The sequence below is a fragment of the Streptomyces sp. NPDC001108 genome, from assembly GCF_053598535.1.
Window position 1 is genome coordinate 626,550 of sequence record NZ_JBSFKL010000003.1, and the last position, 51,469, is coordinate 678,018.

Consider the following 51,469-nt stretch of genomic DNA (forward strand, 5'->3'; position numbering starts at 1 on the left):
CCGATGTAGGTGGCCGGGTCGGGCTTGTCGCGGCGCTGGAAGACGGCGTCGAGCACCTGGGCGCCCGCCGTCTCCGCCAGTGCGGCCAGCTCGGCGAGGGAGTTCTCCGCGTCACGCACCGTCCCCGAGGTCCAGACGCCGACCAGCACCACGCGCTCCAGGCGCAGCTGCCGGTACTCGACTTCGGTGACGTCGTCGAGTTCGGTGGAGAGTCCGGCAACACGCCGCAGCGCGGCGCGCTCGGAGCGGTCGAACTGCTCGCCGTCCCGCTCTCCGTCGATCTCCTGGCTCCAGGCGACGTCCTCTTCCATCAGGGCGTCGGCCCGAAGGCCCTCGGTGAGGCTCTCGGTCATGTTCTCCGTGGCGCTCTGCGCGTGCTGCGCGTCCTGGGGAAGGGAAGAAGAGGAGGTCATTGGATCCTTACGTCGTTGGAAACCCGTTGCATCAGTCACAACGCGTGACCTCTTCCGAAGATTCCCGAGGGGGATTCTCCGGTCCGGCCGCCGCGGCGACCCGTCGATAGTGGCACGCGCCGCTCCCGCCGGTCACCCCGTTTACGGCTTCCCGGCCGGGGCGTCGCTGTGCCAGTCCGGGTGGCCGGGCATCGGCGGGGTCTTCGTCCCGTACAGCCAGGCGTCGAGGAACGCGGTCAGGTCGCGGCCCGCGGCGCGCGACGCCAGCCGGACGAAGTCCGCGGTGGCGGCGTCGCCGTCCCGGTGCTCACGCACCCATTCCCGTTCCAGCAGGTCGAAGGCGCGCTCGCCGATTTCCTGGCGCAGCGCGTACAGGACCAGTGCGCTGCCGTCGTACACCACCGGCCGGAAGAGGCTGATCTTCTCTCCGGGGACCGGGGCGTCGGGGCGGGCCGGGGGGCCGCCCGCGGCGCGCCAGCCGTCGGACCGGGTGTAGGCCGCGCGCATCCGGCTCTCCAGGGACGGGCCGCCGTGCTCCTCGGCGTAGCGGGCCTCGTACCAGGTGGCGTGCCCCTCGTTCTGCCACAGGTCGGACCAGCGGCGGGGGGCGACGCTGTCACCGAACCACTGGTGGGCCAGCTCGTGCACCATGATCGAGTCGAGGTACCAGTCGGGGTAGCCGCTGTCGAGGAAGAGGGCCCGCTCGAAGAGCGAGAGCGTCTGGGTCTCCAGCTCGAAGCCGGTACGGGTGTCGGCCACCAGTAGCCCGTAGGTCTCGAAGGGGTAGCGGCCGACCTTCCGCTCCATCCACTCCAGCTGGGCGGGGGTCCTGCTGAGCCGGGGTTCGAGCCGCTCGCGGTCGGCTGCGGGCACCACGTCGCGGACCGGGAGCCCGTGCGGACCTGTCCGGTGCAGGACGGCGGAGCGCCCGATGGAGACCTGGGCCAGTTCGGTGGCCATGGGGTGGGCGGTGCGGTACGTCCAGGTGGTGTCGGTGCCGTGCCGGAACTCCCCGGTGGGCAGCCCGTTGGCGACCACGGTGAGGTCGCGCGGGGCGGTGACCCGGAAGGTGAAGTACGCCTTGTCGGCGGGGTGGTCGTTGCTGGGGAAGACCCGGTGCGCGGCGTCGGCCTGGTTGGCCATCGCCAGCCCGTCGGAGGTGCGTACCCAGCCGCCGCTGTCCTCGGAGCCGGTCGGATCGCTGGTGTGGCGGACGGTGATCCGGACCGGAACCCCGGCGGGCAGCCGGACGACCGGCTGGATGACCAGGTCCTCGTCCTTGAGCGCGAAGTCGGCGCTCAGGCCGTTGACCTCGACGGAGCGGACGGTGCCCCGGGTGAAGTCGAGGTTGATCCGGTCCAGCGGCGTGGTGGTCCGGGCGTCGATCCTGGTGACAGCGTCGAGCGGCTTGCTGTTGTCGCCGTGGTAGGCGAACGAGATGTCGTAGGAGCGGACGTCGTAGCCGGGGTTGCCGAGCTCGGGGAAGAGCGGGTCCCCGATGCCGAGCGGCACGGGTGAGGGGAGGGTGGCTGCGACCAGGGTGGCGGATGCGGCGGCCAGCAGGACGGCCCGCAGCCGGCGGGAGATGAACGGCATGGACTACCGCTACCAGCGACTCCCCGCCGGACAGGCGCGGCGCGCGCCGCGCCACCCGAATGAGAACGGTGTGGCGGATGCCGGCGGGCCCGGGCCGTTCCTTTCGGGCCGGACCGGCTCCGGACCGCCGCGCGCCCCGCACGAGCCGGGCGGAACGGCCCGGGGCGTCCCGTCCGGGTCAGACCGCCGCAGGCCGGTGGGCGCGGCTCACGTCGTACACCCCGGGCACCTCGCGCATCGCACGCATCAGGGCCGGGAGCCCGGCCGCGTCGGGCAGTTCCAGGGTGTAGGTGTGGCGGACCCGCTGTTCGCTGGGGGGCTCCACGGTGGCGGAGACGATGGCCGCCCCGGCGGTGGCGATCGCCTCGGTGAGGTCGGCGAGCAGCCGGGGGCGGCCGAAGGACTCGGCGACCAGGGTGACCCTGCAGTCGGTGGCCTCGCCCCAGCTCACCCCGACCGGCGTCCGCCCGGCGGACCGCATCCGGGTGACGGCGGAGCAGGCCTGCCGGTGCACGGTGACCGCGCCGCCGTGCACGACGAAGCCGGTGACGGCGTCGGGGGGCGTCGGCGTGCAGCAGCCCGCGATCCGTACGGAGGCGTCCGGCCGGTCGGTCACGGTGGGCACGGCACCGGCGGGCTCGGCGAACGCGGCGGTCCGGGCGTGTCCCGTCGGCTGTCCGGCGCCGGTCCGCTCGGGGCGGGCGCCGTGCGGGGCGCGGGTGTCCTCGGGGTGGGTGTCCAGCCAGCCGCTGATGGCGATGCGGGCGGCGGGGGTGCGGGCGTGGTCCAGCCAGTCCGGCGACGGGCCCGACGCGGCGTCCTCGGCGAGGAGCGGCTGCACGGTGTCGCCGTCGTGGAGCACGGTGCCGAGGGTGGCGAGGCGTCCGTTGACCCGGGCGCCGATGCAGTGGTGGGCGGCGTCGCCGTACTGGGCGTAGGCGGCGTCGACACAGCTGGCTCCGGCGGGGAGCCCGAGCGTGCCGCCGTCGGTCCGGAAGACGGTGATCTCGCGGTCCTGGGCCAGGTCGGCGCGGAGCGTGGTCCAGAAGGTGTCGGGGTCCGGGGCGGACTGCTGCCATTCGAGGAGGCGGGAGAGCCAGCCGGGGCGGGTGGGGTCGGCGCGCTCCCCGTCGGCGGGTTCGGACCCCTGGGAGCCGGGGGCGCCGTCGGAGGCGTACGGATTGCCGAGGGCGATGACGCCGGCCTCGGCGACCTTGTGCATGCGGTGGGTGCGGATGAGGATCTCGGCGACCGCTCCGTCGGGGCCGACGACGGCGGTGTGCAGGGACTGGTACAGGTTGAACTTGGGGGCGGCGACGAAGTCCTTGAACTCGGAGATCACCGGGGTGAAGCAGGTGTGCAGCTCGCCGAGGACCGCGTAGCAGTCGGCGTCCTCCCCGACGAGGACCAGGAGCCGGCCGAAGTCGGTGCCGCGCAGTTCGCCGCGCTTGGCCCCGACCCGGTACACCGAGACGAAGTGGCGTGGACGGATGAGGACTTCGGCCGGGATGCCGGCCTCGCGCAGCACCGTCGTGACGTTCTCCGAGATGGCGGTGAGCGGATCCTGACGGTCCGTCGTGGAGCCGTCCCCCTGGGCCGCGGCGGCGATCAGTGCGCGGGTCCGCTCGTACTCCTCGGGGTGGAGGATCGCGAAGACCAGGTCCTCCAGCTCGGTCTTGAGGGCCTGCACCCCGAGCCGTTCGGCCAGCGGGATCAGTACGTCCTGCGTGACCTTGGCGATCCTCGCCTGTTTCTCGGGGCGCATCACGCCGAGGGTGCGCATGTTGTGCAGCCGGTCGGCGAGCTTGATCGACATGACCCGGACGTCGTCCCCGGTGGCGACCAGCATCTTGCGGAAGGTCTCCGGCTCGGCGGCCGCCCCGTAGTCGACCTTCTCCAGCTTGGTGACCCCGTCGACGAGGTAGCGGACCTCGTCGCCGAACTCCTCCTGGACCTGATCGAGGGTCACCTCGGTGTCCTCGACGGTGTCGTGGAGGAGCGAGGCGGTGAGCGTCGTGGTCTCGGCGCCGAGCTGGGCGAGGATCAGCGTGACCGCGAGCGGGTGCGTGATGTACGGCTCGCCGCTCTTGCGCATCTGGCCCCGGTGCGAGGACTCGGCGAGCACGTAGGCCCGGTGCAGGATCGAGAGGTCGGCGTCCGGGTGGTGGGCCCGGTGGGCCTCCGCCACATGGCCGATGGCGTCGGGCAGCCGGTCGCGGGAGGTGGAGCCGCGCAGTGCGACCCGGCCGAGCCTGCGCAGGTCGATCCGGGGACGAGCCCGCCTGCGGATGGGAGCACCTGGGCTGGCGGCCTCTGCACTCATGGGGGGGCACCTCCGGCGACGTCGACCGGCGGCGGGAGGGCGCGGTCGCGCTCCGGGCCGGTGCTTGATGCTATCGAGCCCACCACGTGGCGGAGTGCCGCTCTCGCCCAGCGTGAAACGGATCACCCGTTCGAGCGAAGATCCAAAGCCCGTTGTTTGGTCCGGACCGGGCTCGCGCGCCCTCCCGGTCAGCCGGTCAGCGCCTCGTACCAGGCGGGGTCGAGGTGCCCCTCGGCGACGATCTCGGCCGGTCCGGTCATCTCGATCTCGCCGTCCGGCAGTTCGGTGATCACGAGTGTGCCGCCGGGCAGGTCGACGGTGTACGTGGCCGGGGTGCCGGTCCGCGCGGGGTCGGCGCCGTCCCGGCGGGCCGCGGCGACGGCCACCGCGCAGGCGCCCGTGCCGCAGGAGCGGGTCTCGCCGGAACCGCGCTCGTGGACCCGCATCGCGACGTGGCGCGGCCCCCGGTCCACCACGAACTCGATGTTCACGCCCTCGGGGTAGACCGCCGCGGGGCTGTAGGGCGGCACGGAGAGCAGGTCCCCGGCGTGGGCCAGGTCCTCGACGAAGGCGACCGCGTGGGGGTTGCCCATGTTCACGTTGCGGGCGGGCCAGCTGCGGCCGTCGAGGGTGACGGTGACCCCGTCCCCGGGCAGCAGCGCGCGCCCCATGGAGACCGTGATGGCGCCGTCCTTGGCGATGTGGACCTTCTTGACGCCGCCCCGGGTCGCCACGGCCAGGTCGCCCGCCTCGACGTGTCCGGCGCGCTGGAGGTAGTGGGCGAAGACCCGTACCCCGTTGCCGCACATCTCGGCGATCGAGCCGTCGGCGTTGCGGTAGTCCATGAACCACTCGGCCTCGTCCGCCATGCCCCGCGCCTCGGGGTGCGCGGCGGACCGTACGACGTGCAGCACCCCGTCGCCGCCGATTCCGGCGCGGCGGTCGCAGAGCCGGGCGACCGCGGCGGCGGGCAGGTCGAGCCCGTTGTCCGGGTCGGGGATGATCACGAAGTCGTTCTCGGTGCCGTGACCCTTGAGGAAGGCGATCTGCGAGGTGCTCACGAAAACAACTGTACGGAACGGGGGCGGGTGACGGCCTCCCGGCCCTCGGGAGGCCGGGGCGCGGGTCAGCGCAGCCGGGCCACCCGCCAGATCGCCAGCGCGACCAGCGTGCCGCAGACGACCACGTACAGGGCGACCACCCGCCAGTCGGACCGCTCGCCGGATCCGCGTTGCGCCAGCCCCGGCCAGGTGTACCCCACCCGGCGGGCGGCCATCATGCCCCAGCCCGCGGCGCAGCCGCTGAGGAGGAGGCCGAGCATGGCGACGACCGCGCCGCCGTCGCCGAACTCGAAGGCCAGCGGGAAGGCGAACATCAGCGAGCCCACCGCGGCGAGCATCACGATCGGGGCCAGCTGCCAGATGCGCAGCCGGCGCGCGGGCCGCAGCTCGACCTCGACCTCGGGGGTCGTTTCGAGCTCGTCCGGCCCGTCGGGGCTCAGACCCGCCGCTCCGTGCAGCGCGTCCGGTACGTCCTGTTCAGTGTCGTGAGGGCCGGCCTCCATCGCCACGCGCCCTCCCAACTCGGACTCCACTGGTCGATCGATGCTCGATGATGGCACGCTCCGGGGCACCGAAATGACGGCCAGGGCTTCCCGATGCCATCACGTGATCAGGCTGTAACCGCTCGTTCGACCAACGCCAGCGCACGGTCCGGGAGTTCCCCGCGGTCCTCGGCCCCGCCGCTCAGCCAGTGGACCCGCGGGTCGCGGCGGAACCACGAATCCTGCCGGCGGGCGAACCGCTTGGTGGCGCGGACGGTCTCGGTCCGGGCCTCGTCCTCGGTGCACTCCCCGGCCAGCGCGGCGAGCACCTGCTGGTAGCCCAGGGCCCGGGAGGCGGTCCGCCCCTCGCGCAGTCCCCGCGCCTCCAGGGCCCGCACCTCGGCCACGAGTCCGGCGTCCCACATCCGGTCGACCCTGAGGGTGATCCGTTCGTCGAGTTCGGGGCGGGCCACGTCGACGCCGATCTGGACGGTGTCGTAGACCGGCTCCTCGCCGGGGAGGTGGGCGGTGAAGGGTTTGCCGGTGATCTCGATGACTTCGAGGGCCCGGACGATGCGGCGGCCGTTGCTCGGCAGGATGGCGCGGCCCGCCCCGGGGTCGGCGGCGGCGAGGCGGGCGTGCAGCGCGCCGGGGCCGCGCTCGGCCAGTTCGGCCTCCAGGGCGGCCCGGACCTCCGGATCGGTGCCGGGGAACTCCAGGGCGTCGATGGCGCCCTTCACATAGAGGCCGGAGCCGCCGACCAGGATCGGGGTGCGGCCGGCGGCCAGCAGCCGGTCGATCTCGGCGCGGGCCAGGCGCTGGTACTCGGCGACGCTGGCGGCCTCGGTGACGTCCCAGATGTCCAGCAGGTGGTGGGGGACGGAGCAGCGCTCGGCGGGGGTCAGCTTCGCGGTGCCGATGTCCATGCCCCGGTAGAGCTGCATGGAGTCGGCGTTGACGACCTCGCCGTCGAGCTGCTGGGCGAGGAAGACGCCCAGGTCGGACTTTCCGGCCGCCGTGGGGCCGACGACGGTGATGACCCGCGGGGCGGGAGCTGAGCTTGTCACCGCCACAGTCTCGCAAACCTCCGACCGCATCCCGAACGAGTGCGCTCCGGCCGCCCTGCCCCGCGACCCCGGACAACGCGCTCACCTGCGCACACCAGTAGAATGCGGATACGTATGGGTGTTTTTTTCACAGTTCCGAAGAAGCATCCGGCCACAGTCCCCCAGCAGAGAAGGTGCCTGATGGGCTTCCTGGACAATTTGAAGGCGAAGCTGGGCCCCGCCAAGGAAAAGGTCGGCGAACTCGCGCAGCAGCACGGGGGCAAGATCGACCAGGGGCTCGAGAAGGCCGCGCGGACGGTCGACGAGAAGACCAAGGGCAAGTACAGCGACAAGATCGAGTCGGGTACACAGAAGGCCAAGGACGCGGTCGAGCGCCTGGCCCACAAGAACGAGGGCGGCACGCCGCCCGCCTCCTGAGCCGAGGACCCGACAGGACCGGTGGACGGCCCGGCGGTGGCCCGCCCGGCCGTCCGCCGGTGTGTTCCCCGCCCTCCGGGCTCAGGACCAGGCGGCGACCAGATAGCCCACGCCGTACGGCGCCTCCTCGCGCAGCAGCCGTCCGGTGAGCCCGGCCCCCCGCGCCGCGCCCGCGAGCACCTGCCAGGGGGCCCGGCCCGCCGCCTTGAGCTCGTGCGCCAGGGTCGCGTCCAGCGCGATCAGCGCCTCGGGGTCCGCCGCGCCCAGCGCACGGGCGGCGGCCGCGTCGAAGGGCTCGGCGCGCTCGTCCAGGTAGCCGGGCGCCTTGAGCGTGCGGCAGGCGCTGCCGTCGCCCATCACGAGCAGCGCGACCCGGTCCGCGCGGGCGGCCAGCTCCCGCCCCGCGTCCACGCAGCGGCCGGTCTCCAGCCGCTGCTCCACCCCCAGGCCCTCGACCGGCCCGCCCGTCCACCCCGCCCGGGACAGCAGCCAGGCGCCGACCGCCAGGGACGGCGGGAGCGACGGGGACGCGCCCTCTTCCGCCTCGCGTCCGAGCCGTACGCCGAGGTCGACGCCGAAGCCCCGGAAGCTGCCGGTGGCCCCTTCCGGGTGCGGGCCGCGCCCCGAGGGGTCGGCGGGCCCGACCACGACCAGCAGGTCGGGGCGGGCGGCGGCGAGCACGTCGACGGCCTCGGCGCAGGCGTCCCGTACGGCGTCGAGCTCGGGGGCGGCTCCGGCGGCGACCTCGGGCACCAGCAGGGGCGGGCAGGGGCAGACTGCGGCGGCGACAAGCATGGGGGGCAGCGTACTGCGTGGCCCCGAAGCTCCGCCGCCGCGTCCCGTCGGGTCAGTCGCAGCCGCAGCCGGGGGCCGTGGCGGCGGGCAGCGGCGCGGGGGCCCCGATGCCCGGCAGCCCGAGCATCACTCCGGCGGGCTTGGCGGCCTCGGCGGCGTTGCGCTTCTCCCAGGCGTCCCCGGCGCGGGTGCGCCGCACGGCGACCGGGGAGCCCTCGGCGAGCAGGTGGTGCGGGGCGGCGTAGGTGATCTCGACGGTCACCACGTCGCCGGGGCGCACCTCTCCGTCCGGCTTGGTGAAGTGGACCAGGCGGTTGTCGGGGGCACGGCCGGAGAGGCGGTGGGTGGCACCGTCCTTGCGGCCCTCGCCCTCCGCGACCATGATCTCCAGGGTCCGGCCGACCTGCTTCTTGTTCTCCTCCCAGGAGATCTCCTCCTGGAGCGCCGACAGCCGCATGTAGCGCTCCTGCACGACCTCCTTGGGGATCTGGTCCGCCATCTCGGCGGCGGGCGTCCCGGGGCGCTTGGAGTACTGGAAGGTGAAGGCGTTGGCGAACCGTGCCTCGCGGACCGTGTGCATGGTCTGCTCGAAGTCCTCCTCGGTCTCGCCGGGGAAGCCCACGATGATGTCGGTGGAGATGGCGGCGTCCGGCATCGCGGCGCGCACCTTCTCGATGATGCCCAGGAAGCGTTCCTGCCGGTAGGAGCGGCGCATCGCCTTGAGGACGGTGTCGGAGCCCGACTGGAGCGGCATGTGGAGCTGCGGCATCACGTTGGGGGTCTCGGCCATCGCGGCGATCACGTCGTCCGTGAAGTCGCGGGGGTGCGGCGAGGTGAAGCGGACCCGCTCCAGCCCCTCGATCCGCCCGCAGGCGCGGAGCAGCTTGGAGAACGCCTCGCGGTCACCGATGTCGGAGCCGTACGCGTTCACGTTCTGGCCGAGCAGGGTGATCTCGGAGACGCCCTCGGCGACCAGGGCCTCGATCTCGGCGAGGATGTCGCCGGTGCGGCGGTCCTTCTCCTTGCCGCGGAGCGCGGGGACGATGCAGAAGGTGCAGGTGTTGTTGCAGCCGACGGAGATCGAGACCCATGCCGCGTACGCGGACTCGCGGCGGGTGGGGAGCGTGGAGGGGAACGCCTCCAGGGATTCGGCGATCTCGATCTGCGCCTCCTCCTGGATGCGGGCGCGCTCCAGCAGGACGGGCAGCTTGCCGATGTTGTGCGTACCGAAGACGACGTCGACCCAGGGGGCGCGCTGGACGATGGTGTCGCGGTCCTTCTGCGCCAGGCAGCCGCCGACGGCGATCTGCATGCCGGGGCGCCTGGTCTTCATGGGGGCGAGGCGGCCGAGGTTCCCGTAGAGCTTGTTGTCGGCGTTCTCCCGCACCGCGCAGGTGTTGAAGACGACGACGTCGGCGTCGCCGTCCGAGCCCTCGGCGGCCCGTACGTACCCGGCGCCCTCCAGCAGCCCGGACAGCCGCTCGGAGTCGTGGACGTTCATCTGGCACCCGTAGGTGCGCACCTCGTACGTCTTCAAACCGTCCACTACTCCACCAGCCACGTCGTTGCCGCTCACCCGTCAAGGGTAAGGGCTGCGCCGACCGCCCCCGTGTGGGATACCCGACCGCTGGGCGACGGCCCTGGTCATCGCGGGGACGGGCTGGCAGGATCGCGCCATGCTCCAGGCCCTCTCCCGCGTCGGCGGACGACGTGTTCTCCAGGCGTGCGCCGCCGCCGTCGTCGTGTCCGGGCTGCTGCTGTGGTGGCTGGCGCCGTTCGGGACGCCCGCGCCGACCGGCACGCTGACCTTCAGCACCGGTGTCCGCAGCGGCGTCTACCAGCGCTACGGCGAGCGTCTGATGGGGGATCTCGCCCGCGACCTGCCCAAGGTGTCGATAGAACTGCAGACCAGCGAGGGTTCGCAGCAGAACATCGCGCGGGTGGCGACCGGCCGGGCGGACTTCACCATCGCCACCGCCGACGCCCTCGCCACCTATCTGCGCGACGGCAAGCCCGGCGCCAACACGCTGCGGGGCTGTGTGCGGCTGTACGACGACTACATCCAGCTGGTCGTGCCGCGCGACTCCGATGTGCGCCGGGTCGCCGATCTGCGCGGCAAGCGGGTCGGGGTGGGGCAGGAGGGCTCGGGGGTCCGGCTGGTCGCCGACCGGCTGATGACGGCGGCGGGGCTCGACCCCGCGCACGACGTGGTGCCGGTCCCCTCGGGCATCGACACCATGCCCGCGGAGCTGGAGAGCGGGCGGCTGGAGGCCTTCTTCTGGTCCGGCGGGCTGCCCACCACCGCCGTGCAGGAGCTGTCGAACAGGTTCCGGATCCGGCTGGTGCCGCTGGAGGCCGCGCTCGTCAAGGAGCTCCAGGCGGCGGGCGGCTCCGCGCGCTACTACCGTTCGGCCACGATGCCCGCCGACGCGTACCGCAATGTGCAGCAGGGCCAGGCCGTGCCGACGGTCGCGGTCGCCAATGTGCTGGTGACCACGGAGCGTTCGAACGCGGCGCTGACCGAGGCGTTCACCCGGACCGTGATCGACAGCCGGGACCGGATCGGGCGCGAGGTGCACGCGGCGCAGCTGGTGGACCTGCGGACCGCGATCTACACCGATCCGCTGCCGCTGCACGAGGGCGCCAGCCGCTACTACCGCTCGGTCAAGCCCTGACCCGGCTCAGGGCCTTTCGTTCGGGCCGTTGCGGGGCACCGTGACCGTCACGCGCAGCCCGTGCGGTGCGTTGGCCTCGTAGCCGACGGAGCCGCCGCCGGCCGCCAGGAGCGCCTGGGCGATGGAGAGGCCGAGTCCGGAGCCCTGGATGTTCTGGTGCCGGGTGCTGCGCCAGAAGCGGTCGCCGATCCGGTCCATCTCCTGCGGGGTGAGGCCGGGGCCGTGGTCGGCGACGACGACCGTGACGGCGTCGGGCCCCGCCGAGACGGTGACGACGACCTCCTCCTTCGCCGGGGTGAACTTCAGGGCGTTGTCGACGATCGCGTCCAGGGCGCTGGAGAGCGCGATGGGGTCCGTCCAGGCGGTGACCGCGGCCGAGCCGTCCACCCGGAGCCGTACGCCCTTCTCCTCGGCGACCGGGCGCCAGGACGCGACCCGCTCCGCGGTGAGCGCGCCGATGTCCGTGAGCTGGAGGTCGGCCGCGGCGTGCTCGGCCAGGGCGAGGTCGAGCAGGTCGTCGAGGACCTGGCCCAGGCGCTTGCCCTCGGTGCGCACGGAGGCGATCTCCTCGTTGCCCTCGGGCAGTTCGAGCGCGAGGAGCTCGATCCGCAGCAGCAGCGCGGCGAGGGGGTTGCGCAGCTGGTGCGAGGCGTCGGCGACGAAGGCGCGCTGCTGCTCCAGCACGGTCTCGACGTTGTCGGCCATCTCGTTGAACGACCGGGCCAGCCGTCTGAGTTCCGGCGGTCCGCCGGAGGACACCACCCGCGAGCGCATCCGCCCGCTGGCGATGTCGTGGGTGGCCGCGTCCAGGGTCCGCACCGGGAGCAGCACCCAGCCGGTGAGCCGTATCGCGGCGCCCACCGCCACCAGCATCGCGACCGCCTCGCCCGCCGCGATGAGCAGCCAGCCGCGCAGGGTGCGGGCGCGCAGCTCGTCGGTGGGCGAGTCGAGGACCACGACGGCGACGACGTCACCGTCCCGTACGACGGGTGAGGCGACGACGACCCGGCCGTCCTGCCAGGGCCAGACCTGCGGCGGGTCGTGGCTGCGCCGGCCGAGCAGGGCCTCCTTGAACGCCTCGCGCCCCTCCCCCTCGATCGGGAGCTGCCAGGCCGCGGGGGCCTTGGCCATGGCGGAGTCGTCGCGGTAGAAGACCCCGGCGCGGATGCCGTAGACCGCGGCGTAGATGTCGAGTTCGTTGCGCAGGGTACGGCGGCGCTCGTCGTATCCGGCCCCGCGCTCGGTGATGAACTGGGCGAGCGCGGCGAACCGCGCCGTGTCGTCGATGCGGTCGATGACGACCCGCTGCTGCTGGGCCGCCGCCACGCTGACGGCCAGCGGGAAGCCGAGGGCGAGCAGCACGGCGGCCATGAGCACGATGAGCAGGGGAAGGAGCCGGGTGCGCACCTGGGACGTACGCCTCTACGCGGACGGGGCGACGAGCCGGTAGCCGACCCCGCGCACCGTCTCGATCAGTGCGGGCAGCCGCAGTTTGGACCTGAGGGAGGCGACGTGCACTTCCAGCGTGCGCCCCGTCCCCTCCCAGCTGGTCCGCCACACCTCGCTGATGATCTGCTCCCGGCGGAACACCACACCGGGCCGCTGGGCGAGCAGCGCGAGCAGGTCGAACTCCTTGCGGGTGAGCTGGACTTCGGATCCGTCGACGCTGACCCGGCGGGTCGGCAGCTCGATCCGCACATGCCCCAGGAGCAGTGCGGCGACGGGCGTCGAGGCGGTGTCCTCGCCGCTGGTGTTGCGCCGGCTGACGGCGTGGATGCGGGCGAGGAGTTCGCCGGTGTCGTACGGCTTGACGACGTAGTCGTCGGCGCCGAGGTTGAGCCCGTGGATGCGTGAGCGCACGTCGGAGCGGGCGGTCACCATGATGACCGGGGTGGAGGTCCGCTTGCGGATCTTCCCGCACACCTCGTAGCCGTCCTGGTCGGGCAGGCCGAGGTCGAGGAGGACCACGCCGAACGGCTCCGTCTCGGCGGGCAGCAGCGCCTGGAGCGCCTCCTCGCCGCTGCGCGCGTGCACGACGCGGAAGCCGTGCCGGGCCAGGATGGCGGAGAGGGCCGCGGCGACGTGGTTGTCGTCCTCGACGAGCAGCAGTCTCACGGGCCTCCTCCTTCGGGCGTGCCGATGCGCGGGGCGCCGGTGCGGTCCGGCGGACGATCGGTGCGGTCTCGGTACGCTCCCCGTCACTTCCCCGTACCGGGGTGTTCCACGTCAGGACGTACCAGGGCATCCACTCCGATGAGGGGCCGCCGCGTCAAGACCCGGCCGCCGCATCCGGCCATCCGTTATCCAGCCGGTACGCCGGGGAGGCGGCCGGGGGCCGCTCCTTCACACCCCGTGTCCGCACGCCCCCGGATCGTTGTCCTCATCGTTATCCTCAATTTCCGCTCAGATGTAATGACGGTGGTAGCACCGCCTCCCTATGGTCCTTCCAACCGAGGAGGACGGAGCAAGAGGCCGATGAGCGGAGATTCAGTCACGAAGGGCGCCGGGGACGCCACGCCCGCGGCGGACGACCTTGTCGTACTGAGCAACATCAACAAGCACTTCGGCGCGCTGCATGTGCTCCAGGACATCGATCTGACCATCGCCCGCGGCGAGGTCGTGGTCGTGATCGGGCCGTCCGGGTCCGGGAAGTCGACGCTGTGCCGCACGATCAACCGCCTGGAGACGGTCGACTCGGGCGCCATCACGATCGACGGCAAGCCGCTGCCCCAGGAGGGCAAGGAGCTGGCGAGGCTGCGTGCCGATGTCGGCATGGTCTTCCAGTCGTTCAATCTCTTCGCGCACAAGACGGTGCTCGAGAACGTGATGCTGGGCCAGATCAAGGTCCGCAGGACCGACAAGAAGGCCGCCGAGGAGAAGGCCCGTTCGCTCCTGGAGCGGGTGGGTGTGGCCACGCAGGCCGACAAGTACCCCGCCCAGCTCTCCGGCGGACAGCAGCAACGTGTGGCCATCGCGCGGGCGTTGGCGATGGACCCGAAGGTGATCCTCTTCGACGAGCCCACGTCGGCGCTCGACCCGGAGATGATCAACGAGGTGCTGGAGGTCATGCAGCAGCTCGCGCGGGACGGCATGACGATGGTCGTCGTCACCCATGAGATGGGCTTCGCGCGCTCGGCCGCGAACCGGGTCGTCTTCATGGCCGACGGAAAGATCGTCGAAGAGGCCACGCCCGACCAGTTCTTCAGCAACCCGCGCAGCGACCGGGCCAAGGACTTCCTGTCGAAGATCCTGCACCACTGATCGCTCCCGCGCCCACCGGCACCGCACCGGCTGATCACTCACATCGCGTCAAACCTAGGGAAACCCACCATGCAGCTTCGTAAGGTCACCGCCGCCTCGGCCGCCGTGCTCGCTCTCGCCGTCACCGCCACCGCCTGTGGTTCCGACAAGGACGGCGGCTCGGGCGACGGCAAGAAGATCACCATCGGCATCAAGATCGACCAGCCCGGTATCGGCCTGAAGACCCCGGACGGCAAGTACACCGGCTTCGACATCGACGTCGCCACGTACGTCGCCAAGGAGCTCGGCTACGACGCCAAGAACATCGTCTTCAAGGAGACCAAGAGCGCCGACCGCGAGACCGCGATCGACCGCGGCGACGTGAAGTTCATCGCCGCCTCCTACTCGATCAACGACGAGCGGCTGCAGAAGGTCGACTTCGCGGGCCCGTACCTCCTCGCCCACCAGGACATCCTGGTCCGCGCCGACGACGACTCGATCAAGTCCCCGGCCGACCTGAACAACAAGAAGCTGTGCTCGGTCACCGGCTCGACCTCCGCGCAGAACGTCCACGACAAGCTGGCGCCGAAGGCCCAGCTCCAGGAGTACGGCGGCTACTCGGAGTGCCTGACCGGCCTGGAGAACAAGGTCATCGACGCCCTGACGACCGATGACAGCATCCTGGCGGGCTACGCCTCCCAGAAGGAGTTCCAGGGCAAGTTCAAGCTGGCCGGCTTCAAGATGACCAACGAGAACTACGGCATCGGCCTGAAGAAGGGTGACGCCGACCTCAAGAAGAAGATCAACGACGCGCTCACCAAGATGGTCTCGGACGGTTCCTGGGACAAGGCCGTGAAGGACAACTTCGGCCCGGCGAACTACAAGAACGAGCCCGCCCCGAAGATCGGCAACGTCGTCAAGTGATGCAGGGCTGACCGGGCGCGCCGTCCTTGACCGACGGCGCGCCGTGCCCTCCGACACGCGGAAGCGCGGGAGATCGTGTTCGACTTTCTTGAAGGTTATGACCTGCTGGGGGCCTTCTGGGTGACGGTGCAACTCACCGTCCTCTCCGCCCTCGGCGCCCTGATATGGGGAACGCTACTGGCCGGAATGAAGGTCAGCCCGGTCCCCCTGATGCGCGGCTTCGCCACCGCCTACGTGAACGTGGTCCGGAACATTCCGCTGACCGTGCTCATCGTGTTCTCGTCGCTCGGGCTGTACCAGACGCTGGCCATCTCACTCGGTGCCGACACGGTCGACACCATCAACTTCCGGCTGGCCGTGCTCGCCCTGGTCGCCTACACGGCCGCCTTCGTCTGCGAGGCGCTGCGCTCGGGCATCAACACCGTGCCGGTCGGCCAGGCCGAGGCGGCACGTGCGCTCGGGCTGAGCTTCACCCAGGTACTGCGGCTGATCATTCTTCCCCAGGCGTTCCGTGCGGTGGTCAATCCGTTGTCCAACGTACTGATCGCGCTGACGAAGAACACCACGGTCGCCTCCGCGATCGGTGTCGCCGAGGCCTCGTACCTGATGAAGGGCATGATCGAGAACGAGGCCCAGCTGATCCTGATCTCGCTGGTCTTCGCGTTCGGCTTCGTCGTCCTGACCCTCCCGACCGGCCTGATCCTCGGCTGGGTGAGCAAGAAGGTGGCGGTGAAGCGATGAGCTCCGTCCTCTACGACGCCCAGGGGCCGCGCGCCAAGCAGCGCAACATCCTCTACACGGTGCTGTTCTTGCTGGCCGCCGCGGCCGTGGTGTGGTGGGTCTACACCAGCCTGAACGAGAAGCACCAGCTCGACTGGATCAAGTGGAAGCCCTTCTTCACCAGCGTCCAGCCATGGGAGACGTACATCTGGCCGGGGCTCCAGAACACGCTCAAGGCGGCGTTCTTCGCCCTGCTCATCGCGCTGCCGTTGGGTGCCCTGTTCGGTGTCGGCCGGCTGTCGGACCACCGCTGGGTACGGGTTCCGGCCGGAGTCGTCGTGGAGCTCTTCCGCGCCGTGCCGGTGCTCATCCTGATGATCGTGGCGAACGCGGTGTACGCGGAGTACACCACCATCGACACCGATGTGCGCCCGCTGTACGCCGTGGTGACCGGTCTGGTGCTGTACAACTTCTCGGTGCTCGCGGAGATCGTGCGGGCCGGGATCGAGACCCTGCCGAAGGGTCAGGCGGAGGCCGCCAAGGCCCTCGGCATGCGCAAGAGCCAGATCATGATGTCCGTGCTGCTGCCGCAGGCGGTGACGGCCATGCTGCCGGCGATCGTCAGCCAGCTCGTCGTCATCATGAAGGACACCGCGCTCGGCGGCGCCATGATGACCTTCAGCGAGCTGCTGGCCTCGGTCCGCCCGATGAGCGCGAACTACGGTGCCAACACCATCGCGTGCTTCACGATCGTCGCGGTGATCTTCGTACTGGTGAACTTCGCGCTCACCTCCTTCGCGAGCTGGCTGGAGCGGTGGCTCCGGCGCGCGAAGAAGAGCAAGGGCACCGCGCCGGGAGGCGCGTCGCCCAGCGTCGGCGAGCCGTCGCTCGTCGTCGACGACGGACGCGCCGTCTGACGGTTCGTCGAGATGTCCGCCCGAGGGGCGGTGGCCGGTCGGCCGCCGCCCCTCTGCGCCGTCCGGTGTCGCTTGACGCGGGCACCGGCAGTAGGTTGCATACGTTCTGTGATCGCGCCCCCCGCCCCCGCCGCCACACGTCCGCCGCCGTCCGCCGACCCCGTTGCCCGCGCATTCCCGGCACCGTCCGTACGGATCCGAGGAGGCGCGCCGTGGAGCCGGTGATCGTCGTCGGCGCCGGGCCGGTCGGCCTCGCGCTGTCGCTGGCGCTCGCGGCGCAGGGGGTGCGCTGTGTGCTGCTCGACGAGGACCCGGGCAAGGACGAAACCCGGCCCGCGCGCACCGTGGTGCTGCGCGAGGACACCGCCGCGCTGGTGGAGCGGCTGGGCTGCAAGGCGCTGGAGCAGGAGGGTCTGCGCTGGTCGGGGTGGCGGTCGATGCGCCGCAAACAGGTGGTGCGCGAGCTGGCGCTCGGCGAGGCCGCGCCCGGGGTCGGGGACGACCGGATCCCGGCCCCCGTCCATCTGCCGCAGCACGTCCTGACCCGCGGGCTGCGGGACGCGGTCACCGCGCAGGAGCTCGTGCAGGTGGTCCCGTACAGCCGGATCGACACGCTGGAGCAGGACGCGACCGGGGTCACGGTGCACACCAGGGAGCCCAACGCGACCTGGTGGCGCGGGAGTTACCTGGTGGGTTGCGACGGTGCCCGGTCCACCGTCCGCAAGCTCCTCGACATCCGGTTCCCCGGGCGCACGGCGGTGGAGCGGCATGCCGTCGCGGCGCTGCGCACCGAACTTCCCTGGCCGGGGCAGGCCGTACTGCACCGGCTGCCCCCGTGGCGCAGCGGCGGCGACGAAGTGACGGCGCGTCCCCTGCCGGACGGCGTCTGGCGGCTGGACTGGCTGCTTCCGCCGCGCGGCGAACTGGTCACGCCGGACGCCCTGATCACCCGGGTCCGGGACACCCTGGCGGGCTGGTGCGGCGAGACACCGCCGTACGAGCTGCTGGACACGGGCGTGTACACCCTGCACCACCGGCTCGCCCTGCGCTGGCGGGCCGACCGGGCGTTCCTGGCCGGGGACGCCGCGCATCTGCTGGGCGCGCTGGGCACGCAGGGGCTCGACGAGGGGCTGCGCGACGTCGAGAACCTGGCCTGGAAGCTGGCCGAGGCATGGCACCACGGCGCCGCCGACGTGCTGCTCGACAGCTACCAGGCCGAGCGCCGGACCGCGGTCGCCGCCCGGCTGCGCGCCGCGGACCAGTCGCTGCCGATACTGCGTGGCGGCGGAGGGCTGCGGACGCTGGTTCCCGGCAGCTCCCGGGGACACGACTTGCTGCTCACCGACGGTCATCTGGGCTGCGGCCCACTCGGCGCGCCCCCTTCGTACTCCTCTTCACCTCTCGCGCCCGCGCGTACGGAGGCGCACGTCTCCGTACGTACGCCCCCCGGTGCGCCGGTGACCGATGTGCGGGTCACCGCTCCCGACGGCACGACGGCGTGGCTGAGGGAACGGCTGGGGCAGGGGCGGCTGCTGGTGGTGCTGGTGGCGCCCGGTACCGGAGTGTGGGACCGGCGCCACTGGATGACGGCCGGTGTGATGCCCCGCCTGGTCGAGGCGGTCGACGCGCTGCCGATGAAGGGGGAGCTGCTGGTGACCGAGAGCTACCCCGGGGCGTCGGCCCACACCGTCCTGCTGGTGCGGCCGGACGGCCACCTGGTGACGTCGTTCGGCGGCGTGCGGCCGCAGGAGCTCTCCGCGGCGGCGGAGGCGGTGCGCGGCGGAGCGACGGCCGACTCCGCACTCCCCGACCGGACTGCGAACATCAATTGACCGCCGCAGGCGCGCATGGTGTACTCCGGAACGTGACCGACACCGATGTGCGCCTGTGGCGGAGGGTCCATATGGACCTGGTCCGCTATGCGGGCTGCGTGTGTCGTCCGTCCTGCTGAATCGCCTTTCCGCTGCCCCGCCGTGCGTGCTGCCCGCCGCGCGGACGGGCATCCTCGCGAACCTTCAGGACGGTCTCCGTGTCTTCCTCCACGTCACCTTCCGTAACCGTGCCCGCGTCCGGTTCGGCCCCCGCAATCGCTTCTGATCCTTCTGCGGCTTCTGTTTCTCCTGCGGTTTCCGTGGGCTCCGTGCCCCGGCCGGCACCGGTTCCCGCCACGGGTAGCTCCGGCACCGCGACCGGTGCGGGCCCGACCGCTGCGGAGCTCCTCGATTTCGTCCGCCGCGTCGCCGCCGATCCCGCGACGGTGGCCTCGCTCCCCCTCGACCCCGAGGACCGCACCTGGGTCCGGCTCGACGGCCCCGGTGGCAGTGAGGCATGGCTGATCGGCTGGCCGCCGGGGACCGGCACCGGCTGGCACGACCACGCCGACTCGGTCGGCGCGTTCACCACGGCGGCGGGCACGCTCAGGGAACGGTCCCTGGCCGCGCGGCTGCCCACCGACGGCTGGAAGACCCTCGAACTGACCGAGGGAATCGACCGCTCACGGGAGCTGCCCACCGGCCGGGGCCGCGCGTTCGGCCGCCACCACGTCCATGAGGTGCTGAACGAGTCGGCCACGGAGCACGCCGTCTCCGTCCACGCGTACTACCCGCCGCTGCCGCGCATCCGGCGCTACAGCCGCGCGGGTGATCTGCTCCGGCTGGAGCAGATCGAGCAGCCGGAGGACTGGCGATGAGCGGCGGCGTGAGCGACGACGGCATCCGGCGGGACGGTGGTACGGAGCCGGTCGGGATCGACGAACTGCTGGAACGGGTCCGGTCGCGGTTCGACAGGGTCGGCCCGCACGAGGCGGCGGCTGCGGCCTCCGACGGAGCCCTGCTCGTGGACATCCGGTACGCGGAGCTGCGGGAACGCGACGGACTGATCCCGGGGGCGCTGGTCGTCGAGCGCAACGAGCTGGAGTGGCGGCTCGATCCGCAGGGCAGCCACCGGGCCCAACAGGCCGTCAGCCACGATCTCCCGATCGTGGTCATCTGCGACGAGGGGTACGCGTCGAGCCTGGCCGCGGCTTCCCTGCACCAACTGGGTCTGCACCGGGCGACGGACCTGATCGGCGGCTTCCAGGCTTGGCGCGCGGCGGGTCTGCCCGTCGTCGGGACGTAGGAAACCAGGACAGGAGAACCGGTACGGGAGAGCCGGTACGGGAGAGCCGGCCGTGAGGACCGGGCCCGGAAGTCGGCGGACCTGGTTGCCCGAGGGCCGGCGGGGAGAAGCCGACGAGTGAAAGCCGGTCCGCGAGGGGGCTGGGGCTGGCACGCGGAACGGTGCGGGTGGGGCCCTGGAGCCCGGCGCGCACCGTTCACGCGCGGGACCTTCCGAAGCCCCTCGGGCCCCTCGGAACCCGGCCCGCCCTCCGATCCGAGCCCCGGACCCTCCGCCCGTCCCGTGCCGCCTCCCGCCTCCCCCTCGCCGCCTTCGGGGCTACCTCCATTTGCCGTCGGCCGTTCCCCCCTGGTCGCACCGACACACCCGAACGCCTCGCTCCGGTGGAGCGATCCCCTTCCCCGACCGACATTCACCTCGACGCCAAGGACCGACATGACGGAGACCACGCACCGATGCCGACCCCCGCCCCCGCGCTCCCCCTCACCCCCGACCAGCTCGACGCCCACGCGGCCCGCCTCCACGACACCGAGGCCTGGCAGCAGATCGTCAGCGGCTGGGGCATCACGGCCCCCGACCCCCTGTACCCGGACGCCCCCGGCTCCGTATCGCCGCCCGGCCCGGACACCGCTCCCCGACCCGGCCCCGGACGGCCCGCTTCCTCGGATCGTCGGCCTGCCGACTGGCGGGATCTGCTGTCCGTTCCGGTCGAACGGCTCATCGCCGAATCCGTCCGTGCCCTGCCCGCTCCCGCGCCGCGCGAACGGCCGCTGCCCGGCCGTCTGGGTGCGGTCCTCCCCGACCGGTTCCACTCCTGGCGGCGCATCGGCCGACCGGATGTGCCGCCCTCCGTCCATCTCGCCCACGCCCGGGAAATCCTCACCGAGTGGGGTTGGCAGAACACCCCGTACCGGCTCCGCAACGCCCGTGGCGCACGGTGCGTCTGCGGCGCCCTGCTCACCGCGCACCGACTGGGCCACGGCTCCCTCGACACCGTGGACCGGGCCGGTGCCTGGCTCATCACCGAGCTCCGCGCCCAGGGCTGGACCGGGCTGATCGGCCCCTGGAACCGCTACCCCGGCCGCACCGCCGCAGATGCGCTCGCCCTGATCGACGCCACCATCACCCGCGCCGCCCGCGCCGGGCAATGACCATCGCCGTTCCTCCCGCGCTCGGCCGCTCCCACGCCTCTCGGCCCGCGAGCTCTCGCACCACCCTCACGGCCGGGCACGCCTGATCACGTCAGATCCGGCCTGGTCCGGTCGGCAGGATCGGGTCCGGTCCAGTCCGATCCGGCCCGGTCAGAAAGGCTCGTCCAACCCCTCCGTGTCCTCCCCCTCCTCCTCAAGCGCCTGCCGCACCACGCGCAGGGCCATGCCCTCCCCGTATCCCTTGCGCGCGAGCATGCCCGCCAGACGGCGCAGCCGCTTGTCCCGCTCCAGGCCCCGGGTGGACCGGAGCTTCCGCGCGACCAGCTCCCGGGCGGTGGCCTCCTCCTGCTCGGAGTCCAGCTGCCCGACGGCTTCGTCGATGACCGCCGCGTCGACCCCCTTGGTACGCAGCTCGCGGACGAGGGCCCGGCGGGCCAGGCCCCGGCCGTGGTGCCGGGACTCCACCCAGGCGTCCGCGAACGCCGCGTCGTCGATCAGCCCGACGTCCTCGAAGCGCGAGAGGACTTCCTCCGCCGCCTCGTCCGGGATCTCCCGCTTGCGCAGGGCGTCCGCGAGCTGCTTGCGGGTGCGCGGCGTCCCGGTGAGCAGTCGCAGGCAGATGTTGCGCGCCTGCTCGACCGGGTCTCGCGGCTCCCCCTTCTCGGCCCTCGACGAGGAAGGGGAGCCGCTGCTTCTGGTACGGGAGCGGGTGCCACGGCCCGCCCCCTCGCCGAACCCGGTCTCCGGCTCGTACGCGCCCCCGGGCCCGGCCGTGTACCCGGTGGGAGAGCCCTGGCCGGGACCGGTGGACGGGTCGGTGGCGTCGGCCGGCCACTCCGTACGACGTGTCACGGCGCAGGCCCTAGCTCTTGGCCGCCGCGGTCTTGGCCGGCTTGGTCTTGCCGGCCGGAGCCGCCGCCTTCGCACTGTCGGCCGGAGCAGCCGCACCGGCCGCCGCCTCCGCACCGGCCCCGGCCTCCTCGGGCCTGACACCGATGCCCAGCTTCACCAGGATCTTCTTCTCGATCTCGTTGGCGAGATCGGGGTTGTCCTTGAGGAAGTTGCGGGCGTTCTCCTTGCCCTGGCCGAGCTGGTCGCCCTCGTAGGTGTACCAGGCTCCCGCCTTGCGGACGAAGCCGTGCTCCACGCCCATGTCGATCAGACCGCCCTCACGGCTGATGCCCTGGCCGTAGAGGATGTCGAACTCGGCCTGCTTGAAGGGCGGCGCGACCTTGTTCTTGACGATCTTGACGCGGGTGCGGTTGCCGACGGCGTCGGTGCCGTCCTTCAGCGTCTCGATGCGACGGATGTCCAGGCGCACCGAGGCGTAGAACTTGAGCGCGCGGCCACCGGTCGTGGTCTCCGGCGAGCCGAACATCACACCGATCTTCTCGCGGAGCTGGTTGATGAAGATCGCGGTGGTCTTGGACTGGTTGAGCGCGCTGGTGATCTTACGGAGCGCCTGGCTCATCAGACGGGCCTGGAGACCCACGTGCGAGTCGCCCATCTCACCCTCGATCTCCGCGCGCGGCACGAGCGCCGCGACGGAGTCGATGACGATCAGGTCGAGGGCACCGGAGCGGACCAGCATGTCCACGATCTCCAGGGCCTGCTCACCGTTGTCCGGCTGCGACAGGATGAGGTTGTCGATGTCGACACCGAGCTTCTTCGCGTACTCGGGGTCGAGGGCGTGCTCCGCGTCGATGAAGGCGACCGAGCCGCCCTGCTTCTGCGCGTTCGCCACCGCGTGCAGCGTCAGCGTCGTCTTACCGGAGGACTCCGGCCCGTACACCTCCACCACACGGCCGCGCGGCAGGCCGCCGACCCCGAGGGCCACGTCGAGGGCGGTCGACCCGGTGGGGATCACTTCGATGGGCTCGTTCGGCCGCTCGCCGAGGCGCATCACCGCGCCCTTGCCGAATTGCCGTTCAATCTGTGCGAGTGCGGCGTCCAGCGCCTTCTCGCGGTCGGTTCCTGCCATGGGTTCCACCCGATTTGCTTGAGTCGATCGCTTCACGTCAAAGACGCTAACCCCTGCCACTGACAATGGGCCTCGACGTCCTCCCGGCCTGTGGATAACTCTGCGGCCGGGCCCGGGAAACCCCGGCCGGAATCTCATGAGAATGGATGTTCGATTTTAGTGTCAAGCGCACCACGCCGCCCCGGCCGTGCGAGGCTCCGGGGGCCGGGAGGGGAGCAGCGGCCCCGCGCCCCCGGCTTCGCCGCGTCGTAGGTCTCAGGCGCTCTCCGGCGCCCCCCGGCCTCCGGTGCCGCTTCCGCCGCTCGCCTCCCCGGTGCCCGCCTCCCGGTCCGGGGCCCGCCAGGAACGGCGCAGCCGGGTGAGCAACGGCTCTCCCCGGCGCCGGTTCGGACCGTGCATCCGCGGATCGTCCGTGACGTCGTAGCGCCTCACGTACGCGCCGAGGAAAGCCTGGAGCGTGGCGACGGCCGGAATGGCGATCAGCGCGCCCACGGCGCCCATCAGCGCCGTACCCGCGATGACCGACCCGAAGGCGACCGCCGGGTGGATGTCGACCGTCCTGGAGGTGAGCTTGGGCTGCAGGCCGTAGTTCTCGAACTGCTGGTAGACCACGACGAAGCCGAGCACCCACAGCGCGTACCAGGGGTCGACGGTGAACGCGATCAGCATGGGCAGGGCGCCCGCCAGGTACGTACCGATCGTGGGGACGAACTGGGAGACGAGCCCGACCCACACGGCCAGCGCAGGCGCGTAGGGGACCCCGAGGATCACCAGCAGGACGTAGTGCGCGATCCCGGAGATGAGGGCCATGAGACCGCGCGAGTAGAGGTACCCGCCGGTCTTGTCCACCGCGATCTCCCAGGCACGCAGGACCTCCGCCTGCCGGGCGGGCGGCAGCACGGAGCACAGGGCCCGCCGCAGCCTGGGGCCGTCGGCCGCGAAGTAGAACGAGAACAGGGCGATCGTCAGCAGCCGGAACAGCCCGCCCAGCACGGTGGTGGATATGTCCAGCACTCCGGTCGCGCTGTTCTGGACGTACTTCTGCAGCCAGTCGGAGTGGAGCAGGCTGTCCTGGACCTCGACCCGGGAGAGGTCGGTACGGAAGGTCTGGTTGACCCAGTTGATCACCGAGTCCAGGTACTTCGGGAACCCCTCGACCATGTCGACGATCTGGCCCGCGAGCATCGAGCCGAGCAGCACGACGAAGCCCACTCCGGCGATCATCACCACGAGGAAGACCAGGAAGGTGGCGAGGCCGCGGCGCATCCCGCGTGCCGACATCCGGCTCACCGCCGGCTCGATGGCGAGCGCCAGGAAGAACGCGATCAGGACGTTGATGAGCAACCCGATGAGCTGGTCGAAGGCCCAGCTGCCCAGCCGGTAGCAGGCGTAGAGCGCCAGGGCGAGCACCATGGCGCGCGGCAGCCACGCGGGCATGCGTGCCCGCGCGCCGTCGGCCGGCGCGGCGGGCGGGACGGAGGGGGTGGAGGTCGATCGGGTCTGTGCTGTCTCGTCTGTCGGTGCCACTCCCCCAGTCTCACCCACCGCGGTGACGAACGACCGCCAGCCCCGGACAACGGCGCGGGTCCGGCCGTCGGCCGGCCGGGGTCAGCGCTGGTCGGCGGGGATGCCGACCGCGGCACAGACGCCGCGCCAGACATCCTTGGTCTCCCATCCTGACGCGAGTGCCTGGTGGACGGTCTGCCCGCCGAGTTCGGCCATCACGTGATCGCGCGCGAAGGAGTCGGCGTACGCCGCGCCGAAGTGGTCGGCCATCCGTTCCCAGAAAATCGTCAACCGCATGACCTCAGTATCCCGCTCCTGAGAGTGCAGCCGGGCCGCTCCGTCTTGTCGAGAGCGCTTACCGCCCTACGGTCGGTCCATGGCTGGAACAGGAACAAGTCCCCTCAACCGTGCCGAGCAGTTCATCTGGCTCACGGCCCGCGTCCTGGAGCAGCGGCGGTTCGCGCACCATTTCCTGGACGGCGGTGCGGACGCCGTGGAGACCGCGCTCGCCGCCTATCTGAACGAGGACGGCGGTTACGGGCACGGGCTCGAACCCGATCTGCGCGGCCCCGTCAGTCAGCCACTGCACACCGCGCACGCGCTCAATGTGCTGGATTCCATCGGGCGCTGCGACGGACTGCGGGTGGAGCGGGTCTGCCGGTTCCTCACCGAGGTGTCGACCAAGGAGGGGGCGCTTCCCGCCCTGCTGCCGGCGCAGCGCGGCTATCCCGCCGCCCCCTTCATCCCGATCGTCGACCACCCGCCGGCGGAGCTGCTGGCCACCGGCCCCGTCGTCGGGCTCCTGCACCGCAACGCGGTCTGGCACGCCTGGCTGTTCAGGGCCACCGACTTCTGCTGGGCCGCGGTGGAGGCCCTGGACCGCTCGCATCCGTACGAGATCGAGGCGGCACTCGCCTTCCTGGACGGCGCCCCCGACCGGGCGCGGGCCGAGGCCGCGGCCGACCGGCTGGGGCGGCTGGTGCGCGACCAGCGGCTCGTGGTGCTGGACCCGGAACGGCGCGCGGAGTACCCGGTGGCGCCCGGCTACGCGCCGGGTGAGCAGCACTTTCCGTACGACTACGCCCGTACGCCCGACTCGCTCGCCCGTCGATGGTTCACCGACGAGGAGCTGTCCCGCTCGCTCGACCATCTCGCGGCCGCGCAGCAGGCCGACGGCGGCTGGCCGGTCAACTGGCGGCAGTGGGCCCCGGGGACCGCGCTGGAGGGGCGGCCACTCGTGACCCTCCGGGCCCTCCTGACGCTGCGCGCCCACGGACGGGACCTCGGCTGAGCCGTCACCCGGTTCCGCCCGGCCATGCATGGCCGGGCGGAACCCCTCAGCCCGCCGCGTCCGGCCCTATCCGAGGGCGCGTACCGCGGCGGTGACGACGACCGCGGCGCCCACGACCAGCAGGAAGGGGGCGCGCAGGATCAGCGCGACCGCCGCCGCGGCGAGTCCGGCCGCCCTGGCGTCCAGGGTCAGGTGGTGCCCGTCCCCGAAGGTCTGCTGTGCGGTGAGGGCGGCCAGCAGGGCCACGGGCAGCAGCGCCGCGAGCCGCCGGGTGAGCGGGCGCTCCAGTACACCGGCGGGGACCAGCAGCCCGAGCAGTTTGGCGAGGTAGCAGCCCACGGCGGTCAGTGCGATGGCGATCCAGACGTTCACCGGTCCCCCTCCTCGGTGGCGGATACCGGCGTGCCGTTTCTCCGGCGCCCGTCCAGGAAGAGGACGACGGGTGCGGCGAGCGCGGCCAGCAGCACGGGGACGCCCGCCGGCAGAACGGGCAGCAGGCCGAGCGCGAGGAGGACGGCGATCCCCGCGGTGACGCGTTCGGTGGTGGTCCTGAGCATCGGCGCGAGCAGGGCGAGGAAGACCGCGGGCGACGCCGCGTCCAGCCCCCACGCCCTGGTGTCGCCGAGCGCCTCGGCCCCGAGCGCCCCCAGCAGCGTGGTCAGGTTCCACAGCACGTACAGGGTCAGCCCGGTGACGGCGAAGCCGATGCGGGCGGCCCTGCGGGTCGGCTGCGGCAGTGTCACGGCGGTCGTCTCGTCGATGACCCACTGGGCGGCGAAGGGGCGCAGTGCCTTCGGGAGTGCCAGCAGTTGCGACAGCCGCAGTCCGTAGAACGAGTTGCGTACGCCGAGGAAGAACGCCCCGGCGGCGGCGGTGTACGGGTTGCCGCCCGCGGCGAGCGCGCCGACGAGCGCGAACTGGGAGGCACCGGTGAAGACGGCGAGGCTGAGCGCGCAGGTCTGCCACAGGCTCAGTCCCGCCCCGGCCGAGGTCACGCCGAAGGCGAAGCCGGAGAGTCCGACGGCGATGCCGACGCCGAGCGCGTCACGGACGACCGCGGCGTCCGGTTTCGCTTCGCCGGGGCCCGGTCCGGTTCCGGAGCCGGCCGTGCCGGGGTCCGGCGCACCGCCCCCGCCTGGAAATATTGTCTGATCTGCCACGACGCGAACGTTACGTGGGCGGCGCGGGCGCGGTCGCCGAGGACGGTCGGGGCCGTTGTCAGTGGCGGGGTGCACGATGGGGGGCATGGCCGGTTCCGCACTCGATTCGTTCTCCCCCGCGACCCGCGGCTGGTTCGCGGGGGCCTTCAGCGCGCCCACCCCCGCGCAGGAGGGCGCCTGGCGTGCGATCTCCGAGGGCTCGGACGTGCTGGTCGTCGCGCCGACCGGGTCCGGCAAGACCCTCGCCGCGTTCCTCGCCTCGCTCGACGCGCTGGCGTCCGTACCGCCGCCGGCCGAGACGAAGAAGCGCTGCCGGGTCCTGTACGTCTCGCCCCTCAAGGCGCTCGCGGTCGATGTCGAGCGGAATCTCCGTTCCCCGCTGACCGGTATCCGCCAGGAGTCGGTGCGGCTCGGGCTGCCCGAGCCGGAGGTTCGGGTGGGCATCCGCTCCGGGGACACCCCGGCCGCCGAGCGCCGCTCGATGGCGACCCGTCCGCCGGACATCCTGATCACCACACCCGAATCGCTGTTCCTGATGCTGACCTCCTCGGCCCGGGAGGCGCTGTCCGGGGTCGAGACGGTGATCCTCGACGAGGTGCACGCCGTGGCGGGCACGAAGCGCGGCGCCCATCTCGCGGTCTCCCTGGAGCGTCTCGACGAGCTGCTGCCCCGCCCCGCGCGGCGGATCGGCCTGTCGGCGACGGTCCGCCCGGTCGACGAGGTGGCGCGCTTCCTCTCCCCCCGGCGCAGGGTGGAGATCGTCCAGCCGCCGTCCACGAAGCGGTTCGACCTGTCGGTGGTCGTGCCGGTCGAGGACCTGGGAGAGCTCGGCGGCTCGCCCGCCACCGGGCCCGACCAGGCGGCACAGGCGGACAAGCCGTCGATCTGGCCCCATGTCGAGGAACGGATCGTCGATCTCGTCCAGAAGCACCGCTCCACAATCGTCTTCGCCAACTCCCGCCGCCTCGCCGAACGGCTGTGCAACCGCCTCAACGAGATCGCGTACGAACGGCTCACCGGCGAGCCGCTGGCCGAGTCCCACTCCCCCGCCGAGCTCATGGCCGAGTCCGGTGCGGCGAAGGGCGCCCCCGCGCTGCTCGCCCGTGCCCATCACGGCTCGGTCTCCAAGGAGCAGCGCGCCCAGGTCGAGGAGGACCTGAAGGCGGGCCGGCTGCCGGCCGTCGTCGCCACGTCGAGCCTGGAGCTGGGCATCGACATGGGGGCGGTGGACCTCGTGATCCAGGTGGAGTCACCGCCGTCGGTCGCCTCCGGCCTGCAACGGGTGGGCCGGGCCGGGCATCAGGTCGGCGCGGTCTCCACCGGCGTGGTCTTCCCGAAGTACCGGGGCGACCTGGTGCAGTCGGCCGTGGTCACCGAGCGGATGCGCGAGGGGGCCATCGAGGCGCTCCGCGTCCCGGCCAACCCGCTGGACGTGCTGGCCCAGCAGCTGGTCGCCATGGTCGCCCTGGACAGCTGGCAGGTGGACGAGCTGCTGGCGACGGTCCGCCGCGCCGCGCCCTTCGCCTCGCTGCCCGAGTCCGCGTTCACCGCCGTGCTCGACATGCTGGCCGGTCGCTACCCTTCCGACGCCTTCGCCGAACTGCGGCCGCGCGTGGTCTGGGACCGGGTGGCCGGTACGGTCACGGGGCGCCCCGGCGCGCAGCGGCTCGCCGTCACCTCCGGAGGGACCATTCCCGACCGGGGGCTCTTCGGGGTCTTCCTCGCCGGCGCCGACCCGAAGAAGGGCGGCGGGCGGGTCGGCGAGCTCGACGAGGAGATGGTCTACGAGTCCCGGGTCGGCGACGTCTTCACGCTCGGCACCACCTCGTGGCGGATCGAGGACATCACCCGCGACCGGGTCCTGGTGTCGCCCGCTCCCGGTGTTCCCGGGCGGCTGCCGTTCTGGAAGGGCGACCAGCTGGGCCGTCCGCTGGAGCTGGGGCGCGCCCTGGGGGCGTTCCTCCGCGAGATCGGCGGGCTGCCGCCCGAGGAGGCGCGGGCGAGGCTGCTCGCCGCCGGTCTCGACACCTGGGCCGCCGACAACACCCTGTCGTACCTCGACGAGCAGCGCCGGGCCTGTGGTCATGTGCCGGACGACCGGACCATCCTCGTCGAGCGTTTCCGCGACGAGCTGGGTGACTGGCGGGTCGTGGTCCATTCCCCGTTCGGCGCGCAGGTCCACGCCCCGTGGGCGCTCGCGCTGGGCGCCCGCCTCGCCGAGCGCTACGGTCTGGACGCGCAGGTGATGCACGCCGACGACGGCATCGTGCTCCGGCTGCCCGACGCCGACCTCATGGGGCTGGACCTCCTGGACCTCGATCCCCGGGACGCGGACCAGGGAACGGCCGAGCCCCCGTCACCGGCCTTCTCGTTCGACAGCGAGCAACCGCCGGTCGGTGCCGCCGACGTGACCTTCGACCAGGGCGACATCGAACAGATCGTCACCGACCAGGTCGGCGGCTCGGCCCTGTTCGCCTCCCGGTTCCGCGAGTGCGCGGCCCGCGCCCTGCTGCTGCCGCGCCGCAGCCCCGGAAAGCGCACCCCGCTGTGGCAGCAGCGCCAGCGCGCCTCTCAACTCCTCCAGGTGGCTTCGGAGTTCGGCTCGTTCCCGATCGTCCTGGAAGCGGTCCGCGAATGCCTCCAGGACGTCTTCGACGTTCCCGGGCTCACGGAGCTCATGGGCGATCTCGAAGCGCGCCGGGTCCGGCTGGTCGAGGTGACCACCCCGGAGCCGTCCCCCTTCGCCCGTTCGCTCCTGTTCGGTTACGTCGCCCAGTTCCTGTACGAGGGCGACTCGCCGCTGGCCGAGCGGCGGGCCGCCGCCCTCTCCCTGGACTCCCACCTCCTCGCCGAGCTCCTCGGCCGGGCGGAGCTGCGCGAGCTGCTCGACGCGGAGGTACTGACGGAGCTGGAGCGGGAGCTCCAGTGGCTGACCGAGGACCGCCGGATCAAGGACGCCGAGGGCGTCGCCGACCTGCTCCGGGTCCTCGGCCCGCTCACCGACCAGGAGCTGGCCGAGCGCGGCGCCCTGCCGTCCTGGGCTCCGGAGCTGGCCACGGCCCGCCGGGCGATCCGGGTCCGGATCGCCGGGGCGGACCACTGGGCCGCGATCGAGGACGCGGGCCGGCTGCGGGACGCCCTGGGGACCGCCCTCCCGGTCGGCGTCCCCGAGGCGTTCACCGAGCCCGTGAAGGACCCGCTGGGCGACCTCCTGTCCCGCTACGCCCGTACGCACGGCCCGTTCACGTCCGCCGGAGCCGCCGCCCGCTTCGGTCTCGGCACCGCGGTCACCGACGGGGCGCTGCAACGGCTCTCCGGGACCGGGCGGGTCGTCCAGGGCGAGTTCCACCCCGCGGGGATCGGCCAGGAGTGGTGCGACGCCGACGTGCTGCGCCGGTTGCGCCGCCGTTCGCTCGCCGCGCTCCGCCACGAGCTGGAGCCGGTCCCGCCCGCCGCCCTCGCCGGGTTCCTTCCCCAGTGGCAGCATCTCGGCGGCAACAGCCTGCGCGGCATCGACGGGCTGGCCCGCGCCGTCGAGCAGTTGCAGGGGGCGGCGGTCCCGGCGTCGGCGCTGGAGAAGCTGGTCCTGCCGGGCCGGGTCAGGGACTACACCCCCGCACTGCTCGACGAGCTGACCACCACCGGCGAGGTCGTCTGGGCCGGTGCGGGCGCCCTTCCCGGCAAGGACGGCTGGCTCGCCCTCTACCCGGCCGACAGCGCCCCGCTGCTCCTGCCGCCCCCGCACCCGCTGGAGCTCAGCGCGTTGCACGCGTCCGTACTGACCGCTCTGAGCGGCGGATACGGCCTGTTCTTCCGGCAGATCGCCGACCAGGTCCGGGCCACCACCCACCCGGACTGCACCGATCCGCAACTGGCCGACGCGGTCTGGGAGCTGGCCTGGTCGGGTCGGCTCACCAACGACACGCTCGCCCCTCTGCGCTCCCTGCTGGGCTCCGGCCGGACGGCGGGGTCGACGGCCCACCGCGCCAGACGCAGCGTCCCGCGCGGCCGGTACGGTTCGCTCACCTCCGCCCGGCCCGCCTCGCGCACCGGCCCGCCGACCGTCTCGGGCCGCTGGTCCCTGCTGCCCGCCGCCGAGCCCGAGCCCACGCACCGCGCCCACGCCCTGGCCCGCACGCTTCTCGACCGCCACGGCGTGGTGACCCGCGGCGCGGTCCAGGCCGAGGGGGTCGAAGGCGGCTTCTCCGCGATGTACCGCGTCCTGTCCGCCTTCGAGGACAACGGGCAGGCCCGGCGCGGCTACGTGGTCGAGGGGCTGGGGGCCGCGCAGTTCGCGATGGACGGCGCGGTGGACCGGCTGCGTGCCGCGTCCACCGCCCGCGACCGCCGGGAGCCGGGCGCGGCCCCCCAGGCCCTGGTCCTCGCCGCCGCCGACCCGGCCAACGCGTACGGGGCCGCCCTGCCCTGGCCGGAGCCACCGGACGGCGCCTCGCACAAGCCCGGCCGCAAGGCGGGCGCCCTGGTGGTGCTGGTCGACGGCGAGCTGACGATGTACATGGAGCGCGGCGGCAAGACGTTGCTCGCCTGGGGCGCCGATCCGGACGACCCCGCGCTCCTCGCCGCCGCCGGGGCACTGGCTGCGGCCGCCCGGTCCGGCGCCCTCGGCACGGTCACGGTGGAGCGTGCCAACGGCGCCCCCTCCTTGACCTCCCCGATCGGCCGCACGCTGGAGGCGGCCGGTTTCCTGGCCACACCGAGAGGGCTGCGCCTGCGCGCCTGACCCGTACAGAGGTCGCGGCCCTCCTCCCCGCCCGCATCATGGAGGCATGCCCGAAGGAGACACCGTCCTGCGGACGGCAGGACGTCTGCACACCGCGCTCGCCGGCCGGACGCTCACCCGGTGCGACCTGCGCGTGCCCCGGTTCGCCACCGCCGACCTCACCGGCCGGACCGTGCTGGGCGTGGTCCCGCGCGGCAAGCACCTCCTCCTGCGCGTCGAGGGCGGCCTCACGCTGCACAGCCACCTCCGGATGGACGGCGCCTGGCGCGTCTACGGCCCGGCCGAGCGGTGGCGCGGCGGCCCCGCCCACCAGATCCGCGCCATCCTCGGCAACGCGGAACAGACCGCGGTCGGCTACCGGCTGCCCGTGCTCGAACTGCTCCGCACCCGGGACGAGGAGAAGGCGGTCGGCCCGCTCGGCCCCGATCTGCTCGGCCCCGACTGGGACGCCGCGACCGCCCTGCGCAATCTGCTCGCCGAGCCCACCCGCCCGCTCGGCGAGGCCCTGCTGGACCAGCGCAATCTCGCCGGAATCGGCAACGTGTACAAGGCCGAGCTCTGCTTCCTGGCCCGCGTCACCCCCTGGCTCCCCGTCGGCGAACTGCCCGACCCCGTCGCCCCTCGGCTGGTCGCGACGGCCCAGCAGCTCCTCGACGCCAACCGCGACCGCCCCGTACGCATCACCACCGCCCCGGCCCACCGCGGCCCCGCCCCCCGGGAACGGCTCTGGGTCTACGGCAGGGCCGGCCGCCCCTGCCTGCGCTGCGGCACCCCCGTCCGCGTCGCGGACCAGAACGGCCGCCCCACCTACTGGTGCCCCCGCTGCCAGTCGGGCCCCACCCCCTAGTTGACGGGCCATCAGATCCGGTCGTACGGTCCGGTCATGCCCCCTCCCACGCCCCCGCCCGCAGCCCGCTCCACGCCCCCTCCCCCGAGCCGCGCCGCGTACGACCTCACCGGCCGCTCCGCGTTCGTCACCGGTGCGGCGGGCGGCATCGGCCGGGCCTGCGCCGTCCTGCTGGCGGCCGCGGGTGCCGACGTGCACTGCGCGGACACCGACGAGACGGGGCTGCGGGAGACCCGGCGGCTGATCACCGGGGCGGACGGCACGGCGCGCGTCCACGTCCATGTCCTCGATGTCACCGACCGCGACCAGGTCCGGGCGGCGGTGGCGTCGGCGGGCGCCGTCGACATCCTGGCGGCCGTCGCCGGGATCATGCACACGAGCAGCGTCCTGGAGACCTCGGACCAGGACCTCGACCGCGTCCTCGCGGTCAACTTCAAGGGCGTCCTGTACGCCTGCCAGGAAGTGGCCCGCTCCATGATCGAACGGGCCGCCCCCGGCTCACTGATCACGATGGCCTCGGGCGCCGTCGACTCCTCCGGTCCCGGCCTGTTCTGCTACAGCGTCGCCAAGGCGGCGGTCGTCCAGCTGACGAAGACCCTCGCGACCGAGCTGGGGCCGCACGCGATCCGGGTCAACGCCGTCGCCCCGGGCTGGATCCGTACGCCCATGACCGCCCGCCACGACTCCGGGCAGCAGCAGCGGGTGGAGGCGACGATGGCGCGGCTCTCACCGCTCGGGCGGGTGGGCGAACCGGAGGACGTGGCCCATACCGTGCTCCACCTGGCATCGGACGCCTCGGCCTTCATGACCGGCCAGATCCTCCGCCCGAACGGCGGCGTAGCCATGCCCTGGTAGCCCGCAGCACCCGGTCCGTCCCCCGCCCCCCGGCACCCCTGCCCGCGCCCCGCCCCTCGACGGCCCCGTCCGGCCCTCGTACGTCCACGTCCGGCCCTCGTACGTCCACGTCCAGCTCCGCACCCCGCCCCCGAGCGGCCCGCAGCGCCCGCTCGGCGCCCCGCAACACCCCGGACCCCCACCGACCGCCCGTTCCCGGCCGCGCGGCCCCGGCGGACGCGGCCACGTGCACCGGCAGCAGGCTCAGCCCCCAGCCGCCCGCCACCACCGCGCCCTCGACGAGCCCCGTATCCGCCGGGTCCAGCACGAGCCGCAGCACGGCCCACCACCACACCCCGCCGCACACGAGCGCCGGCCCCCATCGCCGCACCATGATGGCTGCCTCCTCCGGCCGAGCCCAGGGACCGTCGTCGCACCGCCTCCCGCCGGGCGACGTCAGACCCTGGTGCGGCAGGCCCACCCGGCGGGAGGGCGCAGAGGCGTCCCACCGGCGCGACCCGGGGCCGGCGCACGCCCGCCAGAGGTCCCGGCGCGCCGGACCGCGGTCCGACCGAGCCGGTGTTCCGGCTCCCCAGCAGTCTCACCCGACAGCCCCCGCGCCGCATCCAGAACGGTTCCGTCCCGTCCCGGGAGGATCGAACGCATCCCGAGGAGCACGGGCGCCCGCCGGACGCATGGAAGCCCCGGCCGTCCTTCGGGGACGACCGGGGCTTCCACTGCCCACCGGACCGAAAAGGTCAGGCGGCGACGACATCCACCGCTTCCGCGGGCGCCTTGATGGTCACCCGCCCCGACGGCACACCGGCCACCGAGGTCACGGAGACGGAATTGAGCATGGGCCGCACCGGCACGGGGACCGGATCGCTGGCTGCTGCCGACTCGGCCAGTTCGGCCAGCGACAGCTCATCGCTCACTTCACGCATGAGCTCGGACATCCGTACGTCAAGCGCGTCGCAAATGGCGGAGAGCAGTTCGGAGGATGCCTCCTTCTGCCCCCGCTCCACCTCGGAGAGATAGCCGAGCGAGACTCGGGCGGACGAGGAGACTTCGCGCAGAGTACGGCCTTGGCGCTGGCGCTGCCGACGCAGCACGTCACCAAGCAGGCGACGGAGCAGAATCATCGGTGGCTCCCTCCTCGGACCGCGTAGCCGCATCCTTCACGCCCCACCGTACCGCCTCGCGCGGCGGCCGTGCGGGGAGCGATGTCGTGTTCACTCAGGGCTGCAAACATCAATTCCCCCCGTTCTCTTCCGTATCCTGTGCCCTTGCGTTCTTGCCGAGTTCCGCCGAAAGCAGCGTGAGTGCGCTTCGCACACTCTCTCTACGAATGTCCGCCCGGCCGCCGTTCAACCGCAGCGCGGCGATATTCTCCGCGCCGCCCGGTCCGGCGACCGCCACGTACACCGTGCCCACCGCCTTGCCGTCCTGCGGATCGGGGCCCGCGACCCCCGTCGTCGCCACGCCCCAGTCCGCGCCCAGGACGCGCCGCACACCGGCTGCCATCTGCCGCGCCACCTCCGGGTCGACCGCACCGCGCTCCGCCAGCAGAGCTCCGTCCACTCCCAGGACGTCCCGCTTCAGCGGCGTCGCGTACGCCGTCACGGAGCCCCGGAAGGACCGCGAGGAACCCGGCACGGACGTCAGCTCCGCCGCGACCAGGCCGCCGGTCAGAGACTCGGCGACGGCGAGGCTCTCGCCCCGCTCCCCGAGCAGCGCCAGCACCCCGGCGGCGGTCGTCACCGCTCGGACTCCGCCGGAGCGCGCCCCTCGGCGGCCCGCTCGGCGGCGAGCCCCCTGCGGCGCAGGACGACCGCCTGGCGCACGTAGTCGAGCCCGGTGAGCACCGTCAGCAGGACGGCCACCGCCATCACCCAGAAGCGCAGTGTGGCGAGCGGTCCGGTCAGTGCCAGAACGTACATCCCGACGGCGATCCCCTGGGCCAGGGTCTTCATCTTGCCGCCGCGGCTGGCCGGAATCACCCCGTGTCTGATCACCCAGAAACGCATCACCGTGATGCCGAGCTCGCGGAAGAGGATCACTCCCGTGACCCACCAGGGCAGGTCACCGAGGTAGGAGAGGCAGATCAGCGCCGCACCCATGATCGCCTTGTCGGCTATCGGGTCGGCGATCTTGCCGAAGTCGGTGACCAGGTTGTACGTCCGCGCCAGGTGGCCGTCGAACAGGTCGGTGATCATCGCTATGGCGAAGGCCGCCCAGGCGAAGGACCGCCAGACCGGGTCGTACCCGCCGTTGTGCAGCAGCAGCAGCACGAAGCCGGGGACCAGCACCAGCCGCACCATGGTGAGCAGGTTGGCGATGTTCCACAGACTGGCCTGATTGACGGCCGCAGCACCCAGTTTGCCGCCGCGGACCGGCTTCGCGCCGGAGCCGCCTGCCGCGGATGCCGGGACTCCCGTCATCTGGCCGCCTCCACCCGTCCGGAACATTCGGCCACGAGGTCCACTCCTTCGGCGCTCACGACCTTCGCCTCGACCATAAGGCCGGGGACCAGGCCCTCGCGTGTCGTGAAGAGCACCTGGCCGTCCGTCTCGGGCGCCTGGTGCGCCGCACGGCCCACCGCGCCGTCCTCGTCGTCCACGGACTCCACGAGCACCTGGAGCGTCTCGCCGATGCGCTCCTCGGCGCGCTGCGAGGTCAGCTCCTCGGCCAGCTGCGAGATGTGCGCCAGCCGCTCGGCGACCACGTCCTCGTCCAGCTTGTTCTCGTAGCCGGCCGCCTCGGTGCCCTCCTCGTCGGAGTAGCCGAAAACGCCGATGGCGTCGAGCCGGGCGCCGGTGAGGAAGCGTTCCAGCTCCGCCACGTCGGCCTCGGTCTCGCCGGGGAAGCCCACGATGAAGTTGGAGCGCGCACCGGCCTCGGGCGCCTTGCTCCGGATGGTGTCCAGCAGCTCCAGGAACCGGTCGGTGTCACCGAAGCGCCGCATCGCGCGCAGCACCCCGGGGGCGGAGTGCTGGAAGGACAGGTCGAAGTAGGGCGCGACCTTCGGCGTCGAGGTCAGCACGTCGATCAGGCCGGGGCGCATCTCGGCCGGCTGGAGGTAGCTGACCCTGATCCGCTCGATGCCCTCGACGTCGGCGAGCTCCGGCAGCAGCGTCTCCAGCAGGCGGATGTCGCCGAGGTCCTTGCCGTACGAGGTGTTGTTCTCGGAGACGAGCATGACCTCCTTGACGCCCTGCTCGGCCAGCCAGCGGGTCTCCTGGAGCACGTCGGAGGGACGCCGGGAGATGAAGGAGCCCCGGAAGGACGGGATGGCGCAGAAGGAGCAGCGGCGGTCGCAGCCGGAGGCGAGCTTCACCGAGGCGACGGGGCTGGTGCCCAGCCGCCGGCGCAGCGGTGCCCGCGGGCCGGAGACCGGGGCCACGCCCTCGGGGAGGTCCTCGGGGGCGGGCGCGGCCTCCTGGGCGTGGCCGGGCAGGGCCACGGAGGCGTCCTGCCGCTCGGCCGGGCTGATCGGCAGCAGCTTGCGGCGGTCGCGCGGGGTGTGCGCGGCGTGGATGCCGCCGCTGAGGATGGTCTGGAGGCGGTCGGAGATGTCGGCGTAGTCGTCGAAGCCGAGGACGCCGTCCGCCTCGGGGAGTGCCTCGGCGAGGTCCTTCCCGTAGCGCTCGGCCATGCAGCCGACGGCGACCACGGCCTGGGTCCTGCCGTGGTCCTTCAGATCATTTGCTTCGAGGAGGGCGTCGACGGAGTCCTTTTTGGCGGCCTCGACGAATCCACAGGTGTTGACCACGGCGACATCCGCGTCGGCGGCGTCCTGGACGAGCTCCCAGCCGTCCGCTGCCAAGCGGCCTGCGAGCTCCTCCGAGTCCACCTCGTTACGGGCGCAGCCAAGAGTGACAAGGGCGACGGTACGGCGTTCGGGCATGGGCTCAAGACTACTTTGTCCCGGCACTCGACCTGCCGCGCAGGGTTCCCCCGTCACACCGGGTGACGAACGCGGCGAGCGCCCGGCGGATTGCCGGGCGCTCGCCGTGACGTCGTCGCCGTGCGGGGAAACGCTGCGTGTACGGATCAGCCGACCGCAGGGTCGCCCTTGGTGTACGAGAGCCGCTCGACCTGGCCCGGCTGGAACGTGTCCTCGACCTTCTTGCCGTTCACGAAGAGCTCGATCGAGCCGGCGTCGCCGAGGACGAGGTCGACCCGCTCCTGGTCCTGGAAGGTCTTGGTCTGGCCCTGGAGCAGCAGTCCGTCGAAGAGCGACCGGCCGTTGTGGTCCTTGGCCGAGATCCAGCTCTTGCCCCGGGTGGCGTCGAGCCGCACCGTCACCTTGTCCCGGGGAGCGGCGGCGATGGCGCTGTCGGACGGGGCCGGCTTGGGGTCGGCGGGCTTGTGGGTCTTGGGCGCGGGGGTCTTCGTGTTGGGCGTCGACCCTTCCGCGAGCTGGGTGGACGAGGGGGTGTCGTCACCTCCCTTCAGGGCCGTGAAGCCGACGAATCCGACGACGGCGACGATCGCGGCGACCATGGCCGCCGTCCAGTTCGGCCGGCGGGGTTCGGAGCGGATGCGTTCGGCCTCGAACAGCGGGGCCGCGGGCGTGGGCGCGGGACGGCCGCCGTGCTCCGCGTCGTACTGCGCGACCAGCTGGTCCGCGTCGAGGCCGACGGCACGCGCCAGGATTCGGACATGGCCGCGGGCGTACACGTCGCCGCCGCAGCGGGAGAAGTCGTCCTCCTCGATCGCGTGCACGATGGGGATGCGCACCCGGGTGGACGAGCTGATCTCTTCGACCGTGAGACCTGCGGCGATACGAGCCTGCTGGAGCGCTCGACCGATCGAAGGCCGGTCGTCTTCGGGGGAGTTGCCGATGGACACGGGGGCGCCTTTCGAGCGTGAGCCACCTGCTGGGTGTTCAGTCTAGGTGGGTAGCGAAAGGGTGGGGCAACCGGGAGGAGGCACTGTGCCCTCCATTGGAATCGAACACCGTCCGATTCCCCGGGCCGTTCCGGGAGGGACAATTCTGCCGCCCCTCCCTCCAGGTTGACGTACGACCCGGCCAAAGGGTTGCCCGTCTTCACCTGAGAGGTGGCCTGTGCTCCCCGTCGGGGATCGAGGAGCACCCCTTACGGAGCGGCTTCCCCGCGGATGAGCGCCAACACCCCGTCCAGCTCGTCGGGTTTCACGAGGACGTCGCGGGCCTTCGAACCTTCGCTCGGTCCGACGATGTTGCGTGACTCCATCAGGTCCATCAGCCGGCCGGCCTTCGCGAAGCCGACGCGGAGTTTGCGCTGGAGCATCGAGGTGGAACCGAACTGCGTGGAGACGACCAGCTCGGCGGCCTGGCAGAGCAGGTCCAGGTCGTCGCCGATCTCCTCGTCGATCTCCTTCTTCTTGGCGGTGCCGACCACCACGTCCTCGCGGAAGACCGGTGCCATCTGGTCCTTGCAGTGCTGGACGATGGCGGCGACCTCCTCCTCGGTGACGAAGGCGCCCTGCATACGGGTGGGTTTGTTCGCCCCCATCGGCAGGAACAGGCCGTCGCCCTTCCCGATGAGCTTCTCGGCGCCGGGCTGGTCGAGGATGACCCGGCTGTCGGCCAGCGAGGAGGTCGCGAACGCCAGCCGGGAGGGCACGTTCGCCTTGATCAGCCCGGTGACGACGTCGACCGAGGGCCGCTGGGTCGCCAGCACCAGGTGGATACCGGCGGCGCGGGCCAACTGGGTGATCCGCACGATGGCGTCCTCCACGTCGCGCGGGGCCACCATCATCAGGTCGGCGAGCTCGTCGACGATCACCAGCAGGTACGGGTACGGGGAGAGCTCGCGCTCGCTGCCCTCGGGCGGTTTGACCTTGCCCTTGCGGACGGCCTGGTTGAAGTCGTCGATGTGCCGGTACCCGAACGCGGCGAGGTCGTCGTACCGGAGGTCCATCTCGCGCACGACCCACTGGAGCGCCTCGGCGGCGCGCTTGGGGTTGGTGATGATCGGCGTGATCAGGTGCGGGATGCCCTCGTACGCGGTGAGCTCGACGCGCTTCGGGTCGACCAGCACCATCCGGACGTCCTCCGGGGTCGCCCGCACCATGATCGAGGTGATCAGGCAGTTGATGCAGGACGACTTCCCGGAGCCGGTCGCACCGGCCACCAGCACGTGCGGCATCTTCGCCAGGTTGGCCATCACATAGCCGCCCTCGACGTCCTTGCCGAGCGCCACCAGCATCGGGTGGTCGTCCTCCGCCGCGTCCGCGAGGCGCAGCACGTCACCGAGGTTGACCATCTCCCGGTCCGTGTTGGGGATCTCGATGCCGACCGCGGACTTGCCGGGGATCGGGGAGATGATCCGTACGTCGGGGCTGGCGACGGCGTAGGCGATGTTCTTGGCGAGCGCGGTGATCCGCTCGACCTTCACGGCGGGGCCGAGCTCGACCTCGTAGCGGGTGACCGTCGGACCGCGGGTGAATCCGGTGACGGCGGCGTCGACCTTGAACTCGGTGAAGACATTGGTCAACGCGGCGACGATGGTGTCGTTGGCGGCGCTGCGGGTCTTTCCGGGGCCGCCGCGCTCCAGCAGGTCGAGCGAGGGCAGCGCGTAGGTGATGTCCCCGGAGAGCTGGAGCTGCTCGGCGCGGGCGGGCAGCGGCTGGGACTGCGAGTCCGGCACGGTCTTGGTCAGGTCGGGCACGCTGCCCGAGGACGCCGCCGTCTTCCCGGCCCGGTCGCCCTGGCCGGGGCCCGTGCCGGGCTCGGCCTCCCTGGCGGCCGGCAGCGGGGTGGCCCGGCGCTCGCGCTCGACGGCGACCCCCTGCGTGAGGTCGGCGACGATCGGCGAGGGGGGCATGCCGTTGAGCACCGCCCCGTCGAGGGCCGCCGCCGCGGCCGCCGCCACGTCCACCGCGTCCATGGTGCGGTTGGCCACCGGCTGCGCGGCGGGCCTGCGCGGTCGGCGGCGCTTGGAGAGCGCCTCGGCCTCGGCCTGCTCGGGGTCGTACTCGGCGGGTGCCTCGGAGCGGCGCGCCGGGGAGCGGCGGGAGCGGGCGGGCAGCGCCTCGCGCCACTGCTCCTCGTAGCGCTCGTCGTCGCTCTCCTCGTCCGCCTCGGGGTCGTACTCCGGATGGATGAGGCCGAGCTTCGTGCCGAGCAGCCGCAGCCGCTGCGGGATCGCGTTGACCGGCGTCGCGGTGACGACGAGCAGCCCGAAGACGGTGAGCAGCAGCAGCAGCGGTACGGCGAGGACCTCGCCCATCGTGTGGACCAGCGGCTTGGAGGCCGCCCAGCCGATGAGCCCGCCCGCGTTCTGCATCGCCGTGGTGCCGTCCTCCCGGCCGGGCGACCCGCAGGCGACGTGGACCTGGCCGAGCACCCCGACGACCAGCGCGGAGAGCCCGATCACGATGCGGCCGTTGGCCTCCGGCCTCTCGGGGTGGCGGATCAGCCGTACGGCGATGACGCCGAGCAGTATCGGTACGAGGAGGTCGAGCCGGCCGAAGGCACCGGTGACGAGCATCTCCACGAGGTCGCCCACGGGCCCCCGCAGATTCGACCAGGTGCCCGCGGCGACGATCAGCGCGAGGCCGAGGAGCAGCAGCGCGAGGCCGTCCTTGCGGTGCGCCGGGTCGAGCCCCTTGGCTCCACGCCCTATGCCGCGGAACATCGCGCCGACGGCGTGGGCGGTGCCGAGCCAGACGGCGCGGGCCATGCGGTAGACGCCGCTGGTGGGTGACGGGGCGGGCGGGGGCGGGGCCGCCTTCTTCGCCGCCGTCTTCCGGGCGGGGGCTTTCTTCGCGGGCGCGGTCTTCTTCGCCGCCGCCTTCTTCGCGGGCGCGGCTTTCTTGGCCGGCCCCGCGCTACGGCCGGCGCTCTTCGCGGTGCCCGCCGTGCCCTGGGAACCCTTGCCGGACGTACGTGAGGCCATGGTGCCGAGATTACCGGTGTTGATGGCCGTTAACACGTGCGACCACCGCTTCACCCGTTCGTGTCGCCGTGCGGAGGACGCGAACTGACGCCCGTTCACCGCCGGACGCCGGATCACCGGTCCGCCGAACAGTCGCGGGCGGAGGGCAGTTGGGCCGGGGCCCGACGATCGCCCCGCCCTCGGCCGGGAATCGCGTGGCCACAGGGGCCGTCGGCCCCATGACGGCCCGTTACGAGGGCATCGCCGCCGCGCTGCTGCCGGTTCCGGGCTCCAGGGCGTCGAGCGCCCGGCGCAGCCCGGTCAGCTTGCGCTCCAGATGGGCGGCGGTCGCCACCGCAGCGGCGTCCGCCGACTCGTCGTCGAGCTGTTTGGAGAGCGCCTCGGCCTGCTCCTCGACGGCCGCGAGCCGTGCCGAGAGCTCGGCGAGCAGCCCCGTGGGCTCCTTGTCCCGGCCCGGATCGCCTCCGTCGCCCTCCAGCTGGAGCCGGAGCAGCGCCGCCTGCTCGCGCAGCTGGCAGTTCTTCATGTACAGCTCGACGAAGACCGAGACCTTGGCCCGCAGCACCCAGGGGTCGAACGGCTTCGAGATGTAGTCCACCGCGCCGGCCGCGTAACCCCGGAAGGTGTGGTGCGGACCGTGGTTGATCGCGGTGAGGAAGATGATCGGGATGTCGCGGGTCCGTTCCCGCCGCTTGATGTGCGCGGCGGTCTCGAAACCGTCCATGCCCGGCATCTGCACGTCCAGCAGAATGACCGCGAAATCGTCCGTGAGCAGCGCTTTGAGCGCCTCCTCCCCTGACGATGCCCGGACCAGGGTCTGATCGAGCGCGGAGAGAATGGCCTCCAGCGCCAGCAGATTCTCCGGTCGGTCATCGACCAGGAGGATCTTGGCCTTCTGCACCATGGCCCGTCCTCCTCGCCCCGGAAATGCACCGGGCGCCGCCCCAGGGGACGACTCCGTTGCGCCGTCCGTCCTTGTGCCGGTCATGGTAGCCGCACCCCGCCCGTCGCCACACCCTGTCACCGCGATGTCACTGTGCACACAGCAGAAACGCGGTGGGGGACCAGAAGGTTCCCCGTCCAGCGCCTTCTCACACCCGTGCGGGCACAGTCGATCAGCAACTCATCGTGATTCGCCCAGTAAATGATCACTTCCCATGCATCCACTGCTCCATTACGGAAAGAAGGTGATCAGGGTCGACGGGCTTGGTGACATAGTCGGAGGCGCCGGATTCGATCGCCTTCTCCCGGTCACCCTTCATCGCCTTCGCCGTCAACGCGACGATCGGCAACCCGGCGAACTGCGGCATCCGACGGATCGCCGTCGTCGTGGCGTAGCCGTCCATCTCCGGCATCATGATGTCCATCAGGACGACCGCGACGTCGTCGTGCTGCTCCAGGACCTCGATCCCGACCCGCCCGTTCTCCGCGTAGAGCACCGTGAGGCCGTGCTGTTCGAGCACGCTGGTGAGCGCGAAGACGTTGCGGATGTCGTCGTCGACGATGAGCACCTTCTCGCCGCGGAAACCGAACGTCCGGCGCGCCTCGGGCTCCTCCTGCGGGGCGAGCTCCCAGGGCTCCTGCGGTGCCGACGGCGCCGCTCCCCTCGACGGCGACGGCAGGGCCGGCCGACGCTCCGCGCTCTCCAGGCTCTTGCGGCGGCGCCGCATCAGCCCGGAGACGCCGGCCGCGCCCGAACCGGAGGACGGGGCCGCCGGCTCGACGGCCGCGCCGGTCTCCGGCGGCAGCCCTTCCCCGCCCGTCTCACCGGACTGCGGGTAGCCCGGCTGCGGCAACTCCCGCGGGTGCAGCGGCAGATACAGCGTGAACGTCGAGCCGCGGCCCGGTTCGCTCGCCGCGTGGATCTCGCCGCCCAGCAGCCGGGCGATCTCCCGGCTGATGGACAGCCCGAGCCCCGTGCCCCCGTACTTGCGGCTGGTCGTGCCGTCCGCCTGCTTGAACGCCTCGAAGATCACCAGCATCTTGCTGGACGCGATCCCGATACCGGTGTCGGTGACCGAGAACGCCATCAGATCGGCGCTCGCGTCCTGCAGCGAACCGGCCTCCAGGAGCTGCTCCCGGATGGCGTGCGGCACGTCCTCGTTGGCGAGCCGGATCACCAGCTCCACCGTCCCGCTGTCGGTGAATTTCACCGCGTTGGAGAGCAGATTCCGCAGCACCTGCAACAGCCGCTGTTCATCCGTGCGCAGCGTCGCGGGCAGTTCCGGAGACACCCGTACGGAGAAGTCGAGCCCCTTCTCCGCGGTCAGCGGCCGGAATGTCGCCTCCACGTAGTCCACCAGCTGGACCAGCGCGATCCGGGTCAGGCTGACGTCCATCTTGCCCGCCTCGACCTTCGTCAGATCGAGAATGTCATTGATCAGCTGGAGCAGGTCGGAACCGGCCCCGTGGATCGTCTCGGCGAATTCCACCTGCTTCGGCGAGAGATTTCCCTCGGCGTTGTCCGCGAGCAGCTTCGCCAGGATGAGCAGCGAGTTCAGCGGCGTACGCAGCTCGTGCGACATATTGGCCAGGAACTCGGACTTGTAGCGCATCGAGACCGCGAGCTGCTCGGCGCGCTCCTCCAGGATCTGCCGGGCCTCTTCGATCTCGGTGTTCTTGACCTCGATGTCGCGGTTCTGCCGGGCCAGCAGTTCGGCCTTGTCCTCCAGTTCCGCGTTGGATGCCTGCAGCGCCTTCTGCCGGTTCTCCAACTCCTGCGAGCGGTCCCGCAATTGCACGGCCAGTTCCTGCGACTGTTCGAGGAGTTTCTCGGTCTTCGTATTGACGCTGATGGTGTTGACGCTCGTCGCGATCATTTCGGCGAGCTGGTTGAGGAAATCGCGCTGGATGTGGGTGAACGGCTGGAACGACGCCAGCTCGATCACGCCCAGCACCTTCCCCTCGAAGAGGACCGGCAGCACGATCACATGCGCGGGCGGCGCCTCCCCCAGTCCGGAGGCGATCTTCAGGTACCCCGGCGGCACGTTGTCCACCTGGATGGTCCGCTTCTCCTCTGCGGCCGTACCGATGAGCGTCTCGCCGGGCCGGAACGAGGTCGGCATCGAGCCCGCCGAATAGCCGTAGCTGCCCCGCATCCGGAGCTCGTACGAGCCCTCCTCCTCGCTGTCCGCGCCCACCCCGGTGTCGCCGGTCGGCATGGCCAGGAAGAACGCGCCGTGCTGGGCGGAGACGACCGGGGTGAGCTCGCTCATGATCAGCGAGGCCACGTCGTCCAGGTCGCGGCGGCCCTGCATCAGGCCGGAGATCCGGGCGAGGTTGCCCTTGAGCCAGTCCTGTTCCTTGTTGGTCGCCGTGGTGTCGCGGAGGTTGGCGATCATGGTGTTGATGTTGTCCTGGAGTGCCTGGATCTCACCGGCCGAGTCCACGTCGATCTTCAGATTGAGATCGCCCCGGGTCACGGCGGTGGCCACGGCCGCGATGGCCCGCACCTGACGGGTGAGGTTCCCGGCCATCTCGTTCACCGACTCGGTGAGATCGCGCCAGGTGCCGTCGACGTCCCTGACCCGTGCCTGACCGCCCAGCTGCCCCTCCGTGCCCACCTCGCGGGCGACCCGGGTCACCTGCTCCGCGAAGCTCGACAGCTGGTCGACCATCGTGTTGATCGTGTTCTTCAACTCCAGGATCTCGCCCCGGGCATCGATGTCGATCTTCTTGGTGAGGTCGCCCTTGGCGATGGCGGTGGTGACCGTGGCGATCTGGCGCACCTGTCCGGTCAGATTCGACGCCATCGAGTTCACCGACTCGGTGAGGTCCTTCCACGTCCCGGAGACCCCGGGCACCCGCGCCTGGCCGCCCAGCTCGCCCTCCGTACCCACCTCACGGGCGACCCGCGTCACCTCGTCCGCGAACGACGACAGCGTGGTGACCATCGTGTTGACGGTGTCGGCGAGTTCGGCGACCTCGCCGCGCGCCTTGACCGTGACCTTCTTGCGCAGATCGCCGTTGGCGACCGCCGAGGAGACCCGGGAGATGTTCCGCACCTGACTGGTCAGGTTGCTGGCCATCAGGTTGACGTTGTCGCTCAGGTCCTTCCAGATGCCGGTCGCCCCCGGCACCCGTGCCTGGCCCCCGAGGATGCCCTCCGTACCCACCTCGCGCGCCACACGCGTCACTTCGTCGGCGAAGTTGAGCAGTTGGTCGACCATCGTGTTGACGGTCGTGACCAGTTCGAGGATCTCGCCCCTGGCATCGACGGTGATCTTCTTGGAGAGGTCGCCGTTGGCGACCGCGGTGGTGACCTCTGCGATGTTGCGGACCTGGATGGTCAGGTTGTTCGCCATCCGGTTGACGGACTGGGTCAGGTCCTTCCACGTACCGGACACCCCCTGCACCTCGGCCTGACCACCGAGCATGCCCTCCGTGCCGACCTCGCGGGCGACCCTCGTCACCTGCTCCGCGAAGTTCGAGAGCTGGTCGACCATCGTGTTGATGGTGTTCTTCAGCTCCAGGATCTCCCCGCGCGCGTCCACGTCGATCTTCTGCGACAGATCACCCCGCGCCACCGCCGTGGCAACCTGCGCGATGTTACGGACCTGAGCGGTCAGGTTCCCCGCCATACCGTTCACCGAATCGGTCAGGTCACGCCACACCCCGGCAACACCCGGTACCTGCGCCTGGCCGCCCAGCCGACCGTCGGTGCCGACCTCCCGGGCGACCCTGGTCACCTGCTCGGCGAAGGCGGAGAGCTGGTCGACCATCGTGTTGATGGTGTTCTTCAGCTCCAGGATCTCCCCGCGCGCGTCCACGTCGATCTTCTGCGACAGGTCACCCCGCGCCACCGCCGTGGTCACCTGGGCGATCTGGCGGACCTGGGAGGTGAGGTTGCCGGCCATGAAGTTGACGGAGTCGGTGAGCTCGCGCCAGGTGCCCGAGACCCCCTCCACCTGGGCCTGCCCGCCGAGCCGCCCCTCCGTACCCACGTCCCGCGCCATCCGCGTCACCTGGTCGGCGAAGCTCGACAGCTGCGCCACCATGGTGTTGACGGTGTTCTTCAGCTCCAGCATCTCGCCCGCGACGTCCACGGTGACCTTCTGGGACAGGTCACCGTTGGCGACCGCCGTCGTCACCTGCGCGATGTCCCGCACCTGCCCCGTGAGGTTGCGGAACGCCGCGTTCACCGAGTCGGTCAGGTCCTTCCACGTTCCCGCCGCCCCCGGCACCTCGGCCTGACCGCCCAGCCGGCCCTCGACACCGACCTCGCGAGCCACCCGGGTCACTTCCGAACCGAACGCCTGGAGCTGGGCCACCATCGTGTTGACGGTGTTCTTCAGCGAGAGCATCTCCCCCGCGACGTCCACGGTGACCTTCTGGGACAGGTCGCCGTTGGCGACCGCCGTCGTCACCTGCGCGATGTCCCGCACCTGAGTCGTCAGGTTCCGGAAGACCGTGTTCACCGAGTCGGTCAGGTCCTTCCAGGTCCCCGCCGCCCCCGGCACCTTCGCCTGACCGCCCAGCCGGCCCTGGCCGCCCACCTCGCTGGCCACCCGGGTGACCTCGTCGGCGAAGACCCGCAGCGTGGCGGTCATCTGGTTGATGGTCTCGGCGAGCTGCGCGACCTCGCCGCGCGCGCTCACCGTGACCTTCTGGGAGAGGTCCCCGTTGGCGACCGCCGTCGTCACCTCGGCGATCCCGCGCACCTGGGAGGTGAGGTTGCCCGCCATCGTGTTGACGGAGTCGGTCAGGTCCTTCCAGACCCCGGCCACGCCCGGCACCTCGGCCTGACCGCCGAGCTCACCCTCCGTACCCACCTCGCGGGCGACCCGCGTGACCTCGGAGGAGAACGACGACAGCTGGTCGACCATCGTGTTCACGGTGTTCTTCAGCTGGAGCATCTCGCCGGCCACGTCGACGGTGACCTTCCGCGACAGGTCGCCCTTGGCCACCGCAGTCGTGACCAGCGCGATGTCCCGCACCTGCAGCGTCAGCCGGTGCGCCATGGTGTTCACGGAGTCCGTGAGGTCCTTCCAGGACCCGGACATCCCGCGCACCTGGGCCTGGCCGCCCAGCTTGCCCTCGGTGCCCACCTCGACCGCGACCCGGGTCACCTGCTCGGTGAACGCGGACAGCTGGTCGACGAGGCTGTTGACCGTACGGGCGACCTTCAGGAACTCGCCGCGCAGCGGCCGTACCGTCTCGTCGGAGGCGTGCGACCTCAGTTCCATCCGCTGCTCGAGATCGCCGTCGGCCACCGCCGACAGCACCCGCCCGACCTCCGAGACCGGGCGGGCCAGGTCGTCGACCAGCTCGTTGGAGGCCTCGATCGCGGCGGCCCAGGAGCCCTCGCAGGCACCCTGCTCCAGCCGCTCGGTCAGCTTGCCCTCGCGCCCGACCACCCGCCGCACCCTGGCCAGCTCACCGGTGAGGTGCAGATTACGGTCCGCGACCTCGTTGAAGACCGCGGCGATCTCCGCCATCACGCCCTCGCCGGAGACGGTCAGACGCCTGCGGAAATTCCCGTCGCGCATCGCCACCAGACCCGCCAGCAGTCTGTTGAGCGCTGCCGCGTCGACGTCGATGGTTCCATGGCGCTGTTTCCTCACGGACTGTCCGCCTTCTGTGCGCGTGTTCCTGCCCCGCGCCGCCGTGCCAGACTCCACCGTGTCCCTCCCGCAGGGGTTGACCGTATCGCTCGGGCCGTATCTGGGAGCTTGCCCAGTTCTTGTTTTGGCTCACCACCACAGCCACCGTCGACGGGTGACCATGGGGACGTCAAATCGTTGAAACGTACCAGGTGCGCCTGTGCGGGGGTGCGACCTCCGGACGTCGCCCCGCGCCGATCCGCCGGGAAGCCCACACTTGTCCGGTCGGCGGCCCGTTCCGTTCGCTCCTGTCCGAACTCGCCCCTCGTGTACCCGGTACCGGGAACGAGCGTCTAGCCTGGCAGGCGTATCGAAGCGGCGAGAAACGGGCACAGGACTCGGGGAAGCGACGAGACACCAATGGGGAGTGCTGTGATCACCGCGCGTGCGGCCGCCACCTTCGAACCGGTCGGACGCTCCGTCGCGACCGCCCGCGCCTTCGTGCGCGACACCCTCCAGGGATGGGGCTACACGGACGTCGTCGACGACGCGGTCGTCCTCACCAGCGAGCTGGTCACCAATGCCGTGATCCACGCGGGCACCGCCGCGGACGTCCTCTGTCTGCGCACCGAGGACGGTGTGCGCATCGAGGTCTCCGACCACTATCCGGAGCGTGAGGTCCCGCTCCAGGGAGCCGGTCCGGAATTCGGCAGCCCGGACCGCGAAGGCGGTCGCGGGCTGCTGCTCTGCGCGGCGCTCGCCACCCGCTGGGGCGTCGAGTACTCACCCGCCCGCAAGCACGTCTGGTTCCAGCTCGACCTGCCCGAGCGCCCGGTCGGCATCCGCTCGGCCGGCCCGCTGCTCCCCGTGGGGATGCTGCCGGTCACCGACGAGCGGGTCCGGGTGGCGGTCGTCCAGATCGACGGCAGCGACGCCATCGCCACCTGGAACGAGGACGCGGCATACCTTTTCGGCCATACCGCCGAGCAGGTCGGCGGAAAGCAGTTCACGGACTTCACCGCTTGGCCCCAGACCCCCGGCACCAGCACGGGCATCGCCGACGCCCTCCGGCTCTCGCGCTGGGAGGGAAGTTACGGGATCCGTGATGTCGACGGCCGGATCGTCCCCGTCTACGCCTCGCACCTCAGGATCCGCGACACGAACGGCGAACCGTCGACGGTCTGCCTGCTCGTCCGCGACTACGAACGCGCCGTGCTCCAGTCGCCGCCGCGCGCCCCGGTCTCCGACACGGCCACCGAGAGCGGCAAGACCGACCCCTTCGAGGTCTTCATCGGCTCCCCGGCCCCCGACGACCTCGACGGCCTCCTCCAGCGCACGGTCGAGCGCGCCCGCGACATGCTCGACGCCGACGCCGCCTTCCTCCTGCTGGCCACGGACGACGAGACGGAGCTGGAGGTACGGGCCACCACGGGGCTGCCCTCCGCCCGTCAGCGCTTCGCCCGGGTGCCGGTGGAGGCCGGCACCGGACGGTACGGCTCCGCCCGGATGCCCGCCGTCCACGAGGACCTCGACAACGTCCCGGGCGCCGTGCCGCTCCTCGCGGGCACCGGCATGCGTTCCGTCGTCACCGTCCCGCTGAAGGTCGAGGGCCGGCTCACGGGCTCGCTCGGGGTGGCCGCCGAGGCGGCCGGCCGGTACACGAACGAGGAGGCCCTGCGCCTCCAGTTCGCCGCCGACCGGATCGCGCTGGCAGTCGAGTCGGCCCGCCTCGGCGAACTGGAGCGGCTCCGCCGCGGCTCGCTGTCGTTCCTGGTGGAAGCCTCCGATCTGCTCGCCGGAACCCTCGACCGGGACCAGACGCTGGCGCTGATGGCCCAGATGACGGTGCCGACCCTGGCCACCTGGTGCGCCGTCTACACGATCGCCGACCAGGTCTCCGAGCCGGACCTCTCCTACGTTCTCCACGAGGACGAGGACCGCATCGACGGCCTCAAGGCCCTGCTCTCCCGCATCCCGCCGCCGGAACCCGTGCCGACCCCCGGGGTCCGGGTCTGGACCGCCCCGTCCGAGGCCGCGCACCAGGCGGCGCTGCGCGGTTCGATGCGCACGCTCGGCCTCGCCGAGAACAGTCGGCTCGGCGAACCGGGCAGGCTCGGCCCCGATGTCCGTACGACGCTGGCCACCGCGGCCGCCGTGGGCGGTGAGACGGTCGTGCTGCCGCTGGTGGCCCGCAACCGCGTCATCGGCATGCTCACGCTCGGCAAGCCGTCCGACGACCATTTCCGCCAGGAGATCCTTGAGCTGGCCGAGGACCTCTCCCGCCGTGCCGCGCTGGCGCTGGACAACGCCCGTCTCTACTCGGAGCGCATGGCGATCAGCAAGTCCCTCCAGCGCAGTCTGCTGCCGCCCGGGCTGCCAGAGATCCCCAACGTCGAGATCGAGGTCATCTACCGGGCGGCCGGCGAGGGCAACGAGGTCGGCGGCGACTTCTACGACGTGTTCCCGATCCGTGACGGCGCCTACGGCTTCGCCATCGGCGACGTGTGCGGTACGGGCCCGCAGGCCGCGGCCGTCACGGGCCTCGCCCGGCATGCGCTGCGGCTGCTGGCCCGCGAGGGCTTCGGCGGTCCCGCCGTCCTGGAGCGGCTCAACGCGGCCATCCTCGACGAGGGCTCCCGCAGCCGCTTCCTGACCCTGCTGTACGGCGAGCTGTGGCCCCAGGAGGACGGGAGCGCCCTGCTGAAGGTGGTCTGTGCGGGGCACCCGCTCCCGTTGCGTCTGCGCCAGGACGGCTCGGTCGAGGCAGCGGCCGAACCCCAGCCCCTTCTCGGCGTCATCGAGGACCTCGAACTGTACGAGCAGACGGTCACCCTCGACCCCGGCGACGTGCTCCTCTGTGTCACCGACGGCATCACGGAACGGCGTGAGGGCTCCCGCATGCTGGGCGACGACGGCCTGGCGGACGTTCTGGCGACCTGCACCGGTCTTACGGCGGGTGCGGTGGCCGCGCGCATTCTGCGGGCGGTGGAGCGCTTCGCCGCCGAGCCCGCCTCGGACGACATGGCCATCCTCGCCATGCGGGTACCGGAGCCGCCTGCCGCATAGCCCGGGTTGGGTATCAACGAGATTCGAGCACCAACGAGAAAGGCCCCCGCCAACTGGCGGGGGCCTTTCTTTTTCTTCTGAGCCCCAATGCGGAATCGAACCGCAGACCTTCTCCTTACCATGGAGACGCTCTACCGACTGAGCTATTGGGGCCTTGCTGCCCTGCGGCAACGAGCTAAAGCATACCCTGAACTCAGGGATGGTCAAAATCGCTGTCCGAGGCGGCCTCTGACGGGCTCTCATGGCTCCCACAGCCCCGGCAGGAACCGCGCGCCGGCCCGGTCAGGACCGCACCGACCTGCCGACGCACCGCCGCCCGGTCGGTCCGGCATCGATCCACGCCGACACGGAATCGAGCCCCGGCCACCACAACGGCCGGGAAATGGGGGTAAACGCAGAAAAGCCCCGTGTCCACAAAGGACACGGGGCTTTCCCGTAAAAGAAGTTCGGCGGCGTCCTACTCTCCCACAGGGTCCCCCCTGCAGTACCATCGGCGCTGAAAGGCTTAGCTTCCGGGTTCGGAATGTAACCGGGCGTTTCCCTAACGCAATGACCACCGAAACACTATGAAATTCTGAACCAACCGGACAACAACACGGCAGTTCGTTATTTCAGAACAAACACAGTGGACGCGAGCAACTGAGGACAAGCCCTCGGCCTATTAGTACCAGTCAGCTCCACCCGTCACCGGGCTTCCACATCTGGCCTATCAAC

Annotated in this window: 40 protein-coding genes, 1 tRNA gene, 1 rRNA gene and 1 pseudogene (1 of these 43 running past the window's edge); 16 read left to right on the forward strand and 27 right to left on the reverse strand. The window is 71.7% G+C overall.

What is annotated here, in order from left to right; genetic code table 11:
* The 6 genes from hflX to miaA form a co-directional block, all read right to left on the reverse strand.
* A protein-coding gene (gene hflX, locus ACWC97_RS11235) for a GTPase HflX (RefSeq protein ID WP_352279538.1) crosses the window boundary here: on the reverse strand, window positions 1-413 show its start. Its footprint begins 1,111 nt before the window's first position; only the first 413 of its 1,524 coding nucleotides appear in the window; its start codon is at window positions 411-413; its stop codon lies beyond the left edge, outside the window.
* Window positions 414-554: 141 nt separating this feature from the next.
* Window positions 555-2,009, reverse strand: a complete 1,455-nt coding sequence (locus tag ACWC97_RS11240; RefSeq protein ID WP_352279539.1) for a M1 family metallopeptidase — start codon at window positions 2,007-2,009, stop codon at window positions 555-557.
* A 178-nt stretch (window positions 2,010-2,187) separates the two neighbouring features.
* On the reverse strand, window positions 2,188-4,332 hold the full coding sequence (locus ACWC97_RS11245; protein ID WP_450648765.1) for a RelA/SpoT family protein: 2,145 nt from the start codon (window positions 4,330-4,332) through the stop codon (window positions 2,188-2,190).
* A 188-nt stretch (window positions 4,333-4,520) separates the two neighbouring features.
* Window positions 4,521-5,393: a diaminopimelate epimerase gene (dapF, locus tag ACWC97_RS11250; protein ID WP_385205323.1), complete on the reverse strand. Its 873-nt coding sequence runs from the start codon at window positions 5,391-5,393 to the stop codon at window positions 4,521-4,523.
* A gap of 65 nt (window positions 5,394-5,458) precedes the next feature.
* Window positions 5,459-5,896: a hypothetical protein gene (locus ACWC97_RS11255; protein ID WP_450648822.1), complete on the reverse strand. Its 438-nt coding sequence runs from the start codon at window positions 5,894-5,896 to the stop codon at window positions 5,459-5,461.
* 107 nt (window positions 5,897-6,003) lie between these two features.
* Window positions 6,004-6,942, reverse strand: coding sequence for a tRNA (adenosine(37)-N6)-dimethylallyltransferase MiaA (miaA, locus tag ACWC97_RS11260; protein ID WP_352279542.1), 939 nt, complete (start codon window positions 6,940-6,942; stop codon window positions 6,004-6,006).
* 180 nt (window positions 6,943-7,122) lie between these two features.
* Here miaA and ACWC97_RS11265 point away from each other — a divergent pair, with 180 nt between their 5' ends.
* Complete coding sequence (locus tag ACWC97_RS11265) at window positions 7,123-7,359, forward strand: antitoxin (RefSeq protein WP_352279543.1); 237 nt, start codon at window positions 7,123-7,125, stop codon at window positions 7,357-7,359.
* Window positions 7,360-7,440: 81 nt separating this feature from the next.
* Here the strand turns inward: ACWC97_RS11265 and ACWC97_RS11270 are convergent, their stop codons facing one another.
* Together ACWC97_RS11270 and miaB are read right to left on the reverse strand one after the other, a co-directional pair.
* Complete coding sequence (locus tag ACWC97_RS11270; protein ID WP_450648768.1) at window positions 7,441-8,154, reverse strand: class III extradiol dioxygenase subunit B-like domain-containing protein; 714 nt, start codon at window positions 8,152-8,154, stop codon at window positions 7,441-7,443.
* Window positions 8,155-8,206: 52 nt separating this feature from the next.
* The gene (miaB, locus tag ACWC97_RS11275; protein ID WP_450648824.1) at window positions 8,207-9,700 is read right to left on the reverse strand and encodes a tRNA (N6-isopentenyl adenosine(37)-C2)-methylthiotransferase MiaB; all 1,494 of its coding nucleotides are present in this window, start codon (window positions 9,698-9,700) and stop codon (window positions 8,207-8,209) included.
* Between the two features lie 130 nt (window positions 9,701-9,830).
* On the opposite strand from miaB, the gene ACWC97_RS11280 reads away from it, so the two are divergent.
* Window positions 9,831-10,829, forward strand: coding sequence for a TAXI family TRAP transporter solute-binding subunit (locus ACWC97_RS11280; protein WP_352279546.1), 999 nt, complete (start codon window positions 9,831-9,833; stop codon window positions 10,827-10,829).
* Between the two features lie 6 nt (window positions 10,830-10,835).
* Here the strand turns inward: ACWC97_RS11280 and ACWC97_RS11285 are convergent, their stop codons facing one another.
* Both ACWC97_RS11285 and ACWC97_RS11290 read right to left on the reverse strand, forming a co-directional pair.
* Complete coding sequence (locus ACWC97_RS11285; RefSeq protein WP_352279547.1) at window positions 10,836-12,236, reverse strand: sensor histidine kinase; 1,401 nt, start codon at window positions 12,234-12,236, stop codon at window positions 10,836-10,838.
* 15 nt (window positions 12,237-12,251) lie between these two features.
* Window positions 12,252-12,944 (reverse strand): response regulator transcription factor, encoded by a 693-nt coding sequence (locus ACWC97_RS11290; RefSeq protein WP_352279548.1) that lies wholly within the window; start codon window positions 12,942-12,944, stop codon window positions 12,252-12,254.
* Window positions 12,945-13,304: 360 nt separating this feature from the next.
* On the opposite strand from ACWC97_RS11290, the gene ACWC97_RS11295 reads away from it, so the two are divergent.
* From ACWC97_RS11295 to ACWC97_RS11335, 9 genes are all read left to right on the forward strand, one after another.
* Complete coding sequence (locus ACWC97_RS11295; RefSeq protein ID WP_352279549.1) at window positions 13,305-14,090, forward strand: amino acid ABC transporter ATP-binding protein; 786 nt, start codon at window positions 13,305-13,307, stop codon at window positions 14,088-14,090.
* Window positions 14,091-14,159: 69 nt separating this feature from the next.
* Window positions 14,160-14,993 carry a glutamate ABC transporter substrate-binding protein gene (locus ACWC97_RS11300; RefSeq protein WP_450648771.1) on the forward strand — a complete coding sequence of 278 codons (834 nt, stop codon included), beginning with the start codon at window positions 14,160-14,162 and terminating at the stop codon, window positions 14,991-14,993.
* A gap of 75 nt (window positions 14,994-15,068) precedes the next feature.
* Window positions 15,069-15,734 (forward strand): amino acid ABC transporter permease, encoded by a 666-nt coding sequence (locus ACWC97_RS11305; protein ID WP_352279553.1) that lies wholly within the window; start codon window positions 15,069-15,071, stop codon window positions 15,732-15,734.
* On the forward strand, window positions 15,731-16,630 hold the full coding sequence (locus ACWC97_RS11310) for an amino acid ABC transporter permease (protein WP_450648773.1): 900 nt from the start codon (window positions 15,731-15,733) through the stop codon (window positions 16,628-16,630). Before ACWC97_RS11305 ends, ACWC97_RS11310 begins: the two co-directional genes overlap by 4 nt.
* 212 nt (window positions 16,631-16,842) lie before the next feature.
* On the forward strand, window positions 16,843-18,462 hold the full coding sequence (locus ACWC97_RS11315; protein WP_450648775.1) for an FAD-dependent monooxygenase: 1,620 nt from the start codon (window positions 16,843-16,845) through the stop codon (window positions 18,460-18,462).
* Between the two features lie 47 nt (window positions 18,463-18,509).
* On the forward strand, window positions 18,510-18,581 hold the full coding sequence (locus ACWC97_RS11320) for a putative leader peptide (protein WP_309544753.1): 72 nt from the start codon (window positions 18,510-18,512) through the stop codon (window positions 18,579-18,581).
* A 189-nt stretch (window positions 18,582-18,770) separates the two neighbouring features.
* A complete protein-coding gene (locus tag ACWC97_RS11325; protein WP_352279558.1) occupies window positions 18,771-19,319 on the forward strand; it encodes a cupin domain-containing protein in 549 nt (182 codons plus the stop codon).
* Window positions 19,316-19,747: a rhodanese-like domain-containing protein gene (locus tag ACWC97_RS11330; RefSeq protein ID WP_450648777.1), complete on the forward strand. Its 432-nt coding sequence runs from the start codon at window positions 19,316-19,318 to the stop codon at window positions 19,745-19,747. The genes ACWC97_RS11325 and ACWC97_RS11330 overlap by 4 nt, the downstream gene beginning before the upstream one ends.
* A gap of 455 nt (window positions 19,748-20,202) precedes the next feature.
* Window positions 20,203-20,898 (forward strand): DUF6197 family protein, encoded by a 696-nt coding sequence (locus ACWC97_RS11335; RefSeq protein WP_450648779.1) that lies wholly within the window; start codon window positions 20,203-20,205, stop codon window positions 20,896-20,898.
* 150 nt (window positions 20,899-21,048) lie between these two features.
* Here the strand turns inward: ACWC97_RS11335 and recX are convergent, their stop codons facing one another.
* The 4 genes from recX to ACWC97_RS11355 form a co-directional block, all read right to left on the reverse strand.
* A complete protein-coding gene (gene recX / locus ACWC97_RS11340) occupies window positions 21,049-21,750 on the reverse strand; it encodes a recombination regulator RecX (RefSeq protein ID WP_385205285.1) in 702 nt (233 codons plus the stop codon).
* A gap of 10 nt (window positions 21,751-21,760) precedes the next feature.
* Window positions 21,761-22,879 (reverse strand): recombinase RecA, encoded by a 1,119-nt coding sequence (gene recA / locus ACWC97_RS11345; protein WP_352279564.1) that lies wholly within the window; start codon window positions 22,877-22,879, stop codon window positions 21,761-21,763.
* 255 nt (window positions 22,880-23,134) lie between these two features.
* Window positions 23,135-24,316 carry an AI-2E family transporter gene (locus ACWC97_RS11350; protein WP_352279601.1) on the reverse strand — a complete coding sequence of 394 codons (1,182 nt, stop codon included), beginning with the start codon at window positions 24,314-24,316 and terminating at the stop codon, window positions 23,135-23,137.
* A gap of 171 nt (window positions 24,317-24,487) precedes the next feature.
* Complete coding sequence (locus ACWC97_RS11355) at window positions 24,488-24,682, reverse strand: DUF3046 domain-containing protein (RefSeq protein ID WP_352279566.1); 195 nt, start codon at window positions 24,680-24,682, stop codon at window positions 24,488-24,490.
* Between the two features lie 79 nt (window positions 24,683-24,761).
* On the opposite strand from ACWC97_RS11355, the gene ACWC97_RS11360 reads away from it, so the two are divergent.
* Window positions 24,762-25,676, forward strand: a complete 915-nt coding sequence (locus ACWC97_RS11360; protein ID WP_352279568.1) for a hypothetical protein — start codon at window positions 24,762-24,764, stop codon at window positions 25,674-25,676.
* A gap of 66 nt (window positions 25,677-25,742) precedes the next feature.
* Here the strand turns inward: ACWC97_RS11360 and ACWC97_RS11365 are convergent, their stop codons facing one another.
* Window positions 25,743-26,048 carry an AzlD domain-containing protein gene (locus ACWC97_RS11365; protein WP_352279570.1) on the reverse strand — a complete coding sequence of 102 codons (306 nt, stop codon included), beginning with the start codon at window positions 26,046-26,048 and terminating at the stop codon, window positions 25,743-25,745.
* The gene (locus tag ACWC97_RS11370) at window positions 26,045-26,836 is read right to left on the reverse strand and encodes an AzlC family ABC transporter permease (protein ID WP_352279572.1); all 792 of its coding nucleotides are present in this window, start codon (window positions 26,834-26,836) and stop codon (window positions 26,045-26,047) included. Before ACWC97_RS11370 ends, ACWC97_RS11365 begins: the two co-directional genes overlap by 4 nt.
* Window positions 26,837-26,921: 85 nt before the next feature.
* Between ACWC97_RS11370 and ACWC97_RS11375 the strand changes: the two genes are divergently transcribed.
* Genes ACWC97_RS11375 through ACWC97_RS11385 form a run of 3 tightly spaced genes read left to right on the forward strand, consistent with a single transcriptional unit; the run spans window position 26,922 to window position 33,279 of the window.
* Window positions 26,922-31,577, forward strand: coding sequence for a DEAD/DEAH box helicase (locus ACWC97_RS11375; protein WP_450648780.1), 4,656 nt, complete (start codon window positions 26,922-26,924; stop codon window positions 31,575-31,577).
* A gap of 46 nt (window positions 31,578-31,623) precedes the next feature.
* Window positions 31,624-32,424, forward strand: coding sequence for a DNA-formamidopyrimidine glycosylase family protein (locus tag ACWC97_RS11380; protein WP_450648781.1), 801 nt, complete (start codon window positions 31,624-31,626; stop codon window positions 32,422-32,424).
* Window positions 32,425-32,460: 36 nt separating this feature from the next.
* On the forward strand, window positions 32,461-33,279 hold the full coding sequence (locus ACWC97_RS11385) for an SDR family NAD(P)-dependent oxidoreductase (protein ID WP_450648783.1): 819 nt from the start codon (window positions 32,461-32,463) through the stop codon (window positions 33,277-33,279).
* Between the two features lie 139 nt (window positions 33,280-33,418).
* Here the strand turns inward: ACWC97_RS11385 and ACWC97_RS11390 are convergent.
* The 9 genes and pseudogenes from ACWC97_RS11390 to ACWC97_RS11430 all read right to left on the reverse strand — a co-directional run.
* A pseudogene (locus ACWC97_RS11390) lies at window positions 33,419-33,652 on the reverse strand (hypothetical protein); the annotation flags it as partial.
* 364 nt (window positions 33,653-34,016) lie between these two features.
* Window positions 34,017-34,400, reverse strand: a complete 384-nt coding sequence (locus ACWC97_RS11395; RefSeq protein WP_014048702.1) for a helix-turn-helix domain-containing protein — start codon at window positions 34,398-34,400, stop codon at window positions 34,017-34,019.
* Between the two features lie 109 nt (window positions 34,401-34,509).
* On the reverse strand, window positions 34,510-35,019 hold the full coding sequence (locus tag ACWC97_RS11400; protein WP_352279580.1) for a CinA family protein: 510 nt from the start codon (window positions 35,017-35,019) through the stop codon (window positions 34,510-34,512).
* Entirely contained in the window at window positions 35,016-35,699 is a 684-nt protein-coding gene (gene pgsA / locus ACWC97_RS11405; RefSeq protein WP_450648785.1) for a CDP-diacylglycerol--glycerol-3-phosphate 3-phosphatidyltransferase, read from the reverse strand. Before pgsA ends, ACWC97_RS11400 begins: the two co-directional genes overlap by 4 nt.
* Window positions 35,696-37,165 carry a 30S ribosomal protein S12 methylthiotransferase RimO gene (gene rimO, locus ACWC97_RS11410; protein WP_352279583.1) on the reverse strand — a complete coding sequence of 490 codons (1,470 nt, stop codon included), beginning with the start codon at window positions 37,163-37,165 and terminating at the stop codon, window positions 35,696-35,698. The genes pgsA and rimO overlap by 4 nt, the downstream gene beginning before the upstream one ends.
* A 146-nt stretch (window positions 37,166-37,311) precedes the next feature.
* Entirely contained in the window at window positions 37,312-38,112 is an 801-nt protein-coding gene (locus ACWC97_RS11415; protein ID WP_352279585.1) for a helix-turn-helix domain-containing protein, read from the reverse strand.
* Between the two features lie 248 nt (window positions 38,113-38,360).
* Window positions 38,361-41,147: a DNA translocase FtsK gene (locus ACWC97_RS11420; RefSeq protein ID WP_450648787.1), complete on the reverse strand. Its 2,787-nt coding sequence runs from the start codon at window positions 41,145-41,147 to the stop codon at window positions 38,361-38,363.
* 229 nt (window positions 41,148-41,376) lie between these two features.
* Window positions 41,377-42,051, reverse strand: coding sequence for a response regulator (locus ACWC97_RS11425; RefSeq protein WP_450648788.1), 675 nt, complete (start codon window positions 42,049-42,051; stop codon window positions 41,377-41,379).
* Between the two features lie 244 nt (window positions 42,052-42,295).
* On the reverse strand, window positions 42,296-47,710 hold the full coding sequence (locus ACWC97_RS11430) for a HAMP domain-containing protein (RefSeq protein WP_450648790.1): 5,415 nt from the start codon (window positions 47,708-47,710) through the stop codon (window positions 42,296-42,298).
* Between the two features lie 399 nt (window positions 47,711-48,109).
* Between ACWC97_RS11430 and ACWC97_RS11435 the strand changes: the two genes are divergently transcribed.
* Window positions 48,110-50,755, forward strand: a complete 2,646-nt coding sequence (locus ACWC97_RS11435; RefSeq protein ID WP_352279591.1) for a SpoIIE family protein phosphatase — start codon at window positions 48,110-48,112, stop codon at window positions 50,753-50,755.
* 80 nt (window positions 50,756-50,835) lie between these two features.
* On the opposite strand, the gene ACWC97_RS11440 is transcribed toward ACWC97_RS11435, so the two are convergent.
* Window positions 50,836-50,908, reverse strand: a tRNA-Thr gene (locus tag ACWC97_RS11440).
* A gap of 291 nt (window positions 50,909-51,199) precedes the next feature.
* Window positions 51,200-51,316 (reverse strand): 5S ribosomal RNA (rrf, locus tag ACWC97_RS11445).
* Window positions 51,317-51,469 lie beyond the last annotated feature (153 nt).

Coding starts and splice junctions, on each gene's coding strand:
- ACWC97_RS11310 (WP_450648773.1), top strand. CDS start 15,731: ATGAGCTCCGTCCTCTACGACGCCCAGGGGCCGCGCGCCAAGCAGCGC.
- ACWC97_RS11270 (WP_450648768.1), bottom strand. CDS start 8,154: ATGCTTGTCGCCGCCGCAGTCTGCCCCTGCCCGCCCCTGCTGGTGCCC.
- ACWC97_RS11380 (WP_450648781.1), top strand. CDS start 31,624: ATGCCCGAAGGAGACACCGTCCTGCGGACGGCAGGACGTCTGCACACC.
- rimO (WP_352279583.1), bottom strand. CDS start 37,165: ATGCCCGAACGCCGTACCGTCGCCCTTGTCACTCTTGGCTGCGCCCGT.
- recA (WP_352279564.1), bottom strand. CDS start 22,879: ATGGCAGGAACCGACCGCGAGAAGGCGCTGGACGCCGCACTCGCACAG.
- ACWC97_RS11245 (WP_450648765.1), bottom strand. CDS start 4,332: ATGAGTGCAGAGGCCGCCAGCCCAGGTGCTCCCATCCGCAGGCGGGCT.
- ACWC97_RS11350 (WP_352279601.1), bottom strand. CDS start 24,316: ATGCCCGCGTGGCTGCCGCGCGCCATGGTGCTCGCCCTGGCGCTCTAC.
- ACWC97_RS11420 (WP_450648787.1), bottom strand. CDS start 41,147: ATGGCCTCACGTACGTCCGGCAAGGGTTCCCAGGGCACGGCGGGCACC.
- ACWC97_RS11335 (WP_450648779.1), top strand. CDS start 20,203: ATGCCGACCCCCGCCCCCGCGCTCCCCCTCACCCCCGACCAGCTCGAC.
- ACWC97_RS11265 (WP_352279543.1), top strand. CDS start 7,123: ATGGGCTTCCTGGACAATTTGAAGGCGAAGCTGGGCCCCGCCAAGGAA.
- ACWC97_RS11360 (WP_352279568.1), top strand. CDS start 24,762: ATGGCTGGAACAGGAACAAGTCCCCTCAACCGTGCCGAGCAGTTCATC.
- ACWC97_RS11395 (WP_014048702.1), bottom strand. CDS start 34,400: ATGATTCTGCTCCGTCGCCTGCTTGGTGACGTGCTGCGTCGGCAGCGC.
- ACWC97_RS11255 (WP_450648822.1), bottom strand. CDS start 5,896: ATGGAGGCCGGCCCTCACGACACTGAACAGGACGTACCGGACGCGCTG.
- ACWC97_RS11385 (WP_450648783.1), top strand. CDS start 32,461: ATGCCCCCTCCCACGCCCCCGCCCGCAGCCCGCTCCACGCCCCCTCCC.
- ACWC97_RS11295 (WP_352279549.1), top strand. CDS start 13,305: ATGAGCGGAGATTCAGTCACGAAGGGCGCCGGGGACGCCACGCCCGCG.
- ACWC97_RS11375 (WP_450648780.1), top strand. CDS start 26,922: ATGGCCGGTTCCGCACTCGATTCGTTCTCCCCCGCGACCCGCGGCTGG.
- ACWC97_RS11435 (WP_352279591.1), top strand. CDS start 48,110: ATGGGGAGTGCTGTGATCACCGCGCGTGCGGCCGCCACCTTCGAACCG.
- ACWC97_RS11425 (WP_450648788.1), bottom strand. CDS start 42,051: ATGGTGCAGAAGGCCAAGATCCTCCTGGTCGATGACCGACCGGAGAAT.
- pgsA (WP_450648785.1), bottom strand. CDS start 35,699: ATGACGGGAGTCCCGGCATCCGCGGCAGGCGGCTCCGGCGCGAAGCCG.
- ACWC97_RS11300 (WP_450648771.1), top strand. CDS start 14,160: ATGCAGCTTCGTAAGGTCACCGCCGCCTCGGCCGCCGTGCTCGCTCTC.
- ACWC97_RS11330 (WP_450648777.1), top strand. CDS start 19,316: ATGAGCGGCGGCGTGAGCGACGACGGCATCCGGCGGGACGGTGGTACG.
- ACWC97_RS11355 (WP_352279566.1), bottom strand. CDS start 24,682: ATGCGGTTGACGATTTTCTGGGAACGGATGGCCGACCACTTCGGCGCG.
- ACWC97_RS11240 (WP_352279539.1), bottom strand. CDS start 2,009: ATGCCGTTCATCTCCCGCCGGCTGCGGGCCGTCCTGCTGGCCGCCGCA.
- ACWC97_RS11280 (WP_352279546.1), top strand. CDS start 9,831: ATGCTCCAGGCCCTCTCCCGCGTCGGCGGACGACGTGTTCTCCAGGCG.